Below are 56,465 nucleotides of genomic sequence, written 5' to 3'. Positions count from 1 at the left end.
AACGATTTACGACAAGCGCAAGGAACGTAAATCCTAATCCACCTTGCCCGTTAGCCAATAACCCGAACCCTCCGACTGCCAGTTTTTGACGGCTTCAATCGGTGCGACAAGCATCAATATATTAAGCGTCAGATTGTCCCGGATCAGCCATCCGGTAAAAGCTTCGAACAAAAGCGCCAAAGCTAGCGTCGCTTTCCATGGAAGGCGGGATGCGAGAAAAAAGCCCATAATCATCCAAACCATATCGAACGAACTGTTGATCATGCTATCGCCGGAATAGCCGTAGGAAATGGTCACTTCTCGATAACGGTCGATAATGACCGGCGAATTTTCCAATATCTCCCAAGCGCCCTCGACAAATATTGCTGCGCACAAGGACAGCCCAAACGGCCATTTGCGCAGGAGCAGTCGCCCCAAACCAAAGAAGATGAACCCATGGATGATGTGGCTCGGCGTGTACCAGTCAGCGATATGCTGACTGTTTTCCGATGATTGAACGACCCCATGCCACAGCTTAATCTCGCCACAAGCGCAGATCGGCGGCCGGTCCATGGCAAATAATATGGCTACCAAAAGTGTAAAAAGCAGAAGGGCAATCAGCGCACTGAACTTACTTACCCGCAATGGCCATTCCATCTCAGCTTCCCCCTTGACGCATGCCTCTTCTTTCGCGCAGTAGCGGCTATGGCCGATAGCAACAACCACAAGCCGCACGAACTCGAACGCAGGGGACTGCTTTTTGTGCTTTCCTCGCCTTCCGGCGCCGGGAAATCGACGCTGTCCCGCATGCTTCTGGACGCCGATGAGAAGATAGCTCTTTCGGTATCCTACACGACACGGCCGCCACGCCCCGGCGAAATTGACGGCGTCCATTATCATTTCGCCGATGTGCCGACATTCAAGAAAATGGCCGCCGACGGCGAGTTTTTAGAATGGGCGCATGTTTTCGGACATCGTTACGGCACACCCAAAGCACCAGTAGAAGAAAAGCTAGCCGCCGGTTGCGATGTCCTGTTCGACATTGACTGGCAGGGTGCCCAGCAATTGTATCAAGAAGCGGGTCCGGATGTCGTTCGTGTGTTCATCTTGCCTCCTTCCATCGAAGAGCTGGAACGCCGACTGCACACAAGGGCGCAGGATAGCGATGCCGTAATCGCTGACCGTATGAGTCGTGCCAAGGCCGAGATTGGCCATTGGGACGGCTATGACTATGTCCTGATCAACGACGACGTGAAGACGTGCTTTGACAAAGTTCGCCAGATTCTCGCTGCCGAACGCATGAAGCGGCGGCGGCAAAAGGGACTGATCGGATTTGTTCGCGATCTAGCCGCTACGTAACGCCTAAGCCAACGCGGCGAGCAAAAAGGTCAGACCGCCCAACCCTAAAGACAGGTGCCAACGCATTCTCATCCAGCCTACCGGAAGATGACAACGCGTCATCAGCCATCGGTCGACTAGCGGTGACGCCATCAGAAACATTCCAATCCAAGCCAACGACGGACCGGGCCAATCCCATCCCCAAATCCACGGCAGATAACTAGCAAAAGCGATTAAACTGGGTGCGACTGCTAGAATAAAGATTAGGGCCGCAGCAGCGCCCTCCTTTCGGGCCATCACACCAAAACCCCACCAGATTCCACCAAGGAAACTGAAAATGAAGGCCGCATAGCCATAAGCAGCTGCGAGACCAGTCCATCGATACTCACTGTCCGAGAAGACAAGCATCACGGCGATAATCTGCGGCATCAGGCCGGCATATCCCGCGATCAGTGCGGCACGAGGTAATTCGGAAGGTGTTGGGGTCAAACTCTTAGTCATAACGCGATTTTAGCCGCATGCGTATTCGGGAGCGACCTAGGCTTTCACCTATGTCGTTGGGCCAAGAAGGTCTAGAAACTGCACTGCCTGCAGAAATTCGCTTTCTCGGTCGTTGCGGTTTTTCTGCGCCCAATAATCGGCGCCCCACAATTCTTCCTGCCATAATTCGTCAAGGCATGAAGCGTTCCATATGTCTTGGGCAGCTCCCGCGCGTTCAATCACGGCCAAAGTCGCGATCAACGATCCCGATAGATGGGCGAGCTTTGCCATCGCGGCAAGTTCGAACGTTCCACGCGCCGCCACTGCCGCATGCAATTTTTCAAGGGTCGCGACCGGCTGCGGCTTATGTATGATCCCTTCAACGATCACAAAGCTGACATCATAACGGCCCTGCGCCCATTTCAGCCATGGGTCCCAGATTTCGGCCTGCCTTACCGCGAGCGCCTCGCCCTGTTCGGCGCGGTAGCACATCAGGTCGGTTTCCCCATAAGAAGCAATGGCTGCGGCAAAGGCGTCACGGTCTGGCCCGACGCGATCGATGGCCGCATTCGCAAAACCTGTCATGGGCATCCGGGCTGGATCAATGCTTGTCTCGACAGTTTCCCATTCGGCGACCACCGCATCGGCCAGTCGCTGTGTCGGCAGCGCCAGTTCATTGCGAGTAGGTGTCTTTACCGGTCGCCCGTCAAGCCGCACGGCATAGCCGAACGTGCTCTGATCGAGCGTCACTTCTTTCCAAAAACGCCTCATATTTTAGGCGTGCTTTTCCATCGTTTGGACAGGAAAACCGGCACCATCAGAAAATCGACCATCCCCACAAGAAACAATACATAACCCGCCGCTTTGGGAAGGCCAAAGGCACCGCGAGCAATAACGGCAAGGCCGACAACCAACATGATCGCGCCGGTGATACGGCATATGTTGATCACCAAAAAGCGATATTGTGCCTTTGTTTCTTCTTCGGGTGTCACGCAAATTCTCCCAAAAGAGCGGCAAGTTCATCCATGGATTCGGCGATCGCATCCGCGCCCGCTTCACGCAATTCTTCTACGGGATGGTAACCCCAGTTTACGCCGATGGTGCGCGTACCGGCGGCGCGTCCCATGTGGATATCATAGACGGTATCCCCGATGACAACAGCCTGTTGCGCTTTTACCCCCGCATCGGCGAGTGCCTGATAGACCATAGACGGATGTGGCTTCGACGGATGGCGATCGGCGGTTTGCAGTGTGACAAACAAACTCTTTATCGCATGATGGTCAAGGCAACGTTCCAACCCGCGATCCGACTTACCAGTCGCGACACCCAACAACCAACCGCTCTCGTCCATCGACGCCAAAAGCGCGGCCATGCCGTCATAGAGGGGTTCATGCTCCAACCCGTTGTTGCGCAGAATGAGATAGGATGACCTATATCTATCTGCCATTTCCGCATGAAGCGAAGCATCGGAGTCGGGCAGCAGGACGCGCATGATTTCGACAAGGCTTAATCCTACAATCCGGCGGATAGCATGGCGCGAGGGCGGGTTCATTCCCGCTTGTTCAAACGCATGCTCCATGGCCAGACAAATGTTGGCCTGGCTATCGACCAGCGTGCCATCGCAGTCGAATATGGCGAGCTTTCCCTTCACGGTAGCTTCACTTCTTCAACACCGGCTTCTTGACCACAGACTTTTTAATTACAGGCTTTTTCGCAGCGATTTTTTTACCCGTCGCCAGCTGGCTGCGTTTCTTATCCTTTGGTTTGTCGGTAACAGTGCCACGCGAGCGGCGCTCGCCCTTGCGTTCCTTGCGCGCAGACTTGGCAATATTGGCGGCGATACGTTTCTTGCCTTCGGCCGTTTCAGAATATTTGGGCGCGTCGAGGACAAGCGCGTCGCCCAGTTCAATATCGAACCCGAGGTCAGCAAAACTGTCCTGCATATGTGGAGGCAAATCTGCACGCACATCGATCTGATGTCCCTGCGGATGATCGATACGCAAACGGCGTGCGTGCAAATGCATTTTCCGGCTGATGGTGCCGGTAAGAAACGCATCCTTTCCACCATATTTGCCGTCGCCGACAATAGGATGCCCGATCGCGGCCATATGTACGCGTAGCTGGTGCGTGCGTCCAGTATAGGGTTGCAACTCAACCCATGCGCACGTGTTACCGGCACGCTCGACGATGCGATATCGGGTCCGAGCAGACTGACCGTTTTGCTCATCGACATGCATCTTCTCGCCACCGCTTCCCGGCTGCTTGCCGATGGGAAGGTCAATGAATCCGTCCGCGATGTCGGGTACACCCACAACAAGCGCCCAATAAACTTTGCGCGCCGTGCGCGATGAAAATGCCTTGGAAAAATGCCCTGCCGAACGCGACGTCCGAGCCAAAAGCAGTGCGCCCGACGTATCCTTGTCCAACCGGTGAACAAGTTTGGGCCGGTTATCCATTTCAAAGAACAGAGCATCCAACAGGCCGTCTACATGGTTTTCGGTCTTGGTCCCACCTTGCGTCGCCAACCCCGCAGGCTTGTTGATGACAAGTGCCGCGTCGTCCTTGTGAATGACCATGGACAGAGCGAACTCCATCTCGTCCTCGGTCAATTCTCTACGCTTGCGGACCGGCCGCGCGCTGGCCGCTGCGGATGTGTCCGCAGGCGGAACACGGATCGCCTGCCCTGCCAGCAAGCGATCGCCTGGCGTCGCGCGCTTGCCATCGACACGTAACTGCCCGGTTCGCGCCCAGCGCGAGACAATATTGAACGAGGCATCGGGCAAATGCCGTTTGAACCAGCGATCAAGCCGGATGCCATCATCGTCGGGTTCGACGACAAATTGCCGTATCCCTTTTTCGTCGTTCTTACTCATGTCCAAAATGCCTTTGCTGCCGTCATACCGGCAAATAATGCCCCTAACGCAAGAAGAACCGAAGCCAGCGCATACCCAGCGGCCAGTCCCGTTTGCCCTTGCTCTATCATCCGAGCCATTTCTAGGCTGAACGCGCTGAATGTCGTAAACCCGCCTAACACTCCGACGCCCACAAACAGTCGCAATGGTTCAGCCGAGTTATCACCCCGCAATACCCATGCTGCCAAAATCCCCATAGCCAAGCCGCCCAATATATTGGCGACAAAGGTCGACCACGGCCAACCCTGCCCCGAATAAGGCAGAGCCCGCGACAAACCAAAGCGCAACCCCGCCCCAATCGCGCCGCCGGACATGACAAGAAGGATCGAATACATTCCTGAGCCTTAGCGGGCGAAGGCCAATAAGGGAAGCGAGACGGACGGGACAGGGTTACGGGCAAAAAAATAGGGCGGCATTTCAGCCGCCCCAGGCGCTTCGGTCTGAAAATTCTGTTTAGCGGCCGTTGTTGGCCACAATATCTACGGCAGTACCGCCGCCTGAAGCTTTGTTGAAAGTAATGAAATAGGCGCCGCCGTCATTGTCGCGAGTGCCGCCCAGAACATGCTCGCCCGCACGGACCTGATGCTCTGCATTGTAACCGGACTTGCGCGCGCGAGTGTAATAATAGTCGATGACATTCTGCATCGCGGCAGATGTAATGAACGAAACCACGCGGATATCACAAATGCCACCATCTACGCCTCCGGCCTCTTTGACGCGGCCGCGTGGATAGACAGGGAATTCTGGCGGCATACGATTAGCCCATCCCGTGCCGTATTGCAGCTTAGCATCACAGGTGCCCTTGCCACGTGTTACACCTTGGTCAGCAGCAAGCCCCCCTAATGTCGCAGCGCGTCGTTCACCGCAATTGGCGCAATCTTCGGCAGCCACGACAGTCGCTTTCGGCGCCCGCATCAATTTCGCGCTGTCTAGAGTTTCAATCGAAGCGTCTCCGCCATTTGCAGGCGCTGCGCCCGAAAGCGGCTTATCCGAACCCTTGACGCTATTCACGTTAGCGCTGTCGGTCAAATCGGGATCGACGAGGATTCGGTCGTTCAACGCAGAATTTGCTTCGGGATCACTGCCTTTGCCCACTAGCTTATTGTCCAATTCCGCGACCGCCGCGTCATTCGCATTTTCACTGCCGCAGGCGGCAAGCGGCAAAGCAAGAGCCATGCCCAGCAAAAGCGGAAACGTGAGGCGTGGGAAAGCACGCATTATGCTGACTCCTGTATACTTCATCGCCAGACGCTGCGTCCGCGAATGTACAAAAGCTAGTCCTAAAGGTGGTTAATAGATGCTCCGAGTCGTATTTACCCAGTCTAACCGGGCGCTTTGTGCCAGCGCGGGACAAGCGGGACACAGAAATTAACGGCGGATGCGGCTTTGCATCGTACCCATTTGTGAGCAGTTTGTTAAATGTCAGCCGGTACGTGCGTCATATGACTCCGGGTAACCACAAGGATGACCAACTAAGTTATGAACGAAGCGCGCGAACAGATCTGCGTGCGTGGGGAATTACCATCGTCGGCGCTTGCTTCATGTTTGGAGGAGCGACCATCGATCCCGCCGGATAATTGCAACAGTTCAGGCGAATGCGCACCTTGGCTTGTACCACTCGCTTTTGTCGTGGGCGCTGTATTTGGGCTTGGCGGATTTGCGCAACTACTTGCAAACCCGAGGCGAGGAAGCCGGATCGATCCGGAAACTGGGGCTCTGACGTGGTGGCAGAACCGCGTCGGTAAGTCCGATGGCGACAGTGGGCATATTGCGCCTTCAGATATCGGCTCAATCCGCATTGTAAAGCAGAGCGAGGGCAGCGATGAAGTCCACTTGTACGACCTCAAGGGGAATCGCCAGTTCTATTTCGATGAGGAAGTTATTCCCCACGACCAAGATAGATGGACCAAGGCGATGACCGACCGCTGGCCACACATCGAGGTTACGATAGTCGAGTGAAGAGAGGCGCAGGTAACTCTGCGCCTCTCTTCCTATTTCACCACACCACGATAGCTGATGGTTTTCTTGGCGCCAGCAGCGATCGGATCAGCAAAAACCCAGCGGACATGAGTCACATCTTCAGGACCAGCGGCGCGTTCGACTTCGGCTGTTCCCGCTGCGTCTTTTATCTTAACCTTTAGAATAGTAAGTTTTCCCCAGGTCAAACCACCATCCACAGACACATCAGCCCAGCCCTCTGTCACAGCTGTAAAGCGTACGGGGGCAGGCAAAGGATTGGTCGCAACAAAACCGGCTGCCGGTTCTGTTCCGGAGTTCTGGACTTGCAACATAAACAGAACTTTGTCGCCGGGAACCACCGCAATATCGCTAGGGCTAAACAATTTTACTTCTTCGGCACCATTGGCACCTACCTCTATTCGCTCAATTTTCACGTCGCTTGTCAAAGAAATCGGCGATCGAGCAACATTCTGCGCCGCCACCTGAACGGGGCTCAATGCCGCGCTAGCAGTAATAACTGCCAAAGGCGCAAATCGAAAAACGGCTTTCAACATTCTCTTGTTCATTGCATTCCTGTCTTCTTCGAATGATTACCAACCGGGTCGTCCTCAGTGTATCGCGGGACAAGGGCAGATGGGTAGCAAAATCTGCATCAATTTTTCGATAAACGGGGTCCCCATGTCAGCTGCGCCATCAACCCAGGACATCATTGCATTATTGAATGTCGAGGAAGAAATTCGTTTGCGGGTCGTTCCGGGAGCAAAGGTCGAAAGGCTGGCGATCGAAAACGCTTCTTTAAAAATTTGGATTCGCACCGCACCCGAAGATGGTAAAGCAAACAAGGCAGTGATTTCTTTGCTCGCTAAGACCCTGAAGCTTCCCAAAGGGGCAGTGACGATCATATCTGGCCATACAAGCCGGGATAAGCGGGTGAGAATAACCCTGATTTGATGGAAACTACCCCGAAAACCGCCGTTTATTAGCGTTATGGTAACCAACCCGGTTTAGGGTGTATTTCTTATGAACCGGTTTCTTTTACCCTTGCCTGATGTGGATTGACGATGGCAGTCGCAAAACTCTTCCGTAGCTTTCCCGGTGTGGGCTCTAGCGATAACGCACGTTATGGCTCAGTAGCAGTCATCACGGCGAACGACGCAAACCGCCGGCTTGAAGTGCTGGACGACTTTGAACATGCCGGCATCGGTTGGTTGTGGGCAACTGACGCAGAGTTTCGACTTATTTATATATCGGAAAATGCCGCCGAAAAGTTGAGCCGCCCGATAGAGGAATTGCTAGCACAGCCGCTAAACGCTCTGTTTGAAACGGACAGTGGCACAAGCGGCGACCGTTCTGACAGGCCACTCAATTTCCAACTGACCGCGCGCAACAAGATCGTCGACCAGACTGTACGCTTTGCCTTGAATTCGAAGCAAGATGAGGGACGTCATACATGGTGGTCCATCTCGGGCCATCCCAAATTCGATAAATCAGGCAACTTTCAAGGCTATCGCGGCAGCGCGAAAGACATAACTGTCGAGTATGAGCGTAAACTTGTCGACTCCCGTTTGGCCGAATTTGACTCGCTGACCGGCCTTGCGAACCGTCACCGCATGGACAAGAAGCTGGAAAGCATATTGTCCGCCTATAAATCGGCAAAACGCAGCTGTACGCTCATCATGCTCGATCTTGACCGGTTTAAACATGTCAACGACACGCTCGGTCACCCTGCTGGCGATGATCTGCTTTGCCAGGTTGCGCGTCGGCTGGAACGGGTAGTAGGCGCCCGCGGCGAAATAGGGCGTTTGGGCGGCGACGAATTTCAGATTATCCTACCCGACCTTGATGACCGCGGCAAATTGGGCGAGCTTGCGAACAAAATCATCCAGATCGTGTCGCAGCCATATACAATTGACGACAAACGCGCGACCATCGGCACCTCGGTCGGCATTGCAATCTCGCCTTATGACGGCATCGATAAGCTGGACCTGATCCACAACGCCGACCTTGCGCTTTATGCCGCAAAAAATGGCGGTCGTGGCCAGTTCCGTTTCTATTCTGCCGACCTGAAAGACGAAGCCGAAGAACGCCGCCTACTCGAAGAAGGTTTGCGTGATGCGCTCGCTAATGAGCTTTTGGAACTTCATTACCAGCCCGTCGTGCGTACCGAAGACAATATGGTAGTCACGTTCGAAGCGCTCATGCGTTGGGAACATCCCGAACGCGGGACGATCGGGCCCGATGTGTTCGTTCCAATTGCGGAAGAATCCGACTTGATCAACCAGATCGGCGCATGGGCGCTGAACAAGGCGTGTCAGGATGCAATGAAATGGCCAAAATCGGTTCGTGTCGCCGTCAATGTATCAGCAGCGCAATTTGCGCATTCGGATCTGATCTACATAGTAACCCACGCGCTCGAAACCTCTGGCCTTGAGCCCAATCGCCTAGAACTTGAGCTTACAGAAAGCGTGTTCATGGGCGATGGCGAGACCATCGATGATATATTCCGGGCATTGAAAGAATTGGGCGTTCGACTTGCACTGGACGATTTTGGAACCGGCTATTCCTCGCTCAGCTATCTGCGCTCAGCCCCTTTTGACAAGATTAAGGTCGACCGTACGTTTGTCGATAGTTGCACACAGAAGGACCAGAATAGCGCAAAAATCATCGCCGCAATTATAGGTCTTTCCGATGCCTTGGGCATGGAAACCACCGTCGAGGGCGTTGAAGCCTTCGACCAGTTGGAAGTCGTCAAATCCAAGGGCGCCCGCTTCATTCAGGGATGGATTTATTCCAAGGCACTCACTCAAGAAACGGTACTGCACCGCCTGAAATGTGGCGACCTGAGCATCGAACCCGATGGCCCCGAACGCCATCGGCCCGAACGCCGTTCCGTATTCCGGCGTATCGGCGTTATTCATGACGACCATCGTTACGATGCGCTGATGCGTAACCTGTCGAAGACGGGTGCGTTGATCGACGGTTTGCTGGGTGTACCGGAGGGCACCGGTTTGGTGCTTGATCTAGGCGGCGGGCAACTTGTCGTTTGCACTGTGACCCGTGCGCAAGATGCAATGATCGCCGTGGAATTCGAAACACCGCTGGTTAGCGATGGTGCCGGCGGTCTGTGCACCCGGCACCGCGTATCGCCCTATATATTGGCCGCGGCCGCTATTCCCGGCGCACCGCATACCAAACCACAATTTATGCAAGTCGCTGCTGTGTCTGGCCACAGCGTGATGGACTTCCAAGACTAACATCAAACCGTGCAGTTCGACCGATTGTCGTTCTTTAATTGCGGAACATATAAAGAACTTTTATCCTTTCGCCCCGAATCAAGCAAAAGGAGACCCGCCGTGCCCGCTTTGCTGCACGACAACCAACTACGCGCCGCCGCCCGTGCGATTTATGAAACTGTATATCCAGGCGAAGAATGGACGCCTGTAAATTTCGAAGAAGCAGAACGCTATGGCACAATTCACTATCGCAATGCTGTAGCAGCTGCCCAAAACGCTCGGACACAACTCCGAAACGATGCCGCCGGGCAGATGGTATTGATCTAATCTCCTTCAACCCTTTATATTAACATATGTTGGGTTGATCGTATCCTGAGAACCTTTGCGCCTTGCTCCCAAAGCTGCCAAAACGGTCCGTAAAGCAAAAAGGAACCATTATGATCCCTTTCGTCATCCTGACCGACACACGCGGTCAGAAAATCTCAGTAAATCCCGAAATCGTCCAATTCATCCGCACCGCCGACAACGCGCATGACGAATGTCTAATCGTATTCGGCAAAGACCAACTTTTACGCGTGCGTGGAACGTTAGATGAGGTGACGGGGATTTTGCGTGCGGGGTAAATAATCGCATTTTTCTAGACAACTTCTTGGATTAAACTCCACTTCCCTTTCCTTTCCCATCACGCTAAGGCGCGCGCAGCAATCGAATCTCCCGCTTTTACGCTGGTTTGGCTGCCCGCTGACAACTGTTATGTAACCTTCGACGAGCTATAGTCGAAGGGAGCGGGAGTAGCCGTTCCCCATCCAGCAAAAAGCCCAACATCAAAGGGGTACTTACCAATGACTGCAATCGGATTAGACAGCCTGCAAACCCGCACTACCCTCTCAGCGGGTGGCAAGACCGTGGATTATTTCTCCATCAAGAAAGTGGCTGAAAAGCTCGGTGATGTTTCGCGTTTGCCCTTTTCGATGAAAGTGTTGCTCGAAAATCTGCTTCGCTTTGAAGATGGTGGCTTTACGGTTTCAGTCCATGATGTGCAGGCGCTAATCGATTGGCAAAAGGACCCCAAGTCCACCCGCGAAATCCAGTATCGCCCTGCCCGCGTGCTGTTGCAGGATTTTACCGGTGTGCCATGCGTGGTCGATCTGGCGGCGATGCGCGATGCGATGAATAAGCTGGGCGGTGACGCGCAGAAAATCAATCCACTGGTTCCGGTGCATCTGGTCATCGACCACTCCGTAATGGTCGACGAATTCGGTCATCCTAAGGCAGCTGAACAGAATGTGGAGATCGAATATCAGCGCAATGCGGAGCGTTATGACTTTTTGAAATGGGGCTCGAAATCCCTCGCCAATTTCAAGGCAGTCCCTCCCGGGACGGGTATCTGCCACCAGGTCAATCTGGAACATATTGCACAGGCCGTATGGACCTCCACTACGGACGATGGCGCAACCATTGCTTATCCAGATACCTGTGTTGGTACCGATAGTCACACGACCATGATCAACGGCCTTGGCGTGCTCGGTTGGGGCGTAGGTGGCATCGAAGCGGAAGCGGCCATGTTGGGCCAGCCGGTTTCGATGTTGATCCCCGAAGTCGTCGGGTTCAAGCTGACCGGCGCACTTGCCGAAGGCGTGACCGCAACCGATCTTGTGTTGACTGCGACCCAGATGTTGCGCGCCAAGGGTGTGGTCGGACGCTTTGTTGAATATTACGGCCCCGGCCTTGCCTCGCTCAGCCTTGCCGACCGCGCGACGCTTGCTAACATGGCACCCGAATATGGCGCGACCTGCGGCTTCTTCGGCATTGACGAGAAGACGCTCGATTATCTGCGCCTCACGGGGCGCGATGAAGACCAGATTGCGTTGGTTGAGGCCTATGCCAAGGAACAAGGTCTCTGGGCATACGCTGATATGGAAGACCCTATATTCACCGATACCTTATCGCTCGACATGGGCACAGTTGTTCCGTCGCTCGCCGGTCCGAAGCGTCCACAGGACAAGGTAATCCTGACGCAGGTAGACGATGTATTCAACGGCGATCTTTCCAATGTGTACAAGCATGACAGCGCCAAGCGCGTTGCGGTTGAAGGCAAGACACATGATATCGGCGACGGCGACGTCGTGATTGCAGCGATTACATCGTGCACCAACACGTCCAACCCGTCGGTCTTGGTGGCAGCCGGTCTTGTGGCGCGAAAGGCCAACGCCTATGGTCTGAAACCAAAGCCTTGGGTTAAAACCTCGCTTGCACCGGGGAGCCAAGTCGTCACCGACTATCTGGATCGTGCGGGTTTAACTGCGGATCTGGATGCGGTTGGCTTCAACTTGGTTGGGTATGGCTGTACTACTTGTATCGGTAATTCTGGCCCATTGGCCGAACCCATCTCCAATGCAATCAACGCGAATGATATTGTTGCCGCCTCAGTCATTTCGGGGAACCGCAATTTCGAAGGCCGCGTATCACCCGATGTTCGCGCCAATTTCCTCGCATCGCCGCCACTGGTTGTTGCTTATGCGTTGAAAGGCACCGTCACCGAAGATTTCACCACCACACCGATTGGTCAAGCGACCGATGGTAGTGACGTATTCCTCCGCGATATCTGGCCTACCAATCAGGAAGTGCATGATGTCATGACCGCCAACATCGATCGTTCAATGTTCACGGCTCGCTATGCAAAAGTCTATGAAGGCGATGCCCATTGGCAGAAAATCCAGGTCGAAGGTTCGGACACCTATCAGTGGCGCGCTGGTTCCACCTATGTCGCGAACCCGCCCTATTTTGACGGCATGAGCATGACACCAGCACCGGTGACAGACATTATCGAAGCGAAACCGCTTGCGATCTTGGGTGATTCTATCACGACAGACCATATTTCGCCTGCCGGTTCGATTAAGGCGGATTCGCCTGCCGGCAAGTTCTTGATGGAGCATCAGGTAAGCAAGGCCGATTTCAACAGCTATGGCGCACGTCGTGGCCATCACGAAGTCATGATGCGCGGCACCTTTGCCAATATCCGCATCAAGAATGAAATGGTGCCCGGCATCGAAGGTGGCATGTCCAGTTATGCTGGTGAAGTAATGCCCATCTACGACGCCGCCATGCGCCACAAGGCCGATGGCACGTCGCTGGTCGTTATCGCAGGCAAAGAATATGGCACGGGATCAAGCCGCGACTGGGCTGCAAAGGGCACCAATCTGCTTGGTGTACGCGTCGTGATCGTCGAGAGCTTTGAGCGTATTCACCGCTCAAACCTCGTGGGCATGGGCGTTCTTCCTCTCCAGTTCATGGAAGGCCAGGACCGCAACAGTCTTGGTTTAAAAGGCGACGACAGCTTCACGATCACTAGCGTGTCTAGCCTTCAGCCGCGTCAGACGGTAACGGTGCACGTAACCCGCAACGATGGCTCGACCTTCACCTTCGACACGCTGTGCCGGATCGATACTGCGAACGAGATCGAGTATTTCATGAATGGCGGCATCCTGCACTATGTGCTCCGGAAGCTCGCGGCTTAAGAAACCGGTCTAGACCCGGGCGAGGATCGACAGCGCGGCCTTCAAATGCGGCGCGTCGATCATCTTGCCATCGAGTTGCAGCACTCCAGCGCCAGGATTTTCGGCAAATGCATCTACCACTGCTCGGGCATGCGCCAATTGCTGTTCCGACGGCGTAAATCCCTTGTTGATATTTGGTACTTGCGACGGATGAATAGCAAGCATTCCGGTAAAGCCGTCCCTAGCAGCCCGTGCAACATATCCGTCTAACGCATCTGCATCGCTTATATTTGGAAATACGGTATCAATAGCCGCAACACCCGCGGCATGGGCGGCAAACAAGGTCAGCGAACGGGCTAATTCGTAAGGCGCGGTGTAGCTACCATCAGGTTCCCGAGAAGTGGCGGCGCCGACAGCGGCCGGCAGGTCTTCTGCCCCCCAGCTAACCCCAGCTAACCAAGGCGCAACTTCGCGCAAACTGCCAAGATCGAAAACAGCGCCGGGCGTTTCGGTGGCAATGGGCAAAATCGGCGGCGCTTCACCATCAGGATTATCTGCGACTGCCGCCGCTTCGGCCCGCAACCAGTTTATTGAGCGGGCCCCTTCCGCCTTTGGCAACACGATACCGTCCGGTAAGAACGGCAGCACAGATGCGAGGTCATCATGGGTCAACTGACTGTCTTGTGGATTCACCCGAACGAACACGAGCACCGGTCGGTCACCCGACAGATATTCCGCCGTCGCCTCGCGCGCCAAAACCTTTCTGTCTAACGCTACCGAATCTTCTAAATCGATAATGATCGCATCGGCTCCGCTAGCCGAAGCCTTGGAAAAACGTTCAGGCCGATCGCCGGGCACGAAGAGGAGGGAGCGGAGCTTCATGGGTTTCAGCCTTATATATTTCACCGTTAGCAGCCTTATCGAAAAACATTTCTGCAACGCCTTTCGTTGACCCTTACAGCAAGGTTACGCTGTTTCGCTCCGCTTTAACAGTGCCGAGCGCTCGCAACTGCATACGAGTTCGTCGCGCTGATTGAGGCAGCGATGAAGGAAGGTGACGACGCCCGCGCCGGGCCGCGATTTACTGTCTTTCAGCCCTACGACTTCGGTTTCCGCGCGCAGTGTGTCCCCGATAAAAACCGGTTTGGGCATGACTAGCTTGTCATATCCGAGATTGGCCACCAGCGTACCTAGCGTCGTATCTCCGACTGAAAGGCCCACCATCAAACTGAATGTGAAGGTGCCGTTCACAAGGATTTGCCCGAACTCACTGGCCCGCGCCGCTTCTGCATCGATGTGCAACGGTTGCGGGTTATGGGTCATAACCGAGAACAACAAATTGTCGGTTTCGGTTACCGTTCGGCGGATTTCATGGACAACAGTGTCGCCGATCTTCCACTGGTTAAAATAACGTCCCGCCATTTAGACTACCTCATAACTAAATATGATTTCATTCCCACGAAGGCCTGAATGGCAAATGGATGCATAGCGGTCATGATTCAGCTGACGCTTCAATCCGTGCCAATAGTGCCTCGACCTGCACCTGCATGCCCGCCTCTGCATTCAGTTCTGCCACTACCCCGTCGAAGGGCGCCGTCAAACTATGTTCCATTTTCATTGCTTCGAGAGTGAGGAGCTTTTGGCCCTTTGCCACGGACTGCCCTGCAGTAACGTCAACAGCGATAATTCGACCCGGCATGGGGGAGAGAATGGCGCCATCACCGACTGCCCCAAGACCTGACCCTCTCGGCTGGGCCAACACGTAACGACGCGCAAAGCCGCTGACAAAGGCCAATACGTCAGCTGTCGGATGATCCTCGTCAACCTCACTGAACACCACGTCATGGGTAGCGCCACTATCGTCCAAGATACGAGCTTCAGCCCGGGATGGCGCATTAAGCCGGAAACCAAGCGCCGCACTTACGGGACTTTGGCCCGGGCTTGCACATAACAGTGCGGCTGCTTCGAGCAGTTCGTCAGTCTCTGGTTCAGGCGGCGTGACGAGGGTGTCAACTTCGCGCGCGATGAGGCCCGTGTCGACATCGCCGGAAGCGAATTCCGGCAAATCCAGCAGTCTGCCCAAAAATCCTGCATTGGTTTTAACCGGCCAGACTTCGGTGCCGTCTATGCCGTTTCTTAACTCGGCTGACGCTGCGTTCCGGTTCTGACCCCAAGCAATCAGCTTGGCAATCATCGGGTCATAGAAGGGAGAGACCTCTCCGCCTTCCTCCACTCCAGTGTCGATCCGCAATTCTTCCGGAAATGCCAGATGATCAAGCGAACCGATGGATGGCAAAAATCCGGTAGCCGGGTTTTCTGCGTATAGCCGCACCTCCATTGCCCAGCCGTTGATGGCTAATTCATCCTGCCGCTTGGGCAAAGCCTCACCGCTCGCGACACGCAACTGCCATTCGACCAGATCGACCCCCGTGATTTCCTCTGTCACTGGATGCTCGACCTGCAATCGCGTATTCATTTCCATGAACCAAATTCGGTCGGCACGCAGACCGTCGCTGGCATCGGCAATAAACTCAATCGTGCCCGCGCCAACATAATCAACTGCCTTTGCAGCACGGACGGCAGCGGCGCACAGTTGTTCCCGCGTTGCCTCGTCCATTCCAGGCGCCGGTGCCTCTTCGATCACTTTCTGGTGACGGCGTTGCAAAGAACAGTCCCTCTCAAAAAGATGGACGATGTTGCCGTGTTTATCACCGAACACCTGCACTTCGATGTGACGGGGGCGCTGGATATATTTTTCGATGAGGACATGGGCATTGCCGAAAGAGGAACTGGCCTCCCGCTGGCATGATGCCAGCGCTTCGACGAAATCTGCCGCGTCATCGACCTTGCGCATTCCCTTGCCGCCGCCGCCGGCAACCGCCTTGATGAGCACGGGATAGCCGATCTCGGCGGCGCGTTCAGCGAGAAAGGCGGGGTCCTGGTTTTCGCCCATATAGCCAGGGGTGACCGGCACTCCGGCTTCGGCCATCAGCTTTTTCGCAGCATCCTTCAGCCCCATGGCGGTAATGCTCGCTGGATTTGGCCCAACCCAAATTAAGCCCGCGTCTATCACGCTTTGAGCAAACTCGGCATTTTCGGATAGGAAACCGTAGCCGGGATGGATAGCTTCTGCACCAGTGGCCCTGGCGGCGGCGATAATTTTTTCGCCTACAAGATAGCTCTCGCGCGCTGGCGACGGCCCGATATGCACCGCGTCATCGGCCCGCCGCACATGCAGCGCCGTTGCGTCAGCGTCCGAATAAACCGCCACGGTGCGAATACCCATGTCGCGGGCAGTGCGGATAATCCGGCAGGCTATCTCGCCGCGGTTTGCGATGAGAAGGGATTTGATCATCTTGGTCACATCCGGAACACCCCAAAGCGGGGCGCCTCCTCTACTGGGGCATTGAGTGCCGCCGCAAAGGCGAGGCCCAGCACATCCCGTGTCTGCGCTGGGTCAATAATGCCGTCGTCCCACAATCGGGCGGTCGCGTAATAAGGGTTACCTTCATCCTCATATTTCTGGCGAATGGGGGCCTTGAACGATTCCGCCTCTTCCGGCGTCCATTTGCCAGCATCGCGGTGGACGGTAGCCAGAACCGACGCGGCCTGCTCCCCGCCCATGACACTGATCCGTGCATTGGGCCATGAGAAAAGAAAGCGCGGCGAATAGGCGCGTCCGCACATGCCGTAATTGCCCGCGCCAAAACTTCCGCCAATCAGAACCGTTACCTTGGGCACGCTGGCCGTCGCAACAGCGGTAACAAGTTTCGCGCCGTGCTTCGCAATGCCCTCTGCCTCATATTTGCCGCCGACCATGAAGCCGCTGATATTCTGTAGGAACAGCAAAGGTATTCGCCGTTGGCACGCAAGCTCAATGAAGTGCGCACCCTTGACCGCGCTTTCGGAAAAAAGGACGCCGTTATTCGCAAGGATCGCGACCGGCATTCCCCAGATATGCGCAAAGCCGCACACCAATGTGGTGCCATATAGAGCTTTGAATTCGTGAAACTCGCTACCGTCAACGATACGCGCGATAACCTCGTGTACGTCATAGGGCGCACGCACATCATCGGGGATGACACCATATAGCTCCTCGGCATCAAATTTAGGGAGGCGCGGCTCTTTCAAGTCAATGTCAGGCTTATGGACCGGTCCTAGGTGACTGATTATGTCACGCACGATCGTCAAGGCATGTTCGTCATTCTCGGCAACATGATCGACGACGCCGGATTTCCGGCCGTGGAGATCGCCACCGCCCAAATCTTCTGCGCTGATTTCCTCACCCGTTGCCGCCTTTACAAGCGGCGGACCGGCCAGGAAAATCGTGCCCTGATTGCGGACGATCACACTTTCGTCGGACATCGCCGGGACATATGCACCACCAGCGGTGCAGCTTCCCATGACACAGGCAATCTGCGGGATGCCCTTGGCGCTCATATTTGCTTGATTGAAGAAGATACGCCCGAAATGGTCGCGGTCGGGGAAGACTTCGTCCTGATGCGGCAAGTTCGCGCCGCCGCTGTCGACCAGATATATGCAGGGCAAGCGGTTAGCTTCCGCTATTTCCTGTGCGCGCAGATGCTTTTTGACGGTCATAGGGTAGTAAGTGCCGCCCTTTACCGTCGCATCATTGCACACAATCATACACTGACGACCGGAAACCCGTCCAATTCCGCAGATCAAACCTGCCCCGGGAACCTCATCGTCATACAGCCCATTAGCTACCAACTGGCCGATTTCGAGGAATGGCGAGCCGGGGTCGAGCAAATGTTCGACGCGTTCTCTGGGCAAGAGCTTTCCACGCGCCGTGTGCCGTTCACGCGACTTTTCATTCCCGCCCAGCGCTGCTTCGGCCACCTTGGCCCAAAGTGCATCTTTCAATGCACTATTGTGCGCACTCCGCTTTTGGAATTCGTCGGCTTCGGGGTTGATCTGGCTGGATAAAATGGGTGCAGTCATAATGTCAGCTACCCTGCCAGAAAATTTGGTGCAATTGAAACTAAATTACGCGAAGCGACCTTGAAGTTCGTACAAAGCGAGCGCTGCCTTGGCCGCCTCCCCGCCCTTGTCCTTCTGCTTGGGGTCTGCCCGCACAAGTGCCTGCTGTTCGTTTTCAACGGTCAATATGCCATTGCCGATGGCGATCCCGTCCATCGTGAGAGCCATGATTCCGCGCGCGCTTTCGCCCGCAACGATTTCGAAATGATATGTTTCGCCCCTGATGACGACACCTATAGCGACGAAGCCGTCATATTGCTGGCTTTCAGCAGCCATCGCGATTGTACCTGGCAGTTCCAATGCGCCCGGAACGGTAATGACGTCAACTTCGTGTCCGGCCGTCTTTAATGCTGCTTTGGCCCCGGCAACGAGCATATCGTTCAAATGGTCGTAAAAACGGGCTTCAACTATAAGGAACTTCGCCATTATTCGCCTCCTGTGCCGGGTATCGGCCGCTCGCCTACAATGGAAAGCCCGTAGCCTTCAAGCCCCACCAATGTGTGATGCGTATTTGTGAGCAGGATCATGTCCTGCACACCCAATTCGGTAAGTATTTGTGCGCCACCGCCATAATCCCGCAGTTCCTCGACCTCGGGTGCGCCTGCTTGCTTGCCTTCAGCGCGCAATTGCATGAATCGCGTCACGATACCCTTCATAGGTTTATTGATCACCACCACAACACCGGCACCTTCAGCAGCAATCGCGTCCATGGAACGCGACAAAAGACCAGCGCGTTCATTTTCTTCCCCGAAGACATCCACGAACATGGACATGGTGTGCATGCGCACCAAAGTTGGTTTTTCAGGATCAACCCGGCCTTTAACCAGCGCCATGGTCTCGTCGCCCGTCGCTTTGTTATAGAAGGTCATCGCCGTCCATTCACCGCCCCAACGGCTATTGAATTTCATTTCGGCGCGCTTTTCGACCAAGTGGTCATGCTTACGGCGGTAAGCGATCAGGTCCCTGATCGTGCCCATTTTCAAGCCGTGCAGACGCGCGAACGACACAAGATCATCCATCCGCGCCATGGTGCCGTCATCTTTCATGATTTCGCAGATGACGCTGGAAGGATTTAATCCGGCGAGGCGCGAGATATCACAGCCTGCTTCGGTATGCCCTGCCCTTACCAGCACCCCTCCATCGCGGGCAATCAAGGGAAATACATGGCCCGGGGTCACTATGTCGTTACGACCTTTTGAAGCGTCAATTGCGACTGAAACCGTTCGCGCGCGGTCAGCGGCACTGATCCCCGTTGTGACGCCCTCGCGCGCCTCGATTGATGTTGTGAACGCCGTCTCATGCCGCGTTCCGTTTGCTCGGCTCATCAAGTCTAGACCCAACTGCTCGACCCGGTCTTTGGTGAGCGTAAGACAAATCAATCCGCGTCCATGGGTCGCCATGAAGTTGATAGCATCCGGCGTCGCCATTTGTGCGGGAATGATCAGATCGCCTTCATTCTCCCGGTCTTCGTCGTCGACGAGGATATACATGCGGCCATTACGCGCTTCTTCGATGATTTCCTCAATCGGAACCAGTGCCGGCGTGTCGTCGTTCGAAAAGAGATAGCTTTCCAGCTTGCGAAGCGTATCAGCCGTCGGATTCCAGTCCGGTTGATCAAGGTCGCGAAGGGTGTTTGCATGAAGCCCGGCTGCACGAGCGAGGCCAGAGCGTGAGAGGCCGCCATCATGGACGAGCGCGCGAAGTTTGGTGATGAGTTGTGTAGACATGAGTCGCTATTTTCACATTGAAATGTGATTGTCAAAAGAATAGTTCACATCGCGTTGCGTCATGAACCCTATTGGCAACGCAACTTATCCAATGGCTTGCAACCGACCATCTCCCATTGCACTATGGCATTCTGGAAATTCGAACGGGTCAATGCAAAGGATAATGTGCCGTGACACTGTCTATCCTGCAATGGAAGCATGAATTTACCCAGAACAGTAAATAGGAGAGCAGCAGTGGCATCGACGGTATGGGTAAAAAAGACATCATTAACCGAAACCCATATTCATGAGGATAGGCTTCCTCCATTAGGCGATGGCGAAGTCCGGCTTAGAATCGAGAGCTTTTCGGTCACCGCAAACAACATCACCTACGCTGTTATGGGCGATATGTTTGGTTATTGGAATTTCTTTCCGGCAGAAGGCGACTTTGGCGTTGTCCCCATGTGGGGTCATGCCATCGTCGAAGAGTCCTGCGCCCCGGACATCTCAGTTGGCGAACGGATCTATGGCTATTTACCCATGGGGACGCATCTCGATGTACTTCCGGGAAAAATCAGCAGCGGCGGCTTCACCGACATGGCAGCACATCGCCAACCGATGAGCCCAATCTACAATCAATATGCTCGGCTGAACGCCGATCCCGAACATGATCCTGCCAAAGAAGATGAGCGCATGCTTTTCGGGCCATTATTCAAGACAGGCTTCCTGATTGAATCCATGTTCCGTCGCGAAGGTTGGTTCGGCGCAAAGAACCTGATCATGACGAGCGCATCGTCCAAAACGGCTATGGGATTGGCCAGTGTCGCAAAGGATCTTTCACCGAACATTAAACGCATCGGTCTGACCTCAAAGAGCAATGTCGCCTTTGTCGAAGAAAGTGGGCTTTATGATGAAACCCTGGCCTATGATGACGTCGCTAACCTAGACCAAGCTTCATCGGTGTCGGTCGACTTTGCCGGCAATAGCGCACTGCTACATCAGATTCACTCCGTACTGGGTGAGCATTTAAAATATAGCTGCCTTGTCGGGGCAACCCATGTCGATGCCCGCGGCATCAGCGGGGGTGGGGGTGAGATTTCTGGACCAAAACCGATACTTTTCTTTGCACCTGATCATGCGGTGGCGAGCATTCAGGAACTCGGCCCCAAAGGCTTTGGTGAAGCGGTAGCCAAAAGCTGGAAAAGCTTTTTAACGGCGGTCGACGGCGTCGTCGCGTTTGACAAACGCAACGGACTGAACAGCGCCGCGCATAGCTTTGTCGAGACACTGGAAGGACGCACCGACCCGCAAAAGGGGATTATCATTCATCCTTGAAGACTTTGCCGTCCTTCATCACAAACTTCACAGCCTTTAACACAGTCACGTCGACGGTGGGATCGCCGTCGACTGCAATCAGATCGGCTGCTTTGCCGGGTTCAAGACTGCCAACTTCCTTTTCAACGCCGAGCAAAGTTGCGGCGTTCAGGGTCGCGGCCTGGATAGCTGCGCTGGCGGGCATGCCGTGTTTCACCATCAGTTCGAATTCATCCGCATTGCGCCCATGCTTGGACACGCCAGCGTCAGTGCCAAAGGCAATCTTCACACCCGCCGGATAAGCTTTGGCAAGGCTTTTGCCGGTCACGCCAATGCGCCATTTCACCTTGGCAAGAACATCGGGCGGGTAGGCATTAGGGTTGGCAGCCAAACGTTCGATATACCCGTTTACCGTTGACAAGGTCGGCACATAATAGGCGCCCGACGCTTTAAAGAGCTTTATGCTCGCATCGTCGAGCATCGTGCCATGTTCAATCGAGTCCGCTCCCGCAGCCAACGCCGCGTTGATGCCATCTTCGCCATGTGCATGGACTGCCATCTTCTTTCCATAGAGATGGGCTGTATCAACCAATGCCTTGACCTCATCATCAAACAGCTGGCGGCCAAGGCCTGCTCCGATACGGCTGTTGACGCCGCCGGTCGTTGCGATCTTGATGACGTCCACGCCCCTACGGATCTGTTTGCGTACCGCTTGGCGGCAGCTTTCTACACCATCGCAGAGATTTTCCTGACCGATGCTGCCATGCAAATCTTCCGAAACCGACAAGGTCGCATCCATATGACCGCTGGTCGTTGAAATGGAGCGCCCCGCATCGATGATACGTGGCCCCGGAAGCTCGCCCGCAGCCACGGCATCCCGCAGAGCGAGCGTTGCGCCGCTGCCGTCACCCAGATTGCGAACGGTGGTGAAACCAGCCATCAATGTCTTCTTCGCGTTCCCGGCTGCGCGGTATGCCGCGCGGGCTGGACTATCCGTAACAGCCTCAATCAAAGCTGCATTGCCGCCTGCATCGCTATCGAGATGGACATGGCTATCAATCAGACCCGGCAGTACAAACTTACCTTTGAGGTCGATGATTGTCGCTCCTACCGGGCCCGTTTGGTGGCCGTTCAGAACTTCCGCGACGCGGCCGTTGCGGATAATCAATGTAGACGCACCTCGAGGTGCGCTGCCCGGCTTATCCAGCAGTTGCCCTGCATATATGACGGTAACCTGCTCCGGCGTTTGGGCCGCAAGAGCAACGGGGATTGCCAACATCGAAAGACAAATTGCGGTAGCTATTTTCACGCGAGATACTCCTCTACTCTGTGCACCTTCTAAGCCGTTGCAGACTTTGAGCAAGACGTCACATCATGTTCCGATGTCGAACGCCGGGTGCGGGGGGATCTTGCGGCGGTCCAGCGAAGCATTGGGCAAACGCCATCCACTGCTTCGCCACGTCCCCTACGACCGACAAATTTGTGTCAGCGATGTTGCGGCATTGTGTGACGACTTGGCAGAAATCCGAAGCGCTTCCTTCGATTACGCCGCTTTCCGAAGCTTCACCATATTCCCACAGCGCTCCTGATGAAGCGGTAAGTTTAAGTTGCGGCATCGGGCCGGGAGGTTCGGTTCTGCGGTTTTTCCAGGTCCACCCCCATGTGTTGACACCCAAACGCACGATGTTGCCGATCCGGTCGCTGTCTTCGCGATCCGCACCCAGCACATCGTAAATCGCCTGTGCGTGCGCCCACGTTTCCATAAGACGCGCCGTCACGGAACTGAGGGCACTCATATCCGGGCCAACCCATTTCAGGCGCTGCTTGGGGTCTGCCTCTGCAAAATGTTCAGCCATTGTTTTGGCGCGCGTAATCCAAGCCTGACGTAATTGCTGCCCCGCGAGACCCTCGAGGTAAGTCGATTCAAAATCGGGCAATCGCCCTCCCTTGATGCCGGCGGCCATTTGCTGCAGAAATTCCGTAAAGGCTGCCTCGTCCATGATCGATAAATCAGCGGCGATGTTCCACACGTGCAGATGACGCACGATATTGTTGATTGTCCATCCTTTGAACAAAGTTGCCGATTCAAATTCACTTTCGGAAAGCGGTTCGAGCAGGGCGTTCAGCGCTAAGCTTTCGTCGTAAAAATCCTGTGCCTGTTGCATATTGCCCCTACCCCATGAATCCGAAGAGATGCCCGGCGACTTTGCGCATTTGAATTTCCTCGGCGCCCTCGGTGATACGGTACCGCCGGTGATGGCGGTAGATATGCTCAAACGGCTTATGCCGCGAATAGCCGATACCACCATGGACTTGCATAGCGAAATCGGCGGCATTGCATACCAGACGGTTGGCTTTGTAATTGCACATGCTGACCTTGTCGGAAAGTCGAACAGCAACCTCGGGCTTGGACATCGTATCCATTTCGGCTGCCGTCTTGTAGATGAGAAGACGGAGCATTTCGGCGTCTGTCTGAAGTTCGACAAGCGGAAATTGGATGCCCTGATTTACCGCCAGCGCTTTGCCGAAGGGCTTACGCTCCCGCGCATATTTCACCGCCTCGTCTATGCAATATTGCGCGGCACCGAGTGACGACGCGGCTTGCCGGATCCGATTTTCGTGCACGAAATGCTGCGCGACTGCCAATCCGTTGTCCAACTCACCCAAAATTGCACTTTCCGGAACCCACACATCCGTATATTTCACCTTTGGGTGATCAGTGGGCATATTGAACGTCCAGAGATATTCGCCAATTTCAAATCCGGCAGCATCGGTCGGTACAACGAAGCAGGTAATCCCGCGAGCCTTGCCGTTATCACCGCTTGTACGGGCGAATGTCATGACATGCGACGTGTAGGGCAAGCCTGTTGTCCACATCTTGTTGCCGTTTATACGATAGCCCGCCACGCCATCGCGCATTTCCGGCACTGCCCGCGTGTCCATATGTGTCGCATCGCTACCATGATGCTCTTCGGTTAAGCCGAAACTCCACCCCATTTTGCCTTCGAGCATGGGCGGTATAAAGTCCCGCTTTTGCTGCTCTGTTCCAAAATCCCGAAGCATCAGCACCTGGACCAGATTGCCGACGATACTGCTTTCATTTTGCAAGTCGTTATGGAGACCGAGGCCTTTATGGGCCAGATGATGCCGGATAACCGCCATCGCCAAATTGCTGCCATCTTGTCCTCCATATTCTTTCGGAATGGCATAGCGATAATGTCCGGCACGGTCGGCGACTTGGCGCATTTCGGCTAATAACGCCCACCAATCGGCACGCGGATGCCCATCATTGTCCCAGTCGGTCCGAGCATGTTCACGACGATGGTCGAAAAAACGGATATTATCATCCCGGTTTTCGATCGGCTTGATTTCCCGTTCGATAAACGCGTCGAGAGTGTGGAGATAGTCGGTAATTTCTGTTGGTATCGTGAACAACATTTTACTCTCCCACATCACGTAACGGACCGGTGTCTGCGTCAACTAACAGGTCGCTTCCGGTTCTTGATTTCTTTAGATTTGGTCCGGATTTATTCAACGTTACAAGTCCACACCTGCAATTCAAGCACATTTAATTGCCTGATTAAATCCATTGTTCCATTGCCTTCGCGAGAGCCGAATATTTCGGTTGGTCGACCATTAGTTTGTAGAGTGATTGCTGCTTCAACCGAGCCAGCAAACCCGGCGTAGACAAGGACTTTTGGCCGGTGAGCAACTCATCGGATAGCGATTTATCCTGGATCGCTATGGGCCGTTCGGATTCTCGCCGCAACATGCCCAGTGCATTCAGCGCTACGGACGCCATAAAGCGGTCTCTGCCGTGGGCGTTCGGTTTGACGTCGCTGTCGATCCAGCTTGAGAGCGCCTCGAGCATTTCCGTGGTCGATGGCTCTCCATGACGGTTCGCTTCCGTGAAATTCTCAATGCTAATTCGACTACGCTCTTCAACCGGTGCAAATTTTTCCAACAACATTAAAAGGTCGACTTCGGTTTCTGAAGCACGCCGTCCAATCACGGCCCGCTCGAGTCCCTTGTCCAGGCCCGTGCGCCAAATATCCGCCATTTGCAGGCAGCATATCCCCCACCATAAGGTTGCATATACAAGCCACCAGCGAAAACGATCTGCTTCGACGGCAGTACCGCTTGCGGCCTCATATTCGGCCCAGAATAGTTCAACGGGACCAAGACCGAATGCAGGACGATCAATATTTCCGAAGCGCCAGCTGTTTATACAGCCGAATGCCAAGTCTTGATGCCGATCGCCCACATGCGCGAGTTCCCAATCAAGCACCACCGCCAGACCATCGCGATCGGCCATGATATTGCCCATGCGGAAATCGCCGTGCAGCAACACAGGATCGACCGCAGTTGGACAATGCTCCTCGAGCCAGCGCAATGTGAGTGCCATGACGGGTCGATCCCCACCAAAAGACAAAAAACGCGCTTTTAGCTCGGAAAGCAGGCTTTGCGCGGATGTAACCGGGAGTGCGGGCAATATATCGCGCGGCACATTATGGATAGTTGCGAGTTCCCGGGCGAGATCGGCCAGCAAAGAGGCGGGTGGCGCTGCCAAAATCTTGGACGGATTTACCTCGGCATCAATCCGCCGCATCAGATATCCGGTTCCTAAACCATCAGCAGGGATAATCTCAGCCACTATTTCAGGCGCTTTGACGCCAGATGCAAAGGCCGCCCGGACTACTGCTGCCTCGACATCATGACCATAGGCCCGGCCTGCCATCATTTCCGCGGTCGGGGAGAACCGGAGAACATAGCCCTGCCCTGCATAATCAAAGGACCAGCTTTCCATATTGGCGCCGCCAGACAGCCGCTTTAGTTCCTCAATTGTGCCGTCGCCGCCCAGACCACGTTGCACAAAACCGGATAGGTTCGTCGCGAATTCAGCGGTCATCGCCCAAGCCCCTTCCAATAGGCAAAAACCGCCGCTTGGAGCTTTGCTATATGTGCTTCGGCATCCGGTCCGGTCCATTGCCCCTGATAGTCCGTCCGTCCAGTCCACCACCCCTGTCCGGGTAATCCGTCCCCTTCGCGAACGACGAGCACCGCCAGAGCGGGCGTGCCTTCCTGCGCAGTCAAAGCATCGATGCGATCGAGTGTTTTGCAAACCGCGCGCATCTTGGGTCGTGTAAAACGAAAGCCGAGGTTGAGCAGTAACTCGGAATAACTGATCGCACGACCTTCCCGCGCGCAATTTTCCAAAAGCACCTTGATCCGGGCGACATCGTGCAGTGCCGAAAGATCGGCTGCCGGATCACTAAGAAAGTCTTCAAGGATCGGGTCCAATGTTCTTCCTAGAGATAGGTTTTGGCCATCTGCTCCATGATGGCATGAAAATCCGATATGACTTCGTCGATAATATCTTTGGCGGATTTGACTTCGTCTATGCGTCCAGCAACCTGGCCCGACAGTGCAATGGCGGCCTCCATATCCCCTCCAAAATAGAGATCGAGAACGCCGCGCATTTCGCCCATGATGTTATCGGTCGGCTCGCGATCGAGTTTTGTGGTCCGCTCGGTTTTGAGCGCCCGCAAAGCCGGACCCGGCCCGTGACGGTTCAGAAACAATGTGTCTGTTTCCTTCGCGTTGATGATGGCGTCCTTCCAGTTCTGGTGGACTGGCGATTCCGCTGCGCTGACCATGCGCGTTCCCATTTGCACGCCCTCGGCACCAAGGGCAAAAGCGGCTGCCATTGTACGGCCGCATACCATACCGCCTGCGGCAATGATGGGCACTTCGACTTTGCTGCGGATCAGCGGCAACAGCACCATAAGCGCCACATCTTTGGGATTCTTGAACCCTCCGCCTTCGCCACCTTCCACGACCAACCCGTCAACACCGGCTTCGATCGCCTTCATAGCGCCGGCTAGTGTTGGAACGACATGGAAGACGGTCAAACCAGCTGCCTTTAACGGACCGCAATATTTGTTGGGGTCACCGGCGGAGGTGGTGACAAATTTCACGCCTTGATCGACGACAAAGTCGACTATGCCGGGATCGCGGACAAAGGCTTGGGCAATGTTGACGCCAAATGGTTTGTCGGTGAGTTCGCGCATCTTCACGATTTCGGCCCGCACTTCTTCCAGTTGGCCGGACGATGTTTCGATGATTCCCAAACCACCAGCATTGGAGACTGCCGACGCCAGTTGGGCGCGGGCGATCCATCCCATGGGAGCCTGAATAATCGGATATTCGACGCCCAGTAATTCTGTGATGCGGTTGTTGATCTTGGTCATGCGGCTCTCCTCTTTGAAGAGGCATAAGGCCCGCATTCCGATTGGCAAGCTTGTGTTTAATCAAGCGACTAAATTTATACTTATCGATCTGAAATCGATAGGGAAAATGGTAGGCGATACAAGGTTCGAACTTGTGGCCCCACCCGTGTGAAGGGTGTGCTCTACCACTGAGCTAATCGCCCGTCCGCTAGGACAGGCGGGCGCTTTGCCAGAGCGCGCCGGTGTTGGCAAGGTTCAGGATACGATTTTGATATGCGGCTCTTTTGTTAATTTGGCCGAAGCCTGAGAGCCTAGTCCGTTAAAGATGGCGTCGACGATCAGGGCCAGCTTCTCGACGCGTAACTTGTTGGTACCTATATATATTATGGATTCCGGGTTGGTGTAGCAATGCACCATCTGGTTAATCAGCGAAACTGTCTCGTCAATCGACAGGCCGGTGAAATAGCCCTGCTCCATCGCCTCGGCGACGATCAGCGCGAGATAATGGTCGCCAAGGTCGACATAGCCGCGCACGACTTCGAAATATTGCTGCCCGATTTCGAGATAGCTTTTGAGCAGATCGGGTTCCGCCTCATATTTTTCGACCATCACCACGAAGCGGCGGGCGAAATATTCGTACATTTTCTCGCGCACCGGAAGGTCGGATTCAGTGACCTCCACCATGATGCGGACTTTCTCGTCAAAGAACCGCTCGGCCACCGCCTCCAGCAAGGCCTCTTTGCTGTCGAAGAAGCGGTAGAGGTTGGAGGGCGACATTCCCGCCGCTGCGGCAAGGTCCGACATGGAAATATCGACCGCCCCGCGCTTGCGGATCAGGTCGTCAACGACTTCGAGCAACTCGGCTCTTCCAGCCTCAATATCGGTTTGGGGGCGGGCCATGGGGGGATCCTGTATTATCGATGCATAACAGTTTTGTGATATATGTTGGAAATCTTCAATCTTCAATGGCGTCGAAGGCAAATCGCCCCTGCCCCGGCATATCCTCCCCCGACCCGCTTTCGTCGACAAGGCTGCCCAACGTCAGTCCCAGCAACCTTATCCCCATTTCCGCCGGCAATATCTGGTCCAGCAACGCATGGCCCAATTGCGCAAATTCCGCGCGGTCGGCCAATATGTGCGGCACAGTGCGCGACCGGGTGATCGTGCGGAAATCCGAATAGCGGGCCTTCAACACCAATGTCTTGCCCCTGGCCTGATAGCGCTCGATCCGGTCCCACACGATATCGATAATCTCGTCCAACGCCTCGCGCAGCTCATCCTCGCTGCGCTTGTCGTCAAAATAGGTCAGCTCCCCGCCCAAGGATTTGCGGACGCTGTTGGCGTTGACCGGCCCGTCATCAATCCCCCGCGCCGCCTTGAACAAATAGCTACCCCAGCTGCCAAAATGGTGCGCCAGCCATGCCTCGTCCTTTTGCGCGAGGTCGGCGCCGGTATGCACGCCAAGCTTTGCCATCTTCTCCGCCGTGCGCGGCCCCACGCCATGAAAGCGCCGCACCGGCAGACCGGCCACAAATTCCGCACCCTGCTCAGGTAAAATAACGCACAAGCCATCGGGCTTGTTCTGATCACTCGCGAGCTTAGCGATAAACTTGTTATAACTGACCCCCGCGCTCGCCGTCAGGCCGGTCTCGGCGCGGATGGCAGCACGGATCGCCTTGGCAATCTTGACGGCCGAGCCAATACCCTGCTTGTCGTTGGTTACATCCAGATAGGCTTCGTCGAGCGACAGCGGCTGGATAAGGTCGGTGTGCCGTGCAAAAATGTCCCGGATTTGCCGCGATACCGTGCGATAGGCTTCAAAGCGCGGCTTTACAAAAATCAGGTCGGGACATTGCCGCTGCGCCGTAACCGAGGGCATGGCCGAACGCACACCAAAGGCCCGCGCCTCATAACTCGCCGCCGCCACAACGCCCCGTTTGGACGATCCGCCCACTGCAACGGGTTTGCCGCGCAATTCCGGATTGTCCCGCTGCTCCACGCTCGCGAAAAAGGCATCCATGTCGACATGGATGATCTTGCGGACAGGTTGCGGGGCGTCGGGGTTGGACACCAGCGTGGATTATGGGGAAGTTTTGGGGATTGCTATGGAAAATCGTCTGCGGGATTTTTGGCCGAAGATATTTAGCTAGAAGGAAGAAGGGGTAGAAGGAAGAAGGCGTTGGTTTTGGCATTCGCGGATGCGTATGAATTATAGCGATTTATTCGCCAATGCGTCGTTATCCTGCTTACCAACACCGTCACCCTGAACTTGTTTCAGGGTCTTATTACTTCGACGTTGAAACTAAGACCCTGTAACAAGTTCAGGGTGAAGGGGTAGGATAGTTCAGGGTGACGGGGTTAGGATGGCTCAGGGTAACAAATTAGGAGAGGTAAGGCCGCAAATATAGAGCGGAGCCGAATGCACAACCCAACGCCTTCTTCCTTCTACCTCTTCTTCCTTCTAGCGAAAAAAACCTAACACCCAATCTCCGCCCGCAAAGCCTTCCGGTCCAGTTTCCCAATCATCGTCTTGGGCAAAGCCTCCCGAACCACAACGGCCTGCACCCGCTCATGCTTGCCCAATTGCGGGTTCAGCCATGCCATCAGCGCCGCGCCATCTTCCGTGGCACCGTCTTGCAACGTCACGAAGGCGCGCGGCATTTCGCCGTGATAGGCGTCAGGCACGCCGATCACGAGCGCCTCTTTCACCGCCGGATGCTTGTAGAGCACATCTTCGACCTGGCTGGGGAAAACCTTGAACCCGCCGACAGCGATCATGTCTTTCAGGCGGTCGACAATATGGATGAAGCCATCTTCGTCGATTGTCGCCACATCGCCGGTACGCAGATATTTGCCGACGAACACTTCGGCATCGGCATCGGGCCGTTTCCAATAGCCACACATAACCTGTGGCCCTGCAAAGACCAACTCGCCCGGTTCGCCTTCGGGGGCGGGCTTGGTGGGGTCTTCCTTGTCGAGCAATTTGACATCGGTCCCGGGAATAGGCTGTCCGATGCTGCCAAGCTTATTTAGCCCCTCATAGGGGTTACAGGAGACCACGCCGGAGCTTTCGGTCAGGCCATAGCCTTCGATTACGACGGCACCGCTGCGCTCTTCAAAGCGGGCCTTCAACTCGGCGGCCAAAGGTGCGCCGCCGGAAATGCAGGCGCGAAGGCTGGTGAAGTTGGTTTTTGCTATATCGGGGCAGTCAAGCAACGCCTGATACATGGTCGGCACACCGGGCAGCGATGTCACATGAGTCCGGTTCACAGCCGCCAGCGCCGCTTTCGCTTCGAAGCGCGGTAACATGACGATTTCGCCGCCATTGAAAATGGTCCGGTTCAAAACCGTCGCGTTCGCAAAGACATGGAAGAAGGGCAGTACGCCCAAAATCCGGTCTTCTGCAGGATTGTCGGGTTGGTTGATCCGGCTGTGCGGGTCCAGCATGTTGATCTGCCGCGCATTGGCGGTGATATTCTGGTGGCTCAACATCGCGCCTTTGGGCACGCCTGTGGTGCCGCCCGTATATTGCAACTGGGCAATGTCCTTTTCAGGATCGCAGGGCTGAACCGCATAATCCCCGCCATTTGCGGTCAGATCCGCATAGGATGTGATGCGATCGTCGGCCGGGATAGCCGCGATATCCTTCCGCTTGAACAGGCGATAAGCCCAGCTTTTGGCGCGCGGCAGGGCTTCGGCCACACTGCCCACGACCAGTTCCTTCAGGCTCGACTTGTCGAGCACCTTGATGGCGGTCGGCAAAAGCGCCGCAGCCGACACGGTAAACAGGATCGAGGTCCCGCTATCGGCCACCTGATGCGCGAGTTCATCCACCGAATAGAGCGGAGAAAAATTGACCACCGTCGCCCCGGCAGCAAGCGCGCCATAATATGCAGCAATATAATGGGGCACATTAGGCAGGAACAGGCCGATATGATCGCCCTTTCCTATCCCCTTGTCCTGCAGGCCTTTGGCCACGCGCCGGACGCTTTCGGCCATTTCGGCATAGCTATATTTGCGGCCCATAAAGTCCGCCAAGGCAGCCTTGCCCATCCGTTCCGCGGATTGGAAAAACATATCGTGCATGGCCAGCGGTGCAAAATGCTGGTCCCATTTGGTCGGGTGGAGATAGTGGCTTTGCCAGTTGCGCGTCGTCATGTCGTTCTTATGCCGCGTGATACCAGCCAACGCCATCGCGGATTTCGCATTTGATGCGTCCCGTGAGGTGCAGATGCCGCAGATGCGCCTGTGCCTCACCGGTCGCGAGGCCATAAACGCTGTCGTCTATTTCGCGATCAAAGAGCAAGTCAAATGTGTCGACCGCGCGCATCTCTGTATCCCGCAAGGCGACTTCCAGTTTTTCCAGCCGTTCGTGATGGCCGGACGCCAGCTTGTCGAGGCGGACATGGACGCCTGTGAACGGCTCGCCATGCGCGGGGAGCACGAGCATGTCGGCAGGCAGGGCCGCGCGGAATTTGGCGATGGAGTCGAGCCACTCACCCAAGGGGTCAGCCTCCGGCTCGCTGTCCATGACGGAGACGTTGGAGGTGATCCGCGGCAAGATCTGGTCGCCGGCGATGATCATTCCATTGTGGAAATCGACGAGGCTCGCATGCTCAGGGGTATGCCCGCCACCTGTCATAACGGTCCAGTCGCGTTGCCCAATGCGGACGACCTGTCCATCATCCAGCCGCACATGCCCGGTTGGCAGGCGCGATACGGCACGGGCAAAGCTGCCCCAACCGCCCTTGCGCATCTGCTCGATCCGTTCCTCGTCATAGCCGGCAAAGCGGCGTCTGTTGAGGACTTCTTCGGGCGGGTGATCGAGCTGCTCATTTGTCAGCATCCGGACCATCAGCCATTCCGTCCGGTTCATCCAGATCGGCACCTTGAACTTGTTGGCCAGCCATCCGGCGCAGCCTGCATGATCGGGATGGAAATGCGTCACAAAAATCCGCGTCATCTGCCGGTCGGACAGCACGCCCGCAAACATCGCCTTCCAATGCTCAATTGTCCCCGGCATGAACAGTCCGGTATCGGCGATCGCATAACCGTCTCCGTCGTCGAGTATCCATAAATTGATATGCGCCAGATTTCCCGGCACCGGCATCCGCGTCCAACCCAGATCAGGCGCCAGTGGATAAATCTCTCCATATTGCGGGGCATGGTCGCCCAAGGGATAGGTCAATCCCTTGAGTTCCTTCGCTTCAAAGCCATGATCGGCCAGGGAAGCGTCATAAGCGGGGGGTGTTTTGGGTGCCATTGCATAGCCGTGCCTTAATCGCGCGGTTAAGGCAATGCTGACGTTAGGAAAGGTGGTAGGGCCTAAGAGAAATGCGCCGCTATCAAGCATGCGTCACCCTGAACTTGTTTCAGGGTCTTAGTTTTCAACGTCAAGGGAATACGGCCCTGAAACAAGTTCAGGGTGACGGGTATGGGAGTCCGAACGCCCCCTCTCCCGTTGGGAGAGGATACGGAGCCTTGGCCGACAGGCCTAGGCGTTGTTCGTGAGGGGCGCGACGGTGAAGGGGTATGCGTCGGGTGTTGGGGACAGTCCCTTCAGGGACAGTCCCCGTAGATGCATCGTTGTCGCCCGAACCTTGAGGGCCGGACGGAGGAAGGAGAGAGCTTACTCGCCCGTTTTCTTGAACAGCGTATCCGCCGTCAGTTCCGGCTTCACAGCCGACTCTTCTTCACCGTTCAGCGCGGCTTCTGCCTTGCGGGCGGCCTCGGTGCGTTCGGCGCGGAGTTCTTCGATCAGGGCTTCGCGGTCGGTGCCAAGACGCGCGTCGTCGGCGGCGCTGTTGTCGATGCCGGCCTTCTTCGCCGCGCGGTTGACGATGGCGTCGAGTTCGCGCTGCGACGTCAAGCCAAGCGTGACCGGATCCTTCGGCTGGATTTCAGCGATGTTCCAGTGGCTACGCTCACGAATGGCGGTAATCGTGTTGCGGGTGGTCCCGATCAGCTTGCAGATCGCGCCGTCCGAAATTTCCGGATGGTTACGTAAGAGCCAGGCGATGCCATCGGGCTTGTCCTGACGCTTCGACACCGGGGTGTAGCGCGGGCCCTTTGTGCGGCGGACCTGCTCGGGGCCCTTGCTCATCTTCAGGACATAATCTTCGTCGGCCTGACCTTTTTCGATCTCGTCCATCGACAATTCGCCGGCGTGAACAGGATCGCGTCCGGTATATTTCGAACCGGTCATATCGTCGGCCATCGCCTGCACTTCGAGGATGTGAATTCCGCAGAACTCGGCAATCTGCGAGAAGCTCAGGCCGGTGTTGTCAACAAGCCATGCGGCTGTTGCATGCGGCATCAAAGGGGTGGCCATCTACTCTACTCCAATAATAAGGGCCGCCCCTTACCGGAGCGGCCTGAATTTGCTGGAGGGCGGTTTAGGCCAAATTGATCGCGGCGTCTAGTCGCTGTTTTGCGGCTTTTTGGCACAATTTTGTCCGTGCTTAGCGTTGAACCGGAAAGACACGCAGCCGGGGCTTGCCGACGTCCAGGCCCGATTGTCCCGTCACCGAATAGGCGATCGACATATCCGTACAGGGATTATCCTTCGGCCATTTGCACCGTCGGGCGCTCAGTTTATCGCCTTCGCCACCGCTCCATTCCTGGTCTTTGGTGGCGGCACCGTTGAATATTTCCACCATATCTTCCCACCGCTGCGCACCGCGTCCCTTGCGCACTTCGACATGGCTGTTGTCTTCGGAAATTCTCAGCAAAGGATAACTCATCGTAGGGCTCCTTACAGCATAGCTTGCTTTACGCCTTTCTTTGCAGCATTTCAACGCCACTAGGGGAGAGAGATGTAATGAAGAAATTCCTGAAATGGCTGGCTGCTTTGGTCCTGGTCGCGGTCGCGGCGCTTTTTATCTGGGGCTATGCGCCGGACACCGATGGCGCGGCGATGAAGGCCAAATATGGCAATGCCGCGTCGCGCTATGTCGAGCTTGAGCCGGGCCTGACGGTCCATTACCGCGATCAGGGCAAGCGCGACGGGCGTGTTGTGATGCTGATCCATGGATCGAACGCCTCGCTGCACACATGGGAGCCTTGGGTGGCAGCGCTGGGCAAGGATTACCGCATCGTCTCGCTCGACCTGCCTGGCCATGGCCTAACCGGCAGTCATCGGGGCGGGGTGTATGATTATCCGGTGTTTGTCGATGTCGTCGACAAGCTGATGACGCGGCTGGATATTCCCAAAGCCGTGATTGGCGGCAATTCGATGGGCGGCGGAACGGCGTGGATGTTCGCCCTCGCCCATCCGGCCAAGACCGAAGCTGTTTTACTGGTCGATGCGGCGGGTGCACCGCAATGGCAGGCGCGCAAGATACCCATCGGCTTCCGTCTGGCGCGGATGCCGGTGGTCAAGGAACTGACCCGCTTCATCGCCCCGCGCAGCATGTTTGAATCGAGCATCAAAACTTCGATGAGTGTGCAATCCAAAATCGACGACGCGCTGGTCGACCGCTATTGGGAACTCAACCGCTATCCCGGCAATCGCGAGGCGACGATGAAGCGTTTCTCCCTGCCGCATAACAACAGGCAGGCGAGCAAGGAGACACTTGCGGCGATTAAGGTGCCGACGTTGATCCTATGGGGCGAAGAGGACAATCTGATCCCGGTCAAATCGGCGAACTGGTTTGCCGAAGCCATTCCAGGGTCGAACTTGATCATCTACCCTGCGGTCGGGCATATTCCGATGGAAGAAATTCCGGAAAAGAGCGCGGCGGACGTCAAGCTGTGGCTGGACGCGCTGCCGACGCCTTAGACCTCGAGTATAATTTTGCCGACATGGTCGCCCGATTCCATATAGGCATGGGCGGCCGCGGCTTCCCGGAGCGGGAAGATACGGTTCATTTCGGGGCGGAGCGCGCCGTCGGTGACCATGGGCCAGACCGACTGATAGATTTCCAGCGCCAACAGGGCCTTGAACGCGGCAGTACGCGGGCGCAGTGTGGAGCCGGTCAGCGTCAGGCGGCGCATCATGACCTGCGCCATGTTGATTTCCGCGACCATGCCGCCTTGCACCGCGATGGTGACATGGCGTCCATCTTCGCGCAGGCATTGCAAATTCCGGGGGACGTAGCTGCCCGCGACCATGTCGAGCACGATATGCACCCCGGCACCGCCGGTGATCGCCTTCACTGCCTCGACAAAGTCCGTGCTGTTGTAATTGATCGCATGGTCGGCGCCGAGGGCTTTGGCGGCGTCGCATTTGGCGTCCGAGCCGCAGGTAACGATAACCTCCAGCCCGTATAGCTTGCCCAGCTTGATCGCCATGGTGCCGATGCCGCTAGTCCCGCCATGGACAAGGATCGTCTCCCCGTCGCAGGCATAGCCGCGCTCGAACACATTGTGCCAGACAGTGAACAACGTCTCTGGCAAAGCCGCGGCTTCTGCCATGCCGAGCGATGCGGCTACGGGCAGGCACTGGTCGAGGCGGGCAATGCAATATTCGGCATAGCCTCCGCCAGAGACCAGCGCGCAATAGCGGCCGCCCATCTCGCCGTCATCGACGTCCGGGCCGGTCGCAACAACGGTTCCCGAAACCTCCAGCCCCGGCAGATCGCTCGCGCCCGGTGGTGGCGGATAAAGGCCCTTGCGCTGGACGACATCGGGGCGGTTGACCCCTGCATAAGCGACCTTCAGCAACACTTCGCCGGGTCCGGGAACCGGCACGGGACGGTCGCAGGGCTTCAACACTTCGGGACCGCCCGGCGTGGAAATTTCGATCGCGGTCATATTATGTGGCAAATCTGCCATGTCAGTCCCCATTTCCGCCCCTGTTCCGGCGGGAACTTATTGACAGCAACCGCGGTCCAGTCAACACTGGTCACCATGGAAAGCGACGAGAATTTACCGCTGCGCCGTGACGACCCGCTGGCCCTGTTGGTCAGGCAGGACCTCGATCCCCTGTCGGTCGACGAACTGGAAGCGCGGATTGCCGCCCTAAAGGCCGAGATTACAAGGTGCGAAGGCAAAATCGCCTTCGCCACCCGCCACCGCAGCGCCGCCGACGCGTTATTTAAAAAGTGAAAAACCATGGCGCGGCATGAATTTTTCACCCTTTTGCCGTTAACTTCAGAAATGCAGTTGAAAGCGCAAAAGACGAAACCGATATAGAGTGAACTGACCCCAGCGACCCCAGTTTAAGGAACAACACCATGCCATCATTTGCGGAATCGCTGGAAGCAACGCTCCACAACGCGCTCAAGCATGCAGGCGACCGCGCCCATGAATATGCGACTCTGGAGCATCTTCTGCTCGCGCTGATCGACGATGCCGATGCCGCCAAGGTGATGCAGGCCTGCGGTGTAGATCTCGGTGAATTGTCCGACGTCGTCATCACCTATCTCGACAGCGAGCTCGAGAGCCTGCGCGTCGAAGGCAAGGTTGACCCCTCCCCCACCAGCGGTTTCCAGCGGGTGGTGCAACGGGCAATTTTGCACGTCCAAAGCTCCGGCAAGGATGTCGTCACCGGCGCAAATGTGCTCGTGGCACTCTTTTCCGAACGGGAAAGCTACGCCGTCTACTTCCTGCAACAGCAGGATATGAGCCGCCTCGACGCGGTATCCTATATCAGCCACGGCATTGGCAAGGACGGCAAGCTGGCTGAACCTCGCCAGGTGCAAGGCAGCGAACAAAAGGGTGAAGAACCAGAGGAAAGCAAGACCAAGAAGGACAAGAAAGAAGGCGCGCTTGACCAGTTCACCGTCAATCTGAACGAAAAGGCAAAGCAGGGCCGCATCGATCCGTTGATCGGGCGCACGGCCGAGGTCGACCGCACGGTGCAGATCCTGTGCCGCCGGTCGAAGAACAACCCGCTTTATGTGGGCGAGCCCGGCGTCGGCAAAACTGCCATTGCCGAAGGACTTGCGCGGCGCATCGTCGAAAAGCAGGTTCCCGAAGTACTGTTGCCCGCCGTCATCTACTCGCTCGACATGGGCGCCTTGCTTGCAGGCACGCGCTATCGCGGTGACTTTGAAGAACGGTTGAAGGCCGTGGTATCGGAGCTTGAAAAGCTGCCTGACGCGATCCTGTTCATTGATGAAATCCACACCGTCATCGGCGCTGGCGCAACCAGCGGCGGCGCAATGGATGCGTCGAACCTACTGAAACCGGCTTTGTCGGGCGGCACCATCCGCTGCATCGGGTCGACGACCTACAAGGAATTCCGCAACCATTTCGAAAAAGACCGCGCCCTGCTGCGCCGGTTCCAGAAGATCGACGTCAACGAACCCACAATCGACGACACGATCAAGATCCTGGCCGGTCTGCGCAGTGCCTTTGAAGACCATCACAAGGTCAAATATACGCCCGACGCGCTGAAGGCCGCTGTGGAACTTTCCGCGCGCTATATCAACGACCGCAAATTGCCGGACAAGGCCATCGACGTCATCGACGAAGTCGGCGCGATGCAGATGCTCGTTGCGCCGTCCAAGCGCCGCAAGCTGATCACCGCACGCGAGATTGAGGCCGTTATTGCCACAATCGCGCGCATCCCGCCGAAAAATGTGTCGACCGACGACAAGACCGCTTTGGGCACGCTCGAAGCCGATCTGAAGCGTGTGGTCTTCGGGCAGGACAAGGCCATCGAAGTGCTCGCCAGCGCGATCAAATTGTCGCGTGCCGGTTTGCGTGACGGCGACAAGCCCATCGGCAACTATCTGTTCTCCGGCCCCACGGGCGTTGGTAAGACCGAAGTTGCGCGCCAGTTGGCAACGATCATGGGCATCCCGCTCAAGCGTTTTGACATGAGCGAATATATGGAACGCCATTCGGTCTCGCGCCTCATCGGTGCACCTCCGGGCTATGTCGGTTTTGACCAGGGCGGTCTGCTGACCGATGCGGTCGACCAGAACCCGCATTGCGTGCTGTTGCTCGATGAAATTGAAAAGGCCCATCCGGACCTGTTCAACATTCTGCTGCAGGTCATGGATAATGGCCGCCTGACCGATCATCATGGCAAGACGGTCGATTTCCGCAATGTCATCCTGATCATGACGACCAATGCCGGCGCCAGCGACATGGCGAAGGAAGGCATCGGCTTCGGCAATAATATCAGCAAGGAAGATGCAGGCGACGAAGCCGTGAAGAAGCTGTTCGCCCCTGAATTCCGCAACCGTCTCGATGCGCAGGTGCCCTTTGGCTATCTGCCGACCGAGGTTGTGGCACGCGTGGTCGACAAGTTCATTCTGCAACTCGAACTGCAACTGGCCGACCAGAATGTCCATATCAAGCTCGACGACGAGGCGCGTGCCTGGTTGACCGAGCGCGGGTATGACAAGCTCTATGGCGCACGCCCGATGGGCCGCCTGATCCAGGAAAAGATCAAGCAACCGCTGGCCGAAGAATTGCTGTTCGGAAAGCTGGTGCATGGTGGCGAAGTCGCAGTGCACATGAAAGACGGCGCCCCCGCCTTCGAAATAACCCCCGCCCCGCCCAAGGCCGCCAAGCCCAAGGCACCCAAAAAGGCGACGGGTAAAGCCAGCAAGGCGAAGTGATTGATGACGGGGAATTGTCCTGTGAAGGGCAGTTCCCCGGTTCGCTATGCTGACCGTTACTTCGGCACGACCGAACTCAACGTGCAATCATAATCAGTCCAGGTCTCTCAATAGCCCCGTCACCCTGAACTTGTTTCAGGGTGACGGTGTGGTGTAACTAATTGGTGCACCCACATCTTCTTGCGAAATGCGGTTTGGGACGGTTCAAAACTTCAACCCACTCCCGGAACCGCTACCAAATGCGCCGCGGGGCCGATGGCGTCGAACAACGCGGCTTCGGTTCCGGTCATCCACACCTGTGCGCCCGTCTCACCCAATCGCGCGAACAACGCCGCGCGGCGGTCGGGGTCGAGGTGGGCGGCGACTTCGTCGAGCAATAAAATCGGCGGCGCGCCACGCTGCGCGGATACCAGTGCCGCGTGGGCGAGGATAAGCGAGAGCATCAGTGCCTTCTGCTCGCCGGTCGAACAGCGGTCCGCCGCCTGCCCATTGGCACGGTTGTGCACGACCAGGTCGGCGCGGTGGGGGCCGGTCAGAGTGCGCCCTGCCCCGGCATCCTTGCGCCGTGTCGTGCGCCAATGGGCTTTAAGATCATCAGCCGAAACCGGGCCGTCCATCGCCAGAATAATTGCAGGCACTGGAAAAGGGTCCGTCGGCGCATGGTCCAGTTGAACGGCCAGCGACTGCAACATGCGCGCCCGCGCTTCGATGATCGCCGCCCCGCTCTCGGCCATTTGCGCTTCAATCGCGTCAAGCCAAAGAGGATCCGCGCCATCCGGCGACGTCAGGATGCGGTTGCGCTGCTGCACGGCCTTTTCATAGCGGCTGCTGTTGCGGGCGTGGTTCGGCTCTAGTGCAAGGACCAGCCGGTCCAGAAACCGCCGCCGCGCGCCGGCACCATCGACAAAGAGCCGGTCCATCGCCGGGGTCAGCCAAATCGCCGAAATCCACTCCGCCAGATTGTTGATCGTGGCATTGGCGCTGTTGATGCGCACTTTGCGCCGTTCGGGCTGGGCAGCGTCTATACCGGTGCCGATGACGGTACCATCGAGCTCGGCCGAAATCGAAAAGCCGCCGCTCCCCGCGCTATAGGCCATTTCGGAAAGGGCCGCACGGCGCAACCCCCGCCCCGGGACCAGCAAGGATACCGCTTCCAATATATTCGTTTTCCCCGCCCCGTTCGCGCCGTAGAGCGCAATGAACGGCGCTTGCGGAGTCAACGTCAGATGGACGTGATTGCGAAATTCGGTCAGGGTCAGTCGGGAAAGGGCCATCTGCCGTTTCTGCTATATCATGGCGGGCTAGGGTCAACCCGGTTATTTGGCGAAATCCACTTACCAACTATTGGGATATTTCACCACTTTATGAAATGTTACAACACTGACGATTGCTTCATAATTCAATTATAGCATTGTATTATATGTCTTTTTCAAAACTGGCACACCCCGTGCACAGTAGTCTGCATAGCCGGAATGGTTCGGCAAATTGAAAAGGAACTTAAAATGACACAGTCTTCGCGTAATCAAATCGTATCGGTCTTTGCAGCAGTTGTATGCGCATTCATCACCATCGGCCTGAGCGTTGCACCCGCTGTTGCTCCTGTTGCAAGCCTCGTTGCTTAAGACGGCGCAAACCATCCACATTCATCTTGTTTAGGGAGTTATAAAAATGGCACGTTTGGTTCTGGATAAAGCCAATAAGAAGATCCTCGGCGTATGCGCTGGATTGGCAAATTGGTCCGGGATTGACCCGATGATCGTTCGCCTGATCTTTGCGGTAGCCACCCTGATTGGCTTTGGTTCGCCGATCCTGATCTATATCCTGCTCGCCATGATATTGGATTGATCCGAAGCGGACATAAAGGATTGCTTGCCGCTGCCGTTAAGGAAACTATATTTCCGTTTAGCAGGAGGCAGCGGTTGGCTGGAGACGAACATCTCTTTAACTCGCGCCTGTTCCGACGGGACGAGGTCCGCATTGCCGGTGAAGTCCGGGAAAGAGGCGGAGGGAAGCAAAAGATATCCGTTATAGACCTGTCGCAATCAGGTTTCCGGATGCATTGTGTTTTCCTGATCCCCAAGGATCGCACCATTTTTCTGACCATGCCGGGATTAGAGGCGATGGAAGCCCGGATCGCCTGGCACGAGAACGACTATTATGGCTGCGAATTCAAACGGAAACTCTATCCGGCGGTTTACGAGCACATCATCAAAACAAATCCGGCGCTGGCCTTGCGACACTGACATCAGCGCCGGACTGAAAAATATGAAAGTGGCTTAGGCGACCTTGCGAACAAAGACACAGCCGGCCGAATAACCCGCGCCAAACGAACAGATCAGCCCCACATCGCCCGCCGAAAGATCGGCATTATGCTTGTGGAAAGCAATGATCGAACCGGCGCTGGACGTATTGGCATAGGTGTCAAGCACGGTCGGACTTTCATCTTCGCTGGCTTCATGTCCCAAAACCTTATGCGCGATCAGGCGGTTCATGCCGGTATTGGCCTGATGCAGCCACATGCGGCGCAAGTCCGATCCGGACAGCCCCAGACTGTCGGCATGCTCCAGGATCATCTGCCCGACCATCGGCACCACTTCCTTGAAAACCTTGCGCCCTTCCTGCACGAACAGCTTGTCGTTGCGCGGTCCGCTCTGGTCGACAGGACCGTCGCCATGGGCGCGGTTCAGGAAACCGAAATTGTTCCGGATATTATTGGAAAACTGGGTCTTCAGGCGGGTGCCGAGAATTTCCCAATGCTGTTCCGGAGCAATATCACGCGCCTCGACCAGTATCGCTGTTGCGACATCGCCGAAAATAAAATGGCTGTCGCGGTCGCGCCAGTTCAAATGGCCGGAGGTGATTTCCGGATTGACTACCAATACCGACTTTGCATTGCCGCTACGGATATAGTCGGCGGCGGTCTGGATACCGAAGGTGGCGGACGAACAGGCAACATTCATGTCAAAGCCGAAGCCGCGCTGCATTCCGAGCTCATGCTGTATTTCGACCGCCATTGCCGGATAGGCACGTTGCATATTGGATGCAGCGCATAAAACCGCGTCGACATCAGCCACATCGCGTCCGGCGGCCTCTAGCGCTTGCCGGCAAGCGGCGACGCCGATTTCCGCCATCAGCGAAATCTGGTCGTTGGGCCGTTCGGGATAACGTGGCTCCATGATATCGGGATCGAGGATTGCAGCCTTGTCCATCACATGGCGGGATTTGATGCCACTCGCCTTTTCGACAAATTCGACCGAGCTGTGGGTCAGCGGCTCGGCATCGGGATGCGCTGCATTATAGCGGTCCGCATAGGCGTTGAAGCTGGCGACGAGCTCTTCATTGCTGATCGTATCGGTCGGCGTAAACAATCCCGTTGAGGATATCACCGGTATTGCACCCTGCGCGTTTTGCGACATTATTTTTCCCGCTTATTTGTTGTCATTGCGTCCGGATGCCTAGCGCCTGCGTATCTTTGAAACAAGCCGTTTGCAGCAGGCGGTAACTTCGTTAAGCAGAGATCCGGGGAGGACAAGAATGTCATTTGAGGAGCGGAAGCCAAGCTGGATTTCCCGGCTTTTCCGAAAAGCACTGGTCGGCATCTACCGGCGGCATGGTTGGCGCGCGCATGGAGTTGTGCCGGAACCGCGCAAATTCGTGCTTATCGCCGCCCCGCACACCTCCAATTGGGACTTTGTCTATTTTCTCGGACTGACCGATGAACTCGGTATCCGTCCACATTTCATGGCCAAAAGCTCGCTCTTCCGCTGGCCCTGGAAAAATTTCATGCTCGATATGGGCGGCGTGCCGGTCGACCGGTCGTCGAGCAAAAATTATGTCCAGCAGATGGTCGACGAATTTCAGCGGCGCACCGAATTCATGCTGACCATTGCGCCTGAGGGGACCCGTGATACGGTGAAGGCGTGGAAGACGGGTTTCTACCATATCGCGGTAGGCGCGGGCGTGCCGCTCGTGGTCGGGATGATGGACTATCCGTCCAAATCCGGTGGACTGGGTCCCGCAATTTGGCCAACGGGCGACTATAAGGCGGACATGGCCAAAGTGGCCGAAATCTATGCCAAGGTGACGCCCAAGCATCCTGCAAAGGGCATGACCGCAGTGTTGGCGAAGGACGAAGAATGACCGATGTTTTTTCTACTCTCGCCCTGAACGGCGTGGCGCTGATGGTCGCGATATTGCTGCTCTGGGCATATTCGGTGCGGATCCGGGATGTGTCCTTTATCGATGCCTTCTGGGCATTTGGCATGGTCGTGCTGGCGTGGGCGACATGGGCGCAGTCGGCTAATCCCGGCGCGCGCTCCAACCTTATTCTGGGACTGACGACGCTGTGGGGAATGCGGCTGACGATCCATTTATGGGTCCGCTGGCGCGCGCATGGCGAAGACCCGCGCTATACCAAGATCATGGCCAGCCGTATGGAGAAAAAGGGCTGGAGCTGGGCCAAAACGTCGCTGATCGCAGTATTTCTGACGCAGGCGCCGCTGCTGTTCATTACCTGCCTTCCGGCGCAGCTTGGCATCTGGGCGAGCGAGGGTGGCCGCACCGTTATTGGCCCGCTCGGCGCCGTTGGTGCCGCCATCGCGCTGATCGGTATCGCCTTTGAAACCATCGGCGACGCGCAGCTCAACGCCTTTCGCAAGGATCCGGCCAACAAGGGTAAGGTGCTCGACACCGGCCTGTGGCGCTATACCCGCCACCCCAATTATTTCGGCGATGCCTGCACCTGGTGGGGCATATGGCTGATTGCTGCGGAATCGGGCCTGCCCGGCTGGATCAGCATCGTCGGCCCGTTGTTCCTGACCTTCACGCTCACCAAATGGTCGGGCAAACCGTTGCTGGAATATGGCATGAAGAAAACGCGGCCGGGCTATGCCGAATATGTGGCCCGCACGTCCGGCTTCTTCCCGCTACCGCCCAAAAAGGGGTAGCGGTTACTTCACCAGCCAGATTTCGCCATAGCCGTTAAAGGCAGGTGCGATCTTGTGCTTTACCTCGCGGCCCGGTGCAAAGGCGAGGTCGGGGAAGCGTTCGAACAGCAACGGCAGCGCAATCTTCGCCTGCGCCTTGCCCAGCCCCGCGCCAAGGCAATAATGCGCGCCGCCGCCAAAGGCGAAATGCTGGATATTGGGCCGCTCAATGTCGAATTTCAGCGGGTCGGGATTGACCTCCGGATCGAAATGCACGCCAAAGAGCGACATGTGGATCGTGTCGCCCTGCTTCACCTGCTTGTCGGCAACCTGCATATCCTGATGCGCGCTGCGCAGCACTTGCGTCACTGGCGGTTCGACACGCAGGATTTCGTCCATCGCATTGTCGTGCAGGTCCGGGCGCGCGCGGAATTTGGCGAGCTGGTCGGGATTTTTCAGCAATTGAACGACCCCTGCCCCCAGCATGTCGGTCGTGGTCGAATTCCCCGCGATCAGCAGCAAGCGGATCAACAACACGATGTCCTGCGTGGTCAGTGTATCGCCCGCCTCCTCGGCCTGCGCTAGCCGGGTGATGAGATCATCGCTCGGGTTAGTCCGCCGCAGGTCGACCTCGCGCGCCAGATAATCGGCGAGCACGGTCGTCGATTCTTCATATAAGGCCGTCTGCTCCGGCGTGCGGAAGGGATTGAGCGCCTGCATACAGCCCAGCGACCAGCGGCGGAAATCCTTGCGATCCGCCGCATTGATCCCCAGCAATTCCGCCATCACCGTGGTCGGCAGGGGCGACCCGAAAAGCTGCACAAAATCAAACTCGCCGTCCGTAGCGGCGATGTCGTCAAGCAGGTCACACGCGATCTGCTCGATCCGGGGCAGCAGCGCATCGACCGACCGCTTGTTAAACGCCTGCAATACCAACGTCCGCTGCCGCTTATGCTCAGGGTCATCGAGCATCAGGATCGAAAGCTCTTTGCTGTTATTCCCGTACAGCGTCTTGGAAAAACTGCCGTCATTGGCCTTGCGCGGGTCGGCATTCAGTTCACGATTTTTGATAAGCTCGGACACTTCCGCGCCACGGGTCAGGAAATAGCGGCCCAGTTGCTGGTCATGATGCACAGGATCCGCCGCGCGCAGCCGGTCGAGCGGCACCCACGGTGTCTCGCGATAGGTCGGATCCAACGCCGAAAGCTGGTAGCCGGTAGGAAGCGGATTATCGTCGGACATGGGGGACTTTCGGTTATCGGGTTTCGCTCCGACTATCCCAGATGTTTTTTCGCGGCAAGCGATGTGTGGTGGTCAGGGGACAGTCCCCAGGGGGACAGTCCCCAACGCCGTACAGAACCCTACCCCGCAATCACCCCAAACAAGTCATGCTCATCCGCATCCTCGATCGCGACCGAAACGATATCGCCTTCCTTCACGGTCGCCGCGACGTCGCGCAGGTAGACATGGCCGTCGATTTCCGGCGCATCCGCCTGGCTGCGGCCCGTGGCGCCGATGCTGCCGTCTTCGTCGGGTTCACCAATTTCGTCGATGATGACCGGCAAAGTGCGTCCCACCTTCGCTGCCAGTTTCGCCGCGCTGATGGCGGCGGTTTTGGCCATGATCCGCTGGAAACGCTCTTCCTTTACCTCTTCCGGCACCGGATTGGGCAGCGCATTGGCCTGCGCGCCTTCGACCGGTTCGAAACGGAACGCACCAACGCGGTCGAGTTGTGCTTCGTCCAGCCATTCGAGCAAATATTCAAAATCCGCCTCGGTTTCGCCGGGGAAGCCGACGACAAAGCTGGAGCGGATTGCGATATCGGGCGCAATATTACGCCAGTTGCGAATGCGTTCGAGCACCTTGGCTTCATTTGCGGGCCGTTTCATGGCCTTCAGCACATTGGGCGCGGCATGCTGGAACGGAATGTCGAGATAAGGCGTCAGGAAACCTTCCGCCATCAACGGGATCACATCATCCACATGCGGATAGGGATAGACATAATGCAGCCGCACCCATGGCGCGACGCCTTCGCTTGTCCGCAGACCGCCCAGCTCGCGGGCCAGATCGGTCATATGCGCGCGGACGTCGCGACCTTTCCACTCCCGGCTTTCATGGCGCGTATCAACGCCATAGGCCGATGTATCCTGGCTAATGACCAGCAATTCCTTGGTCCCCGCGGACACCAGCTTTTCTGCTTCACGCAATACGGCATCAATCCGGCGGCTGACGAGTTTGCCCCGCAGTGACGGGATGATGCAAAAGGCGCAGCTATGGTTGCAGCCTTCGGAAATCTTCAAATAGCTATAATGGCGGGGTGTCAGTTTCAGGCCACCCTCGGGCACCAGATCGACAAAAGCACCGCGCGCGGGCGGGGCTGCAGCGTGGACGGCGGACACCACATCTTCATATTGATGCGCGCCGGTAATGGCCAAAACGTCCGGAAAACGGGCGCGAATGACGTCGGCTTCATTGCCCATGCATCCGGTAACAATCACCCGGCCATTTTCGGCAATCGCCTCACCAATGGCTTCAAGGCTTTCCTCTTTGGCAGAGTCGAGAAATCCGCAGGTGTTCACCAACACCACGTCTGCACCTGCATAATCGGGCGACAGGCCATAGCCGTCGGCGCGCAGCTTCGTCAGAATACGTTCGCTGTCGACCAGTGCCTTGGGACAGCCGAGGGAGACCATGCCCACCTTGGGCGCTGCTTTGATTTGAGTTGCCATGATGGCGGCGCGCATAGCGGGTTTGTACGCGCTTGTCACGGCGCCAGTACAATGGCATCCGGCGCAGGTTTTTCGAGAAAGAAGCGACCATGTTGAAGATTGAGTTCACAAAGGGATCGGACCGAGACTGGATTGTCGCCACCCGAGACAATGGATCAATGGAAAAACTGAGTTTCCCTAAGAAGGGACCGACGTTGCACGACGCTGTTCACTTCTTTGTCGAACAGGCTCTGTCGATGCATGATGCATTTTGGGGCAAGGTCGAGCAGGGCTTAAATCCAGAAGAAATTCAGGCCTTGGCTAAATCGGGTGGCCATGCGAGCGCGACGCGGGCGGAAAAGCCCGATGACGGAATCACCCAATTGCTGCAAGCCGAACGCTTGGTTGAATGTTTTGAAGCCGATGCATGGGGACAACCCGCCGAGCCCGAATCCTTTTTGGACATTGCCCGATCGGCTTGCGAAGCCTCACATGTCCCGATGCCAGACATGGACACGGCTAAGGTGAAGCAAATCCGCGAAGACATGGCCGCCTTTCATGCTGACTGGATAAAGGCACCTGCGGGGTATACAACCTGCCTTCTATGGAGGAGGTAATCATGGCAAATGCAAATTTACTGGCGATTTTAGTCGCCGCGGCGGCCGGATTTCTGGTCGGCGGGCTTTGGTACGGGCCCATATTTGGCAAAATCTGGATGGCCGAAAATGGCTTTACCGAAGAAGAGCTTAAAAAGGCCAATATGCTGAAGATTTACGGGCTGACCTTTGCCTTTTCAGTGCTTTCGGCGGTGTTTTTGGGGCATTTGCTGGCGTTCTTCGACACCAATACGCGGGCAACGCTGATGATTTCGACCGGAATTGCCCTCGGCTATATCGTGCCGGCCATTGGCACCAATTATTTGTTCGCACGCAAATCGGGTAAGCTGTTCGCGATTGATGCGGGCTATTGGGTGGTGTTCTACGCCGCGATGGGGCTGGTTTTCGTTTTTCTGGGCAGTTGATGTCGGTTGGGGACTGTCCCCAACCCCGTCAGCCCCCATAAGCCTGATGCAACGCCGCAAGCGACTCGCGGTGCGTCAGGTCGAGTTGCAACGGCGTCACGGCGATATAGCCGTCCTCGATGACCTCGAGGTCCGTGTCATGGCCCGAAGTGTGCACCATGCCGTGCAGGCCGAACCAGTAATAATCATAGCCACGCGGGTCGGTGCCTTTGACGATCGAGCCCCGGCTATAATCATGGAACCCCTGCCGCGCGACCTGGATGCCTTTGACATCCTGCGGTAACAGCGCGGGGAAGTTGATGTTAATCAATGTGCGCGGCGTGGCCGGCATGTCGAGCAAAGGCCGAAGAACGCGTTCACCCCAAGCCTCTGCGGCGGAAAAGGGCACGCTGTCGGCCATGCCTTCCTTGCTGTAGACTTGGCTCATTGCAATTGACCGCACGCCGGCAAGCGCGCCTTCCATGGCGGCGGATACGGTGCCTGAATAGGTGATGTCATCGCCCAGATTTGCGCCGCGGTTGACGCCGGACAAGATCAGGTCCGGCTTCGCGTCTTTCATGATGACGCCCAGACCGAGCATTACCGAATCCGTCGGTGTTCCCGAAACCGAATAATGCTTGTCCCCATGCTGCCGGATGCGGACCGGACGGGTCAGAGTCAGCGAATGCCCCGCACCCGAATTTTCCTCGGCTGGGGCGACAATCCAGACATCGTCGCTGATTGTCCGCGCTATCTGTTCGAGCACCTTTAGCCCCGGCGCATTCACGCCGTCGTCATTTGTCAGCAAAATACGCATCAGGCCATCGGCTCCAATCGGGTAATTCCGCCCATATAGGGCAGCAAAGCCGAGGGAATTGAGACACTTCCATCGGCTTGTTGATAATTTTCGAGAATGGCCACCAATGTACGACCGACGGCGAGGCCGGAGCCGTTCAGCGTGTGCACGAACGCCGTCCCCTTGCTGTCGGCGGGGCGATAGCGGGTGTTCATCCGGCGGGCCTGCCAATCTCCGCAATTGGAGCAGCTCGAAATCTCGCGATAGAGCCCCTGCCCCGGCAACCAGACCTCCAGATCATAGGTCTTGCGCGCGCTCGCACCCATATCGCCGGTGCACAGCAACATCTTGCGATATGGTAATTCCAGCGCCTGCAGGATGCCTTCGGCCGACTCGACCATCCGTTCATGTTCCGCAACGCTATCTTCGGGACGCACGATAGAGACCAGTTCGACCTTTTCAAACTGGTGCTGGCGAATGAGCCCCTTGGTATCGCGTCCTGCGGCACCTGCTTCCGACCGGAAACAGGGCGTCAACGCGGTCATACGGATCGGCAGCGCGGCATCGTCCAATATCTGTTCGCGCACGCTATTGGTCAGCGATACTTCCGCGGTCGGAATAAGCCAACGGCCATCGGTAGTCTGGAAATTATCCTCGGCAAATTTGGGGAGCTGGCCGGTGCCGAACAGCGATTCCTGTTTGACCAGATAGGGCGTCGCACATTCTGTATAGCCGCGCTGCACGGTGTGGTGATCCAGCATGAACTGGCCAATCGCCCGGTTCAGCCGCGCCATTTGTCCGCGCATGAAAGTAAAGCGCGCGCCCGAAATGGCAACGCCGGTTTCAAAATCCAGCCCCAATGCCGGGCCAAGGTCTGCATGGTCCTTGGGTTCAAAATCAAAGTTGCGCTGCTGGCCCCAACGAAGCTGTTCGACATTCTCCGTCTCATCCGCTCCATCGGGAGCTTCATCCGAAGGCAAATTGGGTAGAGCGGCGAGCAGCCCGTCCAGTTCGGACGCCAGGGCGCGTTCCTGCTCTTCCATTTGCGGCATGCTGTCTTTCAGCGATGCGACCTCGGCCTTCAGCGCTTCTGCCGTGGCGGTATCGCCCTTCCCCATGGCCGCACCAATGGCTTTCGACGCTTCATTGCGCCGTGCTTGCGATGCCTGCATTTCAGTCTGGACCGCCCGCCGTTTTTCATCGAGCGCCAGCAAGGACGCCGACACAGCAGCCGCCCCGCGCCGTTTCAGCGCCGCGTCAAAAGCTTCGGGATTTTCGCGTATATATTTCAAGTCGTGCATGGCGGCAGGCTATGCCGACGCGCCGGAGGTTTCGCAACGAAAAAGGGTGTGTGGGGGTATGTGTTGGGGACAGTCCCCAACATCCCCACATAAAAAAAGGGCGGCTCCGAGAACCGCCCTTTCAACAGATACAAGGCAGCACCCCCTATGCTGCGATTGTATCCTTGGATTTCTTGGCTGCGCGGCGGCGGGCGAACAGGCCGGCTGCGGCTGCGCCGAAGAGCAGGACCATAGGCGGGGCCGGAACATCGGTGCCGCCGGTGGAGCCGCCCGTCGATCCACCGCTCGACGAAGACGACGAACTGGAGGATGAAGAAGAGCTGCTGCTCGACGAAGACGCACCCGAAGATGTGCCGCCGAACGAGGAAGATGTGCTGCCGCCAAAGCTGGATGAACCGCCCGAAGACGAGGACGAGCCAGAAGAAGACGAACTCGACGATGACGACCCGCTGCTCGAACCCGAGCTGCCCGACGAGCCGCTGGAGCCGGAGCTGCCCGAAGAGCCGCTCGAACCGTTGCTGCCGCCCGAACCGCCGTAGCTGGACGAACCGTGGCCGCCTGAACCGCCATAGCTCGAGGAACCGTGACCGCCAGAGCCGCCGCCATTTCCACCCGAAGACGAGCTGCTGCTCGACGACGAACTGGAGGATGAGGATGAGCTGGACGAAGACGAGGAAGACGAACTGCTGACGGCACCGCTTGAGGTGCTGACATTGCCCGACGATGTGGAGACGCCACCTGTCGAAGTCGAAACGCCACCGGTCGAGGTTGAAACGCCGCCGGTCGAGGTACTAATTCCACCGGTCGAGGTCGAAACGCCGCCGGTTGAAGTGGAAACGCCGCCTGTCGAGGTCGAGGTGCTGACACCGCCGGTCGAGGTCGATACGCCGCCCGAGGTGCTCGAGGTGCTCGAACCACCCGTGGATGTGCTGGAGCCGCCGGTCGAGGTGCTCGAACCGCCCGAAGAGGTCGAGCTGCTGATACCGCCGGTGCTGCTGGAGGTGGACGAGATGACCACGGTACCGCTGCTTCCGCCGCCACCGCCTGAGAAGCCGCCAAAGAAGCCGCCGCCGAAACCGCCGCCAAAGCCGCCCGATCCGCCGATGATGACAGGAACGCCGCCGCTGCTGCCGCCTTCATAAGGTGCAGGTGGCATGAAAGGAACGGGAATGGGTGGCATGCCCTGGCTTGCAACCGTCACAACGCTTGGTGTGCAGGTGCTCGTTGTTGTCGTGCGGACAACCTTGCGAACGCGCTTTACCTTGCGGACGGGCTTATGGTGCGCGATCTTGCGTACCTTGTGCTTTTTCTTGGCAACCTTGTGCACTTGAGCAGGGGGCGTATCAGCGACTTGCATCGCACCACCACCGATCAAAGCGCCGCCGCACGTGCAGGCACATAATTTCGCTAAAGCCATGCGTACTGACATAATCTCGACCTTCTTCAGCATTGGGGCTGGGAACGGGATCTGGGCTACAGACCTTTGTTCACGCCTCCTGATGTAGCGAGAAAGGCAGAACTATTGGTTAAGCTCAATTGTATTAACCCTGTTTCGAGACCCCGCTTTGTGAAAAATGCGGAATTTCAGTGGGGAAAAGCCAAAGCGTCCCGAACTGGAACTGTTTACATTGCGACTATTTACAGCCCGGAGCCATTTCCACAGCTTTTGCGGGCCCAAAATGCGGTTCGGCAATTTGCTGCTTGTGTGCCTATAACCCCGAGTCTATATCGCCGCCCGAGAGTTGTATTCATGCGGGTCCCCGGGTTCCCGCCCGGGCCGCAAGAGGTGGAGATTACATAATGGGCGCCAGCGCCAAGCCTCAAGATAATAGCAGTGAAACCAGTGGCTTAGACATTGATCTAGACCCGTCATATGTGCCCTCGGACGACGAGCCATTTATGAACGAAAAACAGCTGAAGTTCTTTGAACGGCAGCTGATGGACTGGAAGAACAGCATCCTTGCCGAAGCGCAGGGTACTTTGAACCAGTTGCAGGACGGTCCGATCCGCGAACCCGACCTCAACGACCGCGCATCAAGCGAGACCGACTGGAGCATCGAGCTGCGCACCCGCGATCGCCAGCGCAAGCTGATTTCCAAGATTGATGCCGCTTTGCGCCGCATTAGCGAGGGTGAATATGGCTATTGCCAGGTCACTGGCGAACCGATCTCGCTCGCCCGCCTACGCGCCCGTCCGATCGCGACGATGACGCTGGAAGCGCAGGAACGGCACGAACGGCAGGAACGGGTTTCGCGCGACGATTAAGGTCGTCCGCGTTCCGGTCAAACCTATCCATCATGTTGGCCTTCTTGGTTAACGGATGCTTCGTCTAATCCTCGAAAATCGGTGGCCATTAACCTTTTGGCTACATTTTAATGGCAGTAATAACGCGTAACATAATAGGTAACTTAGCCTTCTGGGTGCGCGAAATGAACGATCTGCTGAATATTGATAATCCTGCTTCAGCCAAACGTGGGAATAATCGCGATAGCCTGCTTTTGAAGGCTGTACTGCGTTTTGCCAATGTCAGCGAAGATCGCGAAGTCCGGATCCGCAACCTGTCCGCAGGCGGCCTGATGGCCGAAGCCCCTTTACGCGTTGCACGTGGCGAGCCTGTGGAAATCCACCTGCGCAGCATCGGCTGGATCAGCGGCCATGTGGCATGGGTCACCGAAGGCCGCATCGGCATCGCCTTCGACCATCCGATCAACCCCATGGATGCACGCAAACCTGTCGGCCAAGCCGAACTGGAAATGCCCAACTATCTGAAAAAGCTGAACGAACCGGCCGCACCGATCAAGTATCGCCGCCTCTAAAGTCAGGCGTCCAGACAGTAGATGTCGACCGGGATGGTGATCTTTTCGAGCACCTGACCCACCGGATAGCCGGACTTCGCACCGTCCTCTATCGCCTGCTCCAGCACCTCGCGCTTTTTCGCGCCGGAGATCACCAGCATCGTTGTACGCGCAGACGCAATCGCGGTGGCTGTCAGGGTCACGCGGTTGACGGGCGCTTCTTCGGGCAAGGGATCCGGCGCGACGCCCACGGCACGCACATCCTTGCCGCCGTTCAGCGCATCGTCGAGATCGGGTCCGGGAAAGATCGAGGCCGTATGCCCGTCCGCGCCCATACCCAGCCATACCAGATCAGGCGGCCAGTGCAGGTCGGCAAGCCGTGCATTTGCCGCGTTTCCGGCGAGCTTATGATCCGCCGCATCGCTCGTGATCGGAAGAACGCGCGCGCCTTTGGGAATGAAAATCTTCGCGATCATCGCGACATTGGACAGCGGGCTATCAACGGGGACCAGCCGGTCGTCGGTCGGAATGATCGTCACACTCTTCCACCGGATTTTCGATTCGGCGAGCTTTTCCAAAATGGGTTTTGGCGTCGAACCACCGGGAAAGGCCACCAGTGCCTGCCCGCGCGCGTCGAGGGCGCTTTCGATAATGAAACTCACATCGCCGACTACCGCATCAATCAAATCCTCGGCGGCATCAAATTCCCACCATTCAATCTCTTCGGCCATCTGCTTGTTACTCCATCATGTGCGTAGCGCCGCGGCGGCGCGCGCTGCAGCCTCTATCGCCACAACATCCGGTGTCCCTTTACCAACAAGCCAGCTACCGCCAACACATAAAATTTCAGAAACCGCCAACCAATCGGCAGCGGTTTCCTGTTTGATGCCTCCCGTGGGGCAAAATTTGCATTGACCAAAGGGACCGATCAGCGATTTCAACGCCGGAAGCCCGCCATTCGCCTCAGCCGGGAAAAATTTGAAATGTTTGAGGCCCAAATCCAGCCCGCGCATGATATCGCCCGCATTGGCGATGCCCGGCAGGAACGGAATGCCCTTGGCAACCGCAGCCTTGCCAAGATTTTCGGTCAGACCCGGCGACACAATAAATTCCGAACCAGCGGCAATGGCGCTTTCAAGGCCGGGGATATCGACAACGGTCCCTGCCCCCACAATCGCGCCGGGCACTTTCTTCATTTCCGCAATGACATCCAGCGCCGCCGCCGTGCGCAAAGTCACCTCCAATACGCGAAGCCCGCCGGCGACCAGCGCTTCGGCGACCGGGCGGGCATGGGCGACGTCTTCGATGACGAGCACCGGAATGACCGGTGCGGTGCGCATGATGGTTTCGATTGCGTTCACTGCGCATGCTCCTGTGCATAAGCCGCCGCCGCGCCGAAAAGGCCGGGTTGCGGATGGGTAATGAGCTTGACCGGAATTCCGGCCATCAACGATTCGAAGCGCCCCTTGGCGCGGAAACGCTCAGCAAAGCCGGAGCGGACGAGGATATCCTTGATCCGCAGTCCGAGGCCACCGGCGATAACGACACCTGCAAATCCGCCCTGCGCGAGGGTAATGTCGCCCGCGACGCTGCCCAGCGACAGACAGAAACGGTCCACCGCGGCTGCAGCAAGACTGTCCTCACCCGACATGCCCAATTGCCAAAGCTGCTTGTCGTCAAGTTGCTGGACGGCTTTGCCTTCCAGCGCGGCCAAGGCTTCGTAAATTTCCACTAGCCCCGGCCCCGACACGACGCGTTCCGCCGAAACCCGGCGATACCGTTTCCGCAACCGTTCGAGCAACGCATCCTCTATACTGTCGAGAGGTGCGAAATCGATATGCCCACCTTCGGTCGCTTGCACATGGTAACCGTCGCCCTTGCGCCAGACATGCGCGACGCCAAGCCCGGTTCCGGGTCCAATGATGCTGATCGTACCACTATCGGCCAATGGCTGTTCCGGCCCCGTCAGGTGGAGAAAATGCTCTGCACCCGCCTGCGCCACCGCGTGGCCCACGGCGCCGAAATCATTGACGATGACAAAACTGTCGACGTTGAGTTTTTCGCAGACCAGTGACCGCCGTATAATCCAGGGATTGTTGGTCAGCTTGATAACGTCTGCATCGACAGGCCCGGCAATCGCAATTGCGGCAGCGCGCGGCAAAGGCTTTGCGGTGATCCGGCCAAAATCTTCCCATGCAGTTTGAAAGCTCGCATGCTCCGCCGTCTTGAGCGTTACCGCTTCACCCAGCGAGACAACACGCCCACCGGACACCTCGGCAATGGCGAAGCGGGCATGCGTGCCACCGATATCGACCGAAACAATCTCCATCACAGACCTGCCGCCGCCAGCATCGCCGAGCCGCCCTTCTCTGCCTCATCGGCGGTGGCGCGCATCAGCGCGAACAATTCGCGTCCTGTACCCACATGGCCCGAAGGCATCGGAACAGCCATCCGACCCGCCCATTCCGCTTCGTCGACCAGAACATTCAGCGCCCCGTCATTGGCGCACAGCCGGACCACATCGCCATCCTGCAATTTCGCAATGGCACCGCCGCGTGCAGCTTCCGGACTGAGGTGGATCGCTGCAGGAACCTTGCCCGACGCACCCGACATACGGCCATCGGTGACGAGTGCGACCTTGAAGCCCTTGTCCTGCAGTACACCGAGCGGCGGGGTCAACTTGTGCAGTTCGGGCATGCCATTGGCGGCCGGCCCCTGGAACCGGATAACGACAATCACATCGCGATCGAGTTCACCCGCCTTGAACGCGGCCAAAGCGTCGTTCTGGTCGTGGAAGACCCGCACGGGCGCTTCGATGGTCCACCGCGCCGGATCGACTGCGCTGGTTTTGAAGGTAGCGCGGCCCAGATTGCCGGTGACGAGCCGCATACCACCATCCGGACTGAACGGGTTGGAGGGCGGGCGGAGCATCGATTCATCGGCCGTCACGGCAGGTGCCTCGCGCCAGCTCAGTTGCTCATCCTGCAAAACCGGTTCTTGTCCATAAGCGGTCAGATCGTCCGCCGCGACGGTCATGATGTCGCGGTGCAACAGCCCTGCATCCAGCAACTCGCGGATCACATAGCCCATCCCGCCTGCCGCGTGGAAGTGGTTCACGTCACCCGAACCGTTGGGATAGACACGTGCAATCAACGGCACCACGGACGACAATTGGTCGAGATCTTCCCAATCAATCATGATGCCTGCCGCACGCGCAATAGCGGGAATATGCAGGGCATGGTTGGTCGACCCGCCGGTGGCCAGCAATCCGACGCAGGCATTCACAATCGCCTTTTCATCGACGCAGAGGCCAAGCGGACGGTAATCTTCGCCTTCCCAACCAATTTCGGCAAGACGGTGCACCGCCGCGCGCGTCAATTCGGTGCGCAATTTCGTACCCGGATTGATGAAGGCCGCACCGGGAATGTGCAGCCCCATCACTTCCATCATCATCTGGTTGGAATTGGCCGTACCGTAAAAGGTGCAGGTCCCTGCCCCATGATAGGAGGCAGCTTCCGCATCCAGCAATTCGGCGCGGCCAACTTTGCCTTCGGCATAAAGCTGGCGGACACGCTGCTTTTCCTTGTTGGCGAGGCCGGACGGCATGGGGCCTGCGGGAATCAATATCGTCGGTAAATGGCCGAAGCGTAATGCACCGATCAGCAAGCCGGGCACGATCTTGTCGCAAATGCCGAGCATCGCGATGCTTTCGAACATCCCGTGGCTCAGACCTATGGCGGTCGCCATGGCAATCACGTCGCGGCTGAACAGCGAC

Annotated in this window: 59 protein-coding genes and 1 tRNA gene (2 of these 60 running past the window's edge); 20 read left to right on the top strand and 40 right to left on the bottom strand. The window is 56.8% G+C overall.

Annotation, left to right across the window (positions count from 1 at the left end; translation table 11 throughout):
• Positions 1–37, top strand: partial view of a hypothetical protein gene (locus EUU25_RS02850; protein WP_158898109.1) — the 3' end only. 155 nt of this gene lie to the left of the window's left edge; only the last 37 of its 192 coding nucleotides appear in the window; its start codon lies beyond the left edge, outside the window; it ends in the stop codon at positions 35–37.
• On the opposite strand, the gene EUU25_RS02845 is transcribed toward EUU25_RS02850, so the two are convergent.
• Positions 34–636 (bottom strand): DUF2585 domain-containing protein, encoded by a 603-nt coding sequence (locus tag EUU25_RS02845; RefSeq protein ID WP_158898107.1) that lies wholly within the window; start codon positions 634–636, stop codon positions 34–36. The genes EUU25_RS02850 and EUU25_RS02845 overlap by 4 nt on opposite strands.
• Before the next feature lie 48 nt (positions 637–684).
• Here EUU25_RS02845 and gmk point away from each other — a divergent pair, with 48 nt between their 5' ends.
• Entirely contained in the window at positions 685–1,338 is a 654-nt protein-coding gene (gene gmk, locus EUU25_RS02840) for a guanylate kinase (RefSeq protein WP_158898105.1), read from the top strand.
• A gap of 3 nt (positions 1,339–1,341) precedes the next feature.
• On the opposite strand, the gene EUU25_RS02835 is transcribed toward gmk, so the two are convergent.
• The 7 genes from EUU25_RS02835 to EUU25_RS02805 form a co-directional block, all read right to left on the bottom strand.
• Entirely contained in the window at positions 1,342–1,818 is a 477-nt protein-coding gene (locus EUU25_RS02835; protein ID WP_158898103.1) for a DUF3429 domain-containing protein, read from the bottom strand.
• A 48-nt stretch (positions 1,819–1,866) separates the two neighbouring features.
• On the bottom strand, positions 1,867–2,568 hold the full coding sequence (locus EUU25_RS02830; RefSeq protein WP_158898101.1) for an ATP12 family chaperone protein: 702 nt from the start codon (positions 2,566–2,568) through the stop codon (positions 1,867–1,869).
• On the bottom strand, positions 2,565–2,789 hold the full coding sequence (locus EUU25_RS02825; protein WP_158898099.1) for a hypothetical protein: 225 nt from the start codon (positions 2,787–2,789) through the stop codon (positions 2,565–2,567). Before EUU25_RS02825 ends, EUU25_RS02830 begins: the two co-directional genes overlap by 4 nt.
• Positions 2,786–3,448: an HAD-IA family hydrolase gene (locus tag EUU25_RS02820; protein ID WP_158898097.1), complete on the bottom strand. Its 663-nt coding sequence runs from the start codon at positions 3,446–3,448 to the stop codon at positions 2,786–2,788. The genes EUU25_RS02825 and EUU25_RS02820 overlap by 4 nt, the downstream gene beginning before the upstream one ends.
• Positions 3,449–3,455: 7 nt before the next feature.
• The gene (locus tag EUU25_RS02815) at positions 3,456–4,670 is read right to left on the bottom strand and encodes an RluA family pseudouridine synthase (protein ID WP_158898095.1); all 1,215 of its coding nucleotides are present in this window, start codon (positions 4,668–4,670) and stop codon (positions 3,456–3,458) included.
• Positions 4,667–5,044, bottom strand: a complete 378-nt coding sequence (locus tag EUU25_RS02810; protein ID WP_158898093.1) for a fluoride efflux transporter FluC — start codon at positions 5,042–5,044, stop codon at positions 4,667–4,669. The genes EUU25_RS02815 and EUU25_RS02810 overlap by 4 nt, the downstream gene beginning before the upstream one ends.
• A 118-nt stretch (positions 5,045–5,162) precedes the next feature.
• Positions 5,163–5,927 carry a hypothetical protein gene (locus EUU25_RS02805; protein ID WP_158898091.1) on the bottom strand — a complete coding sequence of 255 codons (765 nt, stop codon included), beginning with the start codon at positions 5,925–5,927 and terminating at the stop codon, positions 5,163–5,165.
• 261 nt (positions 5,928–6,188) lie between these two features.
• Here EUU25_RS02805 and EUU25_RS02800 point away from each other — a divergent pair, with 261 nt between their 5' ends.
• Positions 6,189–6,668, top strand: coding sequence for a hypothetical protein (locus EUU25_RS02800; protein WP_158898089.1), 480 nt, complete (start codon positions 6,189–6,191; stop codon positions 6,666–6,668).
• 32 nt (positions 6,669–6,700) lie between these two features.
• Here EUU25_RS02800 and EUU25_RS02795 read toward each other — a convergent pair whose 3' ends face one another.
• The gene (locus EUU25_RS02795; protein ID WP_158898087.1) at positions 6,701–7,234 is read right to left on the bottom strand and encodes a DUF11 domain-containing protein; all 534 of its coding nucleotides are present in this window, start codon (positions 7,232–7,234) and stop codon (positions 6,701–6,703) included.
• A 67-nt stretch (positions 7,235–7,301) separates the two neighbouring features.
• Here EUU25_RS02795 and EUU25_RS02790 point away from each other — a divergent pair, with 67 nt between their 5' ends.
• From EUU25_RS02790 to acnA, 5 genes are all read left to right on the top strand, one after another.
• Positions 7,302–7,619 (top strand): DUF167 domain-containing protein, encoded by a 318-nt coding sequence (locus EUU25_RS02790; protein WP_222848822.1) that lies wholly within the window; start codon positions 7,302–7,304, stop codon positions 7,617–7,619.
• Between the two features lie 110 nt (positions 7,620–7,729).
• Entirely contained in the window at positions 7,730–9,922 is a 2,193-nt protein-coding gene (locus EUU25_RS02785; RefSeq protein WP_158898085.1) for a putative bifunctional diguanylate cyclase/phosphodiesterase, read from the top strand.
• A gap of 108 nt (positions 9,923–10,030) precedes the next feature.
• Positions 10,031–10,228, top strand: coding sequence for a hypothetical protein (locus EUU25_RS02780; protein WP_158903061.1), 198 nt, complete (start codon positions 10,031–10,033; stop codon positions 10,226–10,228).
• 110 nt (positions 10,229–10,338) lie between these two features.
• Complete coding sequence (locus tag EUU25_RS02775) at positions 10,339–10,524, top strand: hypothetical protein (RefSeq protein WP_158898083.1); 186 nt, start codon at positions 10,339–10,341, stop codon at positions 10,522–10,524.
• 219 nt (positions 10,525–10,743) lie between these two features.
• Complete coding sequence (acnA, locus tag EUU25_RS02770) at positions 10,744–13,419, top strand: aconitate hydratase AcnA (protein ID WP_158898081.1); 2,676 nt, start codon at positions 10,744–10,746, stop codon at positions 13,417–13,419.
• A gap of 9 nt (positions 13,420–13,428) precedes the next feature.
• Here acnA and EUU25_RS02765 read toward each other — a convergent pair whose 3' ends face one another.
• The 6 genes from EUU25_RS02765 to ribB all read right to left on the bottom strand — a co-directional run bounded on the left by EUU25_RS02765 (position 13,429) and on the right by ribB (position 20,126).
• On the bottom strand, positions 13,429–14,280 hold the full coding sequence (locus EUU25_RS02765; RefSeq protein ID WP_158898079.1) for an HpcH/HpaI aldolase/citrate lyase family protein: 852 nt from the start codon (positions 14,278–14,280) through the stop codon (positions 13,429–13,431).
• 84 nt (positions 14,281–14,364) lie between these two features.
• Positions 14,365–14,820, bottom strand: coding sequence for a MaoC family dehydratase (locus EUU25_RS02760; protein WP_158898077.1), 456 nt, complete (start codon positions 14,818–14,820; stop codon positions 14,365–14,367).
• Positions 14,821–14,890: 70 nt separating this feature from the next.
• Entirely contained in the window at positions 14,891–16,753 is a 1,863-nt protein-coding gene (locus tag EUU25_RS02755; protein ID WP_158903059.1) for an acetyl/propionyl/methylcrotonyl-CoA carboxylase subunit alpha, read from the bottom strand.
• Positions 16,754–16,758: 5 nt separating this feature from the next.
• Positions 16,759–18,360 carry a carboxyl transferase domain-containing protein gene (locus tag EUU25_RS02750; protein WP_158898075.1) on the bottom strand — a complete coding sequence of 534 codons (1,602 nt, stop codon included), beginning with the start codon at positions 18,358–18,360 and terminating at the stop codon, positions 16,759–16,761.
• A gap of 45 nt (positions 18,361–18,405) precedes the next feature.
• Positions 18,406–18,825: a 6,7-dimethyl-8-ribityllumazine synthase gene (ribH, locus tag EUU25_RS02745; RefSeq protein WP_158898073.1), complete on the bottom strand. Its 420-nt coding sequence runs from the start codon at positions 18,823–18,825 to the stop codon at positions 18,406–18,408.
• Positions 18,825–20,126 carry a 3,4-dihydroxy-2-butanone-4-phosphate synthase gene (ribB, locus tag EUU25_RS02740; protein ID WP_158898071.1) on the bottom strand — a complete coding sequence of 434 codons (1,302 nt, stop codon included), beginning with the start codon at positions 20,124–20,126 and terminating at the stop codon, positions 18,825–18,827. Before ribB ends, ribH begins: the two co-directional genes overlap by 1 nt.
• A 234-nt stretch (positions 20,127–20,360) precedes the next feature.
• On the opposite strand from ribB, the gene EUU25_RS02735 reads away from it, so the two are divergent.
• Positions 20,361–21,440: a DUF2855 family protein gene (locus EUU25_RS02735; RefSeq protein WP_246162872.1), complete on the top strand. Its 1,080-nt coding sequence runs from the start codon at positions 20,361–20,363 to the stop codon at positions 21,438–21,440.
• Here EUU25_RS02735 and EUU25_RS02730 read toward each other — a convergent pair.
• The 13 genes from EUU25_RS02730 to EUU25_RS02670 all read right to left on the bottom strand — a co-directional run bounded on the left by EUU25_RS02730 (position 21,427) and on the right by EUU25_RS02670 (position 34,392).
• Positions 21,427–22,728, bottom strand: a complete 1,302-nt coding sequence (locus EUU25_RS02730; protein ID WP_246162870.1) for a metal-dependent hydrolase family protein — start codon at positions 22,726–22,728, stop codon at positions 21,427–21,429. The genes EUU25_RS02735 and EUU25_RS02730 overlap by 14 nt on opposite strands.
• 58 nt (positions 22,729–22,786) lie before the next feature.
• The gene (locus EUU25_RS02725) at positions 22,787–23,584 is read right to left on the bottom strand and encodes a TIGR03084 family metal-binding protein (protein WP_158898067.1); all 798 of its coding nucleotides are present in this window, start codon (positions 23,582–23,584) and stop codon (positions 22,787–22,789) included.
• A 7-nt stretch (positions 23,585–23,591) separates the two neighbouring features.
• Complete coding sequence (locus tag EUU25_RS02720) at positions 23,592–24,857, bottom strand: acyl-CoA dehydrogenase family protein (protein ID WP_158898065.1); 1,266 nt, start codon at positions 24,855–24,857, stop codon at positions 23,592–23,594.
• 142 nt (positions 24,858–24,999) lie between these two features.
• Positions 25,000–26,328: a phosphotransferase gene (locus EUU25_RS02715; RefSeq protein WP_158898063.1), complete on the bottom strand. Its 1,329-nt coding sequence runs from the start codon at positions 26,326–26,328 to the stop codon at positions 25,000–25,002.
• The gene (locus EUU25_RS02710) at positions 26,325–26,720 is read right to left on the bottom strand and encodes a ribose-phosphate pyrophosphokinase (RefSeq protein ID WP_246162868.1); all 396 of its coding nucleotides are present in this window, start codon (positions 26,718–26,720) and stop codon (positions 26,325–26,327) included. The genes EUU25_RS02715 and EUU25_RS02710 overlap by 4 nt, the downstream gene beginning before the upstream one ends.
• Positions 26,721–26,728: 8 nt before the next feature.
• A complete protein-coding gene (locus EUU25_RS02705; protein ID WP_158898061.1) occupies positions 26,729–27,670 on the bottom strand; it encodes an NAD(P)H-dependent flavin oxidoreductase in 942 nt (313 codons plus the stop codon).
• A gap of 107 nt (positions 27,671–27,777) precedes the next feature.
• Positions 27,778–27,852 (bottom strand) — tRNA-Val (locus tag EUU25_RS02700).
• Between the two features lie 52 nt (positions 27,853–27,904).
• Positions 27,905–28,549: a TetR/AcrR family transcriptional regulator gene (locus EUU25_RS02695; protein WP_158898059.1), complete on the bottom strand. Its 645-nt coding sequence runs from the start codon at positions 28,547–28,549 to the stop codon at positions 27,905–27,907.
• A 55-nt stretch (positions 28,550–28,604) separates the two neighbouring features.
• Positions 28,605–29,723, bottom strand: coding sequence for a DNA polymerase IV (gene dinB / locus EUU25_RS02690; protein WP_222848843.1), 1,119 nt, complete (start codon positions 29,721–29,723; stop codon positions 28,605–28,607).
• Positions 29,724–30,124: 401 nt separating this feature from the next.
• On the bottom strand, positions 30,125–31,843 hold the full coding sequence (locus tag EUU25_RS02685; protein WP_425505197.1) for a long-chain-fatty-acid--CoA ligase: 1,719 nt from the start codon (positions 31,841–31,843) through the stop codon (positions 30,125–30,127).
• Positions 31,815–32,912 (bottom strand): MBL fold metallo-hydrolase, encoded by a 1,098-nt coding sequence (locus EUU25_RS02680; RefSeq protein WP_158898057.1) that lies wholly within the window; start codon positions 32,910–32,912, stop codon positions 31,815–31,817. The genes EUU25_RS02685 and EUU25_RS02680 overlap by 29 nt, the downstream gene beginning before the upstream one ends.
• A gap of 366 nt (positions 32,913–33,278) precedes the next feature.
• Entirely contained in the window at positions 33,279–33,980 is a 702-nt protein-coding gene (locus EUU25_RS02675; RefSeq protein ID WP_158898055.1) for a DUF1013 domain-containing protein, read from the bottom strand.
• A 130-nt stretch (positions 33,981–34,110) separates the two neighbouring features.
• Positions 34,111–34,392: a hypothetical protein gene (locus tag EUU25_RS02670; protein WP_158898053.1), complete on the bottom strand. Its 282-nt coding sequence runs from the start codon at positions 34,390–34,392 to the stop codon at positions 34,111–34,113.
• 77 nt (positions 34,393–34,469) lie between these two features.
• Here EUU25_RS02670 and EUU25_RS02665 point away from each other — a divergent pair, with 77 nt between their 5' ends.
• Positions 34,470–35,429 carry an alpha/beta fold hydrolase gene (locus EUU25_RS02665; RefSeq protein ID WP_246162867.1) on the top strand — a complete coding sequence of 320 codons (960 nt, stop codon included), beginning with the start codon at positions 34,470–34,472 and terminating at the stop codon, positions 35,427–35,429.
• Here EUU25_RS02665 and EUU25_RS02660 read toward each other — a convergent pair.
• The gene (locus EUU25_RS02660) at positions 35,426–36,424 is read right to left on the bottom strand and encodes an NAD(P)H-quinone oxidoreductase (protein WP_187351289.1); all 999 of its coding nucleotides are present in this window, start codon (positions 36,422–36,424) and stop codon (positions 35,426–35,428) included. The two genes, EUU25_RS02665 and EUU25_RS02660, sit on opposite strands and share 4 nt — an antisense overlap.
• A gap of 39 nt (positions 36,425–36,463) precedes the next feature.
• On the opposite strand from EUU25_RS02660, the gene EUU25_RS02655 reads away from it, so the two are divergent.
• Positions 36,464–36,697: a DUF1192 domain-containing protein gene (locus EUU25_RS02655; RefSeq protein WP_425505196.1), complete on the top strand. Its 234-nt coding sequence runs from the start codon at positions 36,464–36,466 to the stop codon at positions 36,695–36,697.
• A gap of 128 nt (positions 36,698–36,825) precedes the next feature.
• Positions 36,826–39,165: an ATP-dependent Clp protease ATP-binding subunit ClpA gene (gene clpA / locus EUU25_RS02650; RefSeq protein WP_158898049.1), complete on the top strand. Its 2,340-nt coding sequence runs from the start codon at positions 36,826–36,828 to the stop codon at positions 39,163–39,165.
• Between the two features lie 212 nt (positions 39,166–39,377).
• Here clpA and recF read toward each other — a convergent pair whose 3' ends face one another.
• Positions 39,378–40,439 carry a DNA replication/repair protein RecF gene (gene recF, locus EUU25_RS02645; RefSeq protein WP_158898047.1) on the bottom strand — a complete coding sequence of 354 codons (1,062 nt, stop codon included), beginning with the start codon at positions 40,437–40,439 and terminating at the stop codon, positions 39,378–39,380.
• Positions 40,440–40,833: 394 nt separating this feature from the next.
• Between recF and EUU25_RS02640 the strand changes: the two genes are divergently transcribed.
• Complete coding sequence (locus EUU25_RS02640) at positions 40,834–41,010, top strand: PspC domain-containing protein (protein ID WP_158898045.1); 177 nt, start codon at positions 40,834–40,836, stop codon at positions 41,008–41,010.
• A gap of 74 nt (positions 41,011–41,084) precedes the next feature.
• Complete coding sequence (locus EUU25_RS02635; protein WP_158898043.1) at positions 41,085–41,408, top strand: PilZ domain-containing protein; 324 nt, start codon at positions 41,085–41,087, stop codon at positions 41,406–41,408.
• A gap of 33 nt (positions 41,409–41,441) precedes the next feature.
• Here EUU25_RS02635 and EUU25_RS02630 read toward each other — a convergent pair whose 3' ends face one another.
• Entirely contained in the window at positions 41,442–42,581 is a 1,140-nt protein-coding gene (locus EUU25_RS02630) for a beta-ketoacyl-ACP synthase III (RefSeq protein ID WP_158898041.1), read from the bottom strand.
• Between the two features lie 118 nt (positions 42,582–42,699).
• Between EUU25_RS02630 and EUU25_RS02625 the strand changes: the two genes are divergently transcribed.
• Both EUU25_RS02625 and EUU25_RS02620 read left to right on the top strand, forming a co-directional pair.
• Positions 42,700–43,305, top strand: a complete 606-nt coding sequence (locus EUU25_RS02625; protein ID WP_158898039.1) for a lysophospholipid acyltransferase family protein — start codon at positions 42,700–42,702, stop codon at positions 43,303–43,305.
• Positions 43,302–44,111 carry a DUF1295 domain-containing protein gene (locus tag EUU25_RS02620; RefSeq protein ID WP_158898037.1) on the top strand — a complete coding sequence of 270 codons (810 nt, stop codon included), beginning with the start codon at positions 43,302–43,304 and terminating at the stop codon, positions 44,109–44,111. The genes EUU25_RS02625 and EUU25_RS02620 overlap by 4 nt, the downstream gene beginning before the upstream one ends.
• 3 nt (positions 44,112–44,114) lie before the next feature.
• Here EUU25_RS02620 and EUU25_RS02615 read toward each other — a convergent pair whose 3' ends face one another.
• Together EUU25_RS02615 and rimO are read right to left on the bottom strand one after the other, a co-directional pair.
• Entirely contained in the window at positions 44,115–45,332 is a 1,218-nt protein-coding gene (locus EUU25_RS02615) for a cytochrome P450 (protein WP_158898035.1), read from the bottom strand.
• A 119-nt stretch (positions 45,333–45,451) separates the two neighbouring features.
• Entirely contained in the window at positions 45,452–46,834 is a 1,383-nt protein-coding gene (gene rimO, locus EUU25_RS02610) for a 30S ribosomal protein S12 methylthiotransferase RimO (protein ID WP_158903047.1), read from the bottom strand.
• 74 nt (positions 46,835–46,908) lie between these two features.
• Here rimO and EUU25_RS02605 point away from each other — a divergent pair, with 74 nt between their 5' ends.
• Positions 46,909–47,415, top strand: coding sequence for a hypothetical protein (locus EUU25_RS02605; RefSeq protein ID WP_158898033.1), 507 nt, complete (start codon positions 46,909–46,911; stop codon positions 47,413–47,415).
• A gap of 2 nt (positions 47,416–47,417) precedes the next feature.
• The gene (locus tag EUU25_RS02600; protein ID WP_158898031.1) at positions 47,418–47,819 is read left to right on the top strand and encodes a DUF1761 domain-containing protein; all 402 of its coding nucleotides are present in this window, start codon (positions 47,418–47,420) and stop codon (positions 47,817–47,819) included.
• A 28-nt stretch (positions 47,820–47,847) separates the two neighbouring features.
• On the opposite strand, the gene surE is transcribed toward EUU25_RS02600, so the two are convergent.
• From surE to EUU25_RS02585, 3 genes are all read right to left on the bottom strand, one after another.
• Entirely contained in the window at positions 47,848–48,615 is a 768-nt protein-coding gene (surE, locus tag EUU25_RS02595; RefSeq protein WP_158898029.1) for a 5'/3'-nucleotidase SurE, read from the bottom strand.
• Positions 48,615–49,895: a serine--tRNA ligase gene (gene serS / locus EUU25_RS02590; protein ID WP_158898027.1), complete on the bottom strand. Its 1,281-nt coding sequence runs from the start codon at positions 49,893–49,895 to the stop codon at positions 48,615–48,617. The genes surE and serS overlap by 1 nt, the downstream gene beginning before the upstream one ends.
• Before the next feature lie 145 nt (positions 49,896–50,040).
• Positions 50,041–51,324 (bottom strand): hypothetical protein, encoded by a 1,284-nt coding sequence (locus EUU25_RS02585; protein ID WP_158898025.1) that lies wholly within the window; start codon positions 51,322–51,324, stop codon positions 50,041–50,043.
• 470 nt (positions 51,325–51,794) lie between these two features.
• Here EUU25_RS02585 and dksA point away from each other — a divergent pair, with 470 nt between their 5' ends.
• Positions 51,795–52,160, top strand: a complete 366-nt coding sequence (gene dksA, locus EUU25_RS02580; protein WP_246162865.1) for an RNA polymerase-binding protein DksA — start codon at positions 51,795–51,797, stop codon at positions 52,158–52,160.
• 164 nt (positions 52,161–52,324) lie between these two features.
• A complete protein-coding gene (locus EUU25_RS02575; RefSeq protein WP_158898021.1) occupies positions 52,325–52,711 on the top strand; it encodes a PilZ domain-containing protein in 387 nt (128 codons plus the stop codon).
• A gap of 2 nt (positions 52,712–52,713) precedes the next feature.
• Here EUU25_RS02575 and pgl read toward each other — a convergent pair whose 3' ends face one another.
• The 4 genes in view from pgl to edd are tightly spaced (at most 15 nt apart) and all read right to left on the bottom strand, a layout consistent with a single transcriptional unit that may run on beyond the window.
• On the bottom strand, positions 52,714–53,421 hold the full coding sequence (gene pgl, locus EUU25_RS02570; RefSeq protein WP_158898019.1) for a 6-phosphogluconolactonase: 708 nt from the start codon (positions 53,419–53,421) through the stop codon (positions 52,714–52,716).
• A 15-nt stretch (positions 53,422–53,436) separates the two neighbouring features.
• Complete coding sequence (eda, locus tag EUU25_RS02565; protein WP_158898017.1) at positions 53,437–54,051, bottom strand: bifunctional 4-hydroxy-2-oxoglutarate aldolase/2-dehydro-3-deoxy-phosphogluconate aldolase; 615 nt, start codon at positions 54,049–54,051, stop codon at positions 53,437–53,439.
• A complete protein-coding gene (glk, locus tag EUU25_RS02560; protein WP_158903045.1) occupies positions 54,048–55,019 on the bottom strand; it encodes a glucokinase in 972 nt (323 codons plus the stop codon). Before glk ends, eda begins: the two co-directional genes overlap by 4 nt.
• Positions 55,019–56,465 carry the 3' portion of a phosphogluconate dehydratase gene (gene edd / locus EUU25_RS02555; protein WP_158898015.1) on the bottom strand. The gene runs 377 nt beyond the window's last position, so only the last 1,447 of its 1,824 coding nucleotides appear in the window; its start codon lies off the right edge, out of view — the gene reads right to left on this strand; its stop codon occupies positions 55,019–55,021. The genes glk and edd overlap by 1 nt, the downstream gene beginning before the upstream one ends.

Origin of the sequence: Sphingorhabdus lacus, assembly GCF_009768975.1 — a bacterium.
Classification (GTDB): domain Bacteria; phylum Pseudomonadota; class Alphaproteobacteria; order Sphingomonadales; family Sphingomonadaceae; genus Sphingorhabdus_B; species Sphingorhabdus_B lacus.
This window is presented reverse-complemented; position numbering and strand designations above follow the sequence as displayed.

Excerpts from the sequence above, each read along its gene's own strand:
- glk (WP_158903045.1), bottom strand. The coding sequence starts at position 55,019 with ATGGAGATTGTTTCGGTCGATATCGGTGGCACGCATGCCCGCTTCGCC.
- EUU25_RS02785 (WP_158898085.1), top strand. The coding sequence starts at position 7,730 with ATGGCAGTCGCAAAACTCTTCCGTAGCTTTCCCGGTGTGGGCTCTAGC.
- EUU25_RS02605 (WP_158898033.1), top strand. The coding sequence starts at position 46,909 with ATGTTGAAGATTGAGTTCACAAAGGGATCGGACCGAGACTGGATTGTC.
- EUU25_RS02725 (WP_158898067.1), bottom strand. The coding sequence starts at position 23,584 with ATGCAACAGGCACAGGATTTTTACGACGAAAGCTTAGCGCTGAACGCC.
- EUU25_RS02600 (WP_158898031.1), top strand. The coding sequence starts at position 47,418 with ATGGCAAATGCAAATTTACTGGCGATTTTAGTCGCCGCGGCGGCCGGA.
- rimO (WP_158903047.1), bottom strand. The coding sequence starts at position 46,834 with ATGCGCGCCGCCATCATGGCAACTCAAATCAAAGCAGCGCCCAAGGTG.
- EUU25_RS02625 (WP_158898039.1), top strand. The coding sequence starts at position 42,700 with ATGTCATTTGAGGAGCGGAAGCCAAGCTGGATTTCCCGGCTTTTCCGA.
- EUU25_RS02665 (WP_246162867.1), top strand. The coding sequence starts at position 34,470 with ATGAAGAAATTCCTGAAATGGCTGGCTGCTTTGGTCCTGGTCGCGGTC.
- acnA (WP_158898081.1), top strand. The coding sequence starts at position 10,744 with ATGACTGCAATCGGATTAGACAGCCTGCAAACCCGCACTACCCTCTCA.
- EUU25_RS02755 (WP_158903059.1), bottom strand. The coding sequence starts at position 16,753 with ATGATCAAATCCCTTCTCATCGCAAACCGCGGCGAGATAGCCTGCCGG.
- EUU25_RS02675 (WP_158898055.1), bottom strand. The coding sequence starts at position 33,980 with ATGGCCACCCCTTTGATGCCGCATGCAACAGCCGCATGGCTTGTTGAC.
- EUU25_RS02685 (WP_425505197.1), bottom strand. The coding sequence starts at position 31,843 with ATGGCGTTGGCTGGTATCACGCGGCATAAGAACGACATGACGACGCGC.
- pgl (WP_158898019.1), bottom strand. The coding sequence starts at position 53,421 with ATGGCCGAAGAGATTGAATGGTGGGAATTTGATGCCGCCGAGGATTTG.
- ribB (WP_158898071.1), bottom strand. The coding sequence starts at position 20,126 with ATGTCTACACAACTCATCACCAAACTTCGCGCGCTCGTCCATGATGGC.
- EUU25_RS02640 (WP_158898045.1), top strand. The coding sequence starts at position 40,834 with ATGGCACGTTTGGTTCTGGATAAAGCCAATAAGAAGATCCTCGGCGTA.
- EUU25_RS02815 (WP_158898095.1), bottom strand. The coding sequence starts at position 4,670 with ATGAGTAAGAACGACGAAAAAGGGATACGGCAATTTGTCGTCGAACCC.
- EUU25_RS02715 (WP_158898063.1), bottom strand. The coding sequence starts at position 26,328 with ATGACCGCTGAATTCGCGACGAACCTATCCGGTTTTGTGCAACGTGGT.
- EUU25_RS02830 (WP_158898101.1), bottom strand. The coding sequence starts at position 2,568 with ATGAGGCGTTTTTGGAAAGAAGTGACGCTCGATCAGAGCACGTTCGGC.
- clpA (WP_158898049.1), top strand. The coding sequence starts at position 36,826 with ATGCCATCATTTGCGGAATCGCTGGAAGCAACGCTCCACAACGCGCTC.
- gmk (WP_158898105.1), top strand. The coding sequence starts at position 685 with ATGGCCGATAGCAACAACCACAAGCCGCACGAACTCGAACGCAGGGGA.
- recF (WP_158898047.1), bottom strand. The coding sequence starts at position 40,439 with ATGGCCCTTTCCCGACTGACCCTGACCGAATTTCGCAATCACGTCCAT.
- EUU25_RS02660 (WP_187351289.1), bottom strand. The coding sequence starts at position 36,424 with ATGGCAGATTTGCCACATAATATGACCGCGATCGAAATTTCCACGCCG.
- EUU25_RS02795 (WP_158898087.1), bottom strand. The coding sequence starts at position 7,234 with ATGAACAAGAGAATGTTGAAAGCCGTTTTTCGATTTGCGCCTTTGGCA.
- EUU25_RS02720 (WP_158898065.1), bottom strand. The coding sequence starts at position 24,857 with ATGTTGTTCACGATACCAACAGAAATTACCGACTATCTCCACACTCTC.
- EUU25_RS02680 (WP_158898057.1), bottom strand. The coding sequence starts at position 32,912 with ATGGCACCCAAAACACCCCCCGCTTATGACGCTTCCCTGGCCGATCAT.
- surE (WP_158898029.1), bottom strand. The coding sequence starts at position 48,615 with ATGCGTATTTTGCTGACAAATGACGACGGCGTGAATGCGCCGGGGCTA.
- EUU25_RS02775 (WP_158898083.1), top strand. The coding sequence starts at position 10,339 with ATGATCCCTTTCGTCATCCTGACCGACACACGCGGTCAGAAAATCTCA.
- EUU25_RS02630 (WP_158898041.1), bottom strand. The coding sequence starts at position 42,581 with ATGTCGCAAAACGCGCAGGGTGCAATACCGGTGATATCCTCAACGGGA.
- dksA (WP_246162865.1), top strand. The coding sequence starts at position 51,795 with ATGAACGAAAAACAGCTGAAGTTCTTTGAACGGCAGCTGATGGACTGG.
- EUU25_RS02765 (WP_158898079.1), bottom strand. The coding sequence starts at position 14,280 with ATGAAGCTCCGCTCCCTCCTCTTCGTGCCCGGCGATCGGCCTGAACGT.
- EUU25_RS02805 (WP_158898091.1), bottom strand. The coding sequence starts at position 5,927 with ATGCGTGCTTTCCCACGCCTCACGTTTCCGCTTTTGCTGGGCATGGCT.
- EUU25_RS02790 (WP_222848822.1), top strand. The coding sequence starts at position 7,302 with ATGGGTAGCAAAATCTGCATCAATTTTTCGATAAACGGGGTCCCCATG.
- EUU25_RS02845 (WP_158898107.1), bottom strand. The coding sequence starts at position 636 with ATGGAATGGCCATTGCGGGTAAGTAAGTTCAGTGCGCTGATTGCCCTT.
- EUU25_RS02585 (WP_158898025.1), bottom strand. The coding sequence starts at position 51,324 with ATGTCAGTACGCATGGCTTTAGCGAAATTATGTGCCTGCACGTGCGGC.
- EUU25_RS02800 (WP_158898089.1), top strand. The coding sequence starts at position 6,189 with ATGAACGAAGCGCGCGAACAGATCTGCGTGCGTGGGGAATTACCATCG.
- EUU25_RS02575 (WP_158898021.1), top strand. The coding sequence starts at position 52,325 with ATGAACGATCTGCTGAATATTGATAATCCTGCTTCAGCCAAACGTGGG.
- EUU25_RS02835 (WP_158898103.1), bottom strand. The coding sequence starts at position 1,818 with ATGACTAAGAGTTTGACCCCAACACCTTCCGAATTACCTCGTGCCGCA.
- EUU25_RS02750 (WP_158898075.1), bottom strand. The coding sequence starts at position 18,360 with ATGACTGCACCCATTTTATCCAGCCAGATCAACCCCGAAGCCGACGAA.
- ribH (WP_158898073.1), bottom strand. The coding sequence starts at position 18,825 with ATGGCGAAGTTCCTTATAGTTGAAGCCCGTTTTTACGACCATTTGAAC.
- EUU25_RS02760 (WP_158898077.1), bottom strand. The coding sequence starts at position 14,820 with ATGGCGGGACGTTATTTTAACCAGTGGAAGATCGGCGACACTGTTGTC.
- EUU25_RS02670 (WP_158898053.1), bottom strand. The coding sequence starts at position 34,392 with ATGAGTTATCCTTTGCTGAGAATTTCCGAAGACAACAGCCATGTCGAA.
- EUU25_RS02810 (WP_158898093.1), bottom strand. The coding sequence starts at position 5,044 with ATGTATTCGATCCTTCTTGTCATGTCCGGCGGCGCGATTGGGGCGGGG.
- EUU25_RS02705 (WP_158898061.1), bottom strand. The coding sequence starts at position 27,670 with ATGACCAAGATCAACAACCGCATCACAGAATTACTGGGCGTCGAATAT.
- EUU25_RS02620 (WP_158898037.1), top strand. The coding sequence starts at position 43,302 with ATGACCGATGTTTTTTCTACTCTCGCCCTGAACGGCGTGGCGCTGATG.
- serS (WP_158898027.1), bottom strand. The coding sequence starts at position 49,895 with ATGCACGACTTGAAATATATACGCGAAAATCCCGAAGCTTTTGACGCG.
- EUU25_RS02615 (WP_158898035.1), bottom strand. The coding sequence starts at position 45,332 with ATGTCCGACGATAATCCGCTTCCTACCGGCTACCAGCTTTCGGCGTTG.
- EUU25_RS02695 (WP_158898059.1), bottom strand. The coding sequence starts at position 28,549 with ATGGCCCGCCCCCAAACCGATATTGAGGCTGGAAGAGCCGAGTTGCTC.